This is a genomic window from Vibrio methylphosphonaticus (genome assembly GCF_023634655.1).
Lineage (GTDB): Bacteria > Pseudomonadota > Gammaproteobacteria > Enterobacterales > Vibrionaceae > Vibrio > Vibrio methylphosphonaticus.
In genome coordinates this window covers 115,343-173,013 of the sequence record NZ_JAMKMS010000008.1, presented here as the reverse complement: position 1 = coordinate 173,013, position 57,671 = coordinate 115,343, and the positions used below count along the sequence as shown (strand labels likewise).

Annotated in this window: 42 protein-coding genes (2 of these 42 running past the window's edge); 11 read left to right on the top strand and 31 right to left on the bottom strand. The window is 44.5% G+C overall.

Translation table 11 applies throughout. The annotated features are described in order from the left end of the window. The 21 genes from M9196_RS11610 to M9196_RS11510 all read right to left on the bottom strand — a co-directional run. Nucleotides 1-1,710: the beginning of a DEAD/DEAH box helicase family protein gene (locus M9196_RS11610; protein ID WP_250617711.1), read on the bottom strand. The gene continues 1,899 nt to the left of window position 1, outside the view; 1,710 of the gene's 3,609 nt are visible here — the first part of the coding sequence; its start codon is at nucleotides 1,708-1,710; its stop codon lies beyond the left edge, outside the window. A 39-nt stretch (nucleotides 1,711-1,749) separates the two neighbouring features. After that, nucleotides 1,750-2,922, bottom strand: a complete 1,173-nt coding sequence (locus M9196_RS23625; protein ID WP_250617710.1) for a restriction endonuclease subunit S — start codon at nucleotides 2,920-2,922, stop codon at nucleotides 1,750-1,752. Continuing rightward, nucleotides 2,919-4,694, bottom strand: a complete 1,776-nt coding sequence (locus tag M9196_RS11600) for a type I restriction-modification system subunit M (protein ID WP_250617709.1) — start codon at nucleotides 4,692-4,694, stop codon at nucleotides 2,919-2,921. The genes M9196_RS23625 and M9196_RS11600 overlap by 4 nt, the downstream gene beginning before the upstream one ends. A 96-nt stretch (nucleotides 4,695-4,790) precedes the next feature. Continuing rightward, complete coding sequence (locus M9196_RS11595; protein ID WP_250617708.1) at nucleotides 4,791-5,870, bottom strand: hypothetical protein; 1,080 nt, start codon at nucleotides 5,868-5,870, stop codon at nucleotides 4,791-4,793. A gap of 481 nt (nucleotides 5,871-6,351) precedes the next feature. Then, nucleotides 6,352-7,896, bottom strand: coding sequence for a TnsD family Tn7-like transposition protein (locus M9196_RS11590; protein ID WP_250617707.1), 1,545 nt, complete (start codon nucleotides 7,894-7,896; stop codon nucleotides 6,352-6,354). Nucleotides 7,897-7,952: 56 nt separating this feature from the next. Continuing rightward, complete coding sequence (locus M9196_RS11585) at nucleotides 7,953-9,536, bottom strand: ATP-binding protein (RefSeq protein WP_250617706.1); 1,584 nt, start codon at nucleotides 9,534-9,536, stop codon at nucleotides 7,953-7,955. After that, the gene (locus M9196_RS11580) at nucleotides 9,529-11,610 is read right to left on the bottom strand and encodes a Mu transposase C-terminal domain-containing protein (protein WP_250617705.1); all 2,082 of its coding nucleotides are present in this window, start codon (nucleotides 11,608-11,610) and stop codon (nucleotides 9,529-9,531) included. Before M9196_RS11580 ends, M9196_RS11585 begins: the two co-directional genes overlap by 8 nt. Continuing rightward, nucleotides 11,600-12,421 carry a TnsA endonuclease N-terminal domain-containing protein gene (locus tag M9196_RS11575; RefSeq protein WP_250617704.1) on the bottom strand — a complete coding sequence of 274 codons (822 nt, stop codon included), beginning with the start codon at nucleotides 12,419-12,421 and terminating at the stop codon, nucleotides 11,600-11,602. Before M9196_RS11575 ends, M9196_RS11580 begins: the two co-directional genes overlap by 11 nt. A 134-nt stretch (nucleotides 12,422-12,555) precedes the next feature. Then, a complete protein-coding gene (glmS, locus tag M9196_RS11570) occupies nucleotides 12,556-14,388 on the bottom strand; it encodes a glutamine--fructose-6-phosphate transaminase (isomerizing) (RefSeq protein WP_250617703.1) in 1,833 nt (610 codons plus the stop codon). Nucleotides 14,389-14,460: 72 nt separating this feature from the next. Beyond that, entirely contained in the window at nucleotides 14,461-15,228 is a 768-nt protein-coding gene (locus tag M9196_RS11565; protein WP_250617702.1) for a DeoR/GlpR family DNA-binding transcription regulator, read from the bottom strand. A gap of 478 nt (nucleotides 15,229-15,706) precedes the next feature. Then, entirely contained in the window at nucleotides 15,707-16,240 is a 534-nt protein-coding gene (locus M9196_RS11560; protein WP_250617701.1) for an MltR family transcriptional regulator, read from the bottom strand. Between the two features lie 50 nt (nucleotides 16,241-16,290). Continuing rightward, complete coding sequence (locus tag M9196_RS11555) at nucleotides 16,291-17,439, bottom strand: mannitol-1-phosphate 5-dehydrogenase (protein WP_250617700.1); 1,149 nt, start codon at nucleotides 17,437-17,439, stop codon at nucleotides 16,291-16,293. Nucleotides 17,440-17,541: 102 nt separating this feature from the next. Continuing rightward, entirely contained in the window at nucleotides 17,542-19,425 is a 1,884-nt protein-coding gene (locus M9196_RS11550; RefSeq protein ID WP_250617699.1) for a PTS mannitol transporter subunit IICBA, read from the bottom strand. 883 nt (nucleotides 19,426-20,308) lie between these two features. Continuing rightward, nucleotides 20,309-21,583, bottom strand: coding sequence for a 4-aminobutyrate--2-oxoglutarate transaminase (gene gabT, locus M9196_RS11545; RefSeq protein ID WP_250617698.1), 1,275 nt, complete (start codon nucleotides 21,581-21,583; stop codon nucleotides 20,309-20,311). Nucleotides 21,584-21,596: 13 nt separating this feature from the next. Then, complete coding sequence (locus M9196_RS11540) at nucleotides 21,597-23,024, bottom strand: NAD-dependent succinate-semialdehyde dehydrogenase (RefSeq protein ID WP_250617697.1); 1,428 nt, start codon at nucleotides 23,022-23,024, stop codon at nucleotides 21,597-21,599. A 63-nt stretch (nucleotides 23,025-23,087) separates the two neighbouring features. Beyond that, entirely contained in the window at nucleotides 23,088-24,170 is a 1,083-nt protein-coding gene (aguA, locus tag M9196_RS11535; protein WP_250617696.1) for an agmatine deiminase, read from the bottom strand. Between the two features lie 10 nt (nucleotides 24,171-24,180). Further along, on the bottom strand, nucleotides 24,181-25,047 hold the full coding sequence (gene aguB / locus M9196_RS11530; protein ID WP_250617695.1) for an N-carbamoylputrescine amidase: 867 nt from the start codon (nucleotides 25,045-25,047) through the stop codon (nucleotides 24,181-24,183). A 174-nt stretch (nucleotides 25,048-25,221) separates the two neighbouring features. After that, a complete protein-coding gene (locus M9196_RS11525; protein ID WP_250617694.1) occupies nucleotides 25,222-26,499 on the bottom strand; it encodes an NAD(P)/FAD-dependent oxidoreductase in 1,278 nt (425 codons plus the stop codon). 76 nt (nucleotides 26,500-26,575) lie between these two features. Further along, a complete protein-coding gene (locus M9196_RS11520; protein WP_250617693.1) occupies nucleotides 26,576-28,060 on the bottom strand; it encodes an aldehyde dehydrogenase in 1,485 nt (494 codons plus the stop codon). 26 nt (nucleotides 28,061-28,086) lie between these two features. After that, the gene (puuR, locus tag M9196_RS11515; protein ID WP_250617692.1) at nucleotides 28,087-28,644 is read right to left on the bottom strand and encodes an HTH-type transcriptional regulator PuuR; all 558 of its coding nucleotides are present in this window, start codon (nucleotides 28,642-28,644) and stop codon (nucleotides 28,087-28,089) included. Between the two features lie 15 nt (nucleotides 28,645-28,659). Beyond that, nucleotides 28,660-29,406, bottom strand: coding sequence for a gamma-glutamyl-gamma-aminobutyrate hydrolase family protein (locus tag M9196_RS11510; protein ID WP_250617691.1), 747 nt, complete (start codon nucleotides 29,404-29,406; stop codon nucleotides 28,660-28,662). 343 nt (nucleotides 29,407-29,749) lie between these two features. Here M9196_RS11510 and M9196_RS11505 point away from each other — a divergent pair, with 343 nt between their 5' ends. Then, nucleotides 29,750-31,093 (top strand): glutamine synthetase family protein, encoded by a 1,344-nt coding sequence (locus M9196_RS11505; protein ID WP_250617690.1) that lies wholly within the window; start codon nucleotides 29,750-29,752, stop codon nucleotides 31,091-31,093. Between the two features lie 18 nt (nucleotides 31,094-31,111). After that, nucleotides 31,112-32,587: a Na+/H+ antiporter NhaC family protein gene (locus M9196_RS11500; protein WP_250617689.1), complete on the top strand. Its 1,476-nt coding sequence runs from the start codon at nucleotides 31,112-31,114 to the stop codon at nucleotides 32,585-32,587. A 238-nt stretch (nucleotides 32,588-32,825) separates the two neighbouring features. Here M9196_RS11500 and M9196_RS11495 read toward each other — a convergent pair whose 3' ends face one another. Genes M9196_RS11495 through M9196_RS11485 form a run of 3 tightly spaced genes read right to left on the bottom strand, consistent with a single transcriptional unit; the run spans nucleotide 32,826 to nucleotide 34,481 of the window. Then, nucleotides 32,826-33,062 carry a GNAT family N-acetyltransferase gene (locus M9196_RS11495; RefSeq protein ID WP_250617688.1) on the bottom strand — a complete coding sequence of 79 codons (237 nt, stop codon included), beginning with the start codon at nucleotides 33,060-33,062 and terminating at the stop codon, nucleotides 32,826-32,828. Further along, on the bottom strand, nucleotides 33,059-33,640 hold the full coding sequence (locus M9196_RS11490) for an HD domain-containing protein (protein ID WP_250617758.1): 582 nt from the start codon (nucleotides 33,638-33,640) through the stop codon (nucleotides 33,059-33,061). The genes M9196_RS11495 and M9196_RS11490 overlap by 4 nt, the downstream gene beginning before the upstream one ends. 43 nt (nucleotides 33,641-33,683) lie before the next feature. Then, complete coding sequence (locus tag M9196_RS11485; protein ID WP_250617687.1) at nucleotides 33,684-34,481, bottom strand: PhzF family phenazine biosynthesis protein; 798 nt, start codon at nucleotides 34,479-34,481, stop codon at nucleotides 33,684-33,686. 148 nt (nucleotides 34,482-34,629) lie between these two features. Here M9196_RS11485 and M9196_RS11480 point away from each other — a divergent pair, with 148 nt between their 5' ends. After that, entirely contained in the window at nucleotides 34,630-34,791 is a 162-nt protein-coding gene (locus M9196_RS11480) for a DUF2256 domain-containing protein (RefSeq protein WP_250617686.1), read from the top strand. Between the two features lie 39 nt (nucleotides 34,792-34,830). Here M9196_RS11480 and M9196_RS11475 read toward each other — a convergent pair whose 3' ends face one another. Together M9196_RS11475 and M9196_RS11470 are read right to left on the bottom strand one after the other, a co-directional pair. Further along, nucleotides 34,831-36,384 (bottom strand): cryptochrome/photolyase family protein, encoded by a 1,554-nt coding sequence (locus tag M9196_RS11475; RefSeq protein WP_250617685.1) that lies wholly within the window; start codon nucleotides 36,382-36,384, stop codon nucleotides 34,831-34,833. Between the two features lie 8 nt (nucleotides 36,385-36,392). Further along, nucleotides 36,393-37,742 carry a DASH family cryptochrome gene (locus tag M9196_RS11470; RefSeq protein WP_284677162.1) on the bottom strand — a complete coding sequence of 450 codons (1,350 nt, stop codon included), beginning with the start codon at nucleotides 37,740-37,742 and terminating at the stop codon, nucleotides 36,393-36,395. Nucleotides 37,743-38,105: 363 nt separating this feature from the next. Here M9196_RS11470 and M9196_RS11465 point away from each other — a divergent pair, with 363 nt between their 5' ends. Next, nucleotides 38,106-39,128 carry a GGDEF domain-containing protein gene (locus M9196_RS11465; RefSeq protein WP_250617684.1) on the top strand — a complete coding sequence of 341 codons (1,023 nt, stop codon included), beginning with the start codon at nucleotides 38,106-38,108 and terminating at the stop codon, nucleotides 39,126-39,128. A gap of 193 nt (nucleotides 39,129-39,321) precedes the next feature. On the opposite strand, the gene M9196_RS11460 is transcribed toward M9196_RS11465, so the two are convergent. From M9196_RS11460 to M9196_RS11450, 3 genes are all read right to left on the bottom strand, one after another. Beyond that, nucleotides 39,322-42,207 carry an HD domain-containing phosphohydrolase gene (locus M9196_RS11460; RefSeq protein WP_250617683.1) on the bottom strand — a complete coding sequence of 962 codons (2,886 nt, stop codon included), beginning with the start codon at nucleotides 42,205-42,207 and terminating at the stop codon, nucleotides 39,322-39,324. Nucleotides 42,208-42,307: 100 nt separating this feature from the next. After that, nucleotides 42,308-45,214, bottom strand: a complete 2,907-nt coding sequence (locus tag M9196_RS11455; RefSeq protein WP_250617682.1) for an HD domain-containing phosphohydrolase — start codon at nucleotides 45,212-45,214, stop codon at nucleotides 42,308-42,310. Nucleotides 45,215-45,444: 230 nt separating this feature from the next. Beyond that, nucleotides 45,445-46,017, bottom strand: a complete 573-nt coding sequence (locus M9196_RS11450; protein WP_250617681.1) for an aldolase/citrate lyase/malate synthase family protein — start codon at nucleotides 46,015-46,017, stop codon at nucleotides 45,445-45,447. A gap of 156 nt (nucleotides 46,018-46,173) precedes the next feature. Here M9196_RS11450 and M9196_RS11445 point away from each other — a divergent pair, with 156 nt between their 5' ends. Continuing rightward, nucleotides 46,174-47,712, top strand: a complete 1,539-nt coding sequence (locus M9196_RS11445; RefSeq protein WP_250617680.1) for a DUF3612 domain-containing protein — start codon at nucleotides 46,174-46,176, stop codon at nucleotides 47,710-47,712. Nucleotides 47,713-48,146: 434 nt separating this feature from the next. On the opposite strand, the gene M9196_RS11440 is transcribed toward M9196_RS11445, so the two are convergent. Together M9196_RS11440 and M9196_RS11435 are read right to left on the bottom strand one after the other, a co-directional pair. Further along, on the bottom strand, nucleotides 48,147-48,626 hold the full coding sequence (locus tag M9196_RS11440; protein WP_250617679.1) for a methylated-DNA--[protein]-cysteine S-methyltransferase: 480 nt from the start codon (nucleotides 48,624-48,626) through the stop codon (nucleotides 48,147-48,149). Beyond that, nucleotides 48,623-50,080: a DNA-3-methyladenine glycosylase 2 family protein gene (locus tag M9196_RS11435; protein WP_250617678.1), complete on the bottom strand. Its 1,458-nt coding sequence runs from the start codon at nucleotides 50,078-50,080 to the stop codon at nucleotides 48,623-48,625. Before M9196_RS11435 ends, M9196_RS11440 begins: the two co-directional genes overlap by 4 nt. Before the next feature lie 310 nt (nucleotides 50,081-50,390). Between M9196_RS11435 and maoP the strand changes: the two genes are divergently transcribed. The 6 genes from maoP to guaD all read left to right on the top strand — a co-directional run. Beyond that, entirely contained in the window at nucleotides 50,391-50,795 is a 405-nt protein-coding gene (maoP, locus tag M9196_RS11430) for a DUF413 domain-containing protein (protein WP_250617677.1), read from the top strand. Nucleotides 50,796-50,993: 198 nt separating this feature from the next. Further along, a complete protein-coding gene (locus M9196_RS11425) occupies nucleotides 50,994-51,728 on the top strand; it encodes a GntR family transcriptional regulator (protein ID WP_250617676.1) in 735 nt (244 codons plus the stop codon). Nucleotides 51,729-52,028: 300 nt separating this feature from the next. Continuing rightward, nucleotides 52,029-53,474: a xanthine dehydrogenase small subunit gene (xdhA, locus tag M9196_RS11420; protein WP_284677161.1), complete on the top strand. Its 1,446-nt coding sequence runs from the start codon at nucleotides 52,029-52,031 to the stop codon at nucleotides 53,472-53,474. Next, nucleotides 53,467-55,866: a xanthine dehydrogenase molybdopterin binding subunit gene (gene xdhB, locus M9196_RS11415; RefSeq protein ID WP_250617675.1), complete on the top strand. Its 2,400-nt coding sequence runs from the start codon at nucleotides 53,467-53,469 to the stop codon at nucleotides 55,864-55,866. Before xdhA ends, xdhB begins: the two co-directional genes overlap by 8 nt. 73 nt (nucleotides 55,867-55,939) lie before the next feature. Next, nucleotides 55,940-56,851: a xanthine dehydrogenase accessory protein XdhC gene (xdhC, locus tag M9196_RS11410; RefSeq protein ID WP_250617674.1), complete on the top strand. Its 912-nt coding sequence runs from the start codon at nucleotides 55,940-55,942 to the stop codon at nucleotides 56,849-56,851. Nucleotides 56,852-57,038: 187 nt separating this feature from the next. Then, nucleotides 57,039-57,671, top strand: partial view of a guanine deaminase gene (guaD, locus tag M9196_RS11405; RefSeq protein WP_250617673.1) — the 5' portion only. It continues 720 nt past the right edge of the window; only the first 633 of its 1,353 coding nucleotides appear in the window; the start codon lies at nucleotides 57,039-57,041; the stop codon falls past the right edge of the window.

The window sequence follows — 57,671 nt, the reverse complement described above, 5'->3', positions numbered from 1 at the left end:
GGTTGGCATCCCTTTTTGCAGGTCAAAAATGCCATAAGTATCTTTTTCAACTTCATCCTTTGGTGTAGCTGTTAACCCCACCAAGAAGCCATCAAAATACTCGAAGATTTGACGGTATTTCGAGTAAACAGAACGGTGCGCCTCATCGACCACAATCAAATCGAAATGACCGACACCAAACGGGCGTTCATCCGCACCTCTGTCTAGTAAGTTCTTCATGGTTGGATACGTCGAGAAATACAAACGACTGTCGATGTTATTCTTACTCTGACCTGAATCCAAAATAGAGCAGCTTACACGAGGAAGTAGCTTGACGAAGTTCTTCTTGGCTTGCGTGAGCAGCGCATTACGGTCGGCAAGGAACAGGATGTTCTTAACCCAATCGTTTTTCACCAGCAGGTCGACAAGACTAATCACGGTACGAGTTTTCCCCGTACCTGTCGCCATAACGAATAGTCCTTTACGCTCATTTTCTAGCCCAAAGTCCTGCAATAGTTTGGTGATGGCTGACTTTTGATAGTGGCGGTTGGTGATCTCGTTGTTAATAACAAGATTGCTGTTAGGCATACCACTTTTTTCAAAGAAAGGTTTGCGGTCGTTACGACGTTTCACCATAAGCTCAAGCTCGGCTTTGGTATAAAAGCCTTGAACTTGGCGTGGCGGGTAAAAATAGTCATCCCACAGATGCGTCTCATAACCATTGGAGTAGAAAATAACGGGGCGCACACCACATTGTTTTTCTAAACAGTCAGCGTAAAGTTTCGCTTGTTGTTGTCCATCCTCCGCAGGTCGCCCAGGTTTTTTCGCTTCAACAACGGCAAGGGCAGTGCCGTCATCGCCCCACAGCACATAATCGACTTTTCCGCCTCCATTGGGTGCACTTTTTGAAATAGGCATGCCTGTTACCGGATACTCACGGTCTCGCTTATGCTCGAGTTTCCAACCTGCTTCGTGTAGAAGTACATCGATAAGATAAGTTCGAGTTTCTGCCTCATTATAGTTGTGCGTATCCGTAACTTTTTTCGCACTTTGCTTGGCTTGCTTAATCTGCTCAAGTAAGGCTTGATTGGCAGCTTTAAGCGCTTCGTTTTCTTTTAGCTGCTTGAGGTAAGCTTCACGCTCAACTTTGTCTTCTTGCTCTAGCTGCTTCTCTAGCTCTTGAACCCTTTTGATACTGCTTAGCGCTTTGGTCGCCACTGTTGCATCAATAACCACTTGCTGAGGGATTAAGGTTTCGTCAAATGGCTGAACTAGAAACTGACTACGATTCAAATCTGGTGTATAGGTACGAATAAACCAATAAAGCACATGGTGCAGCTCTTTCACGGCTTGCAAAGCATCACGCTGTGGCAGTGTGGTTTTACTGTGTACCGCCTCGTTGCCCACCTTGATCACCAGTTTTAGCTTAGGAAATAGATTGGTGGTGAGGTTTTGCTTAAAGCCCTTGTCATGAATGAGCGACATTAAAGTTGCATCGTGGCGAGGACGGGCTAGCCAGTTATCGATATCAAATACGGTTTCAACCATTAACTCCAATGCATTACGAGCATAGAAACCGGCAATACGCGGATCGGCTTTGATATTGCTTTCCGCATTTTTGGCACGAGTTTGAATCTCGGCGCAACGCGTGGTGTATACATCGCTACCACCGTTAAGGGCAACATCCATAAAGCCGAAGTTGCTCGTTGAACCGTTAACCGTATCTGACATTGAATTTCCTTTTTACATCATTGTTCTTTTTAATATTCGTTATAGGTTTAGCTCGCCTTTAAAGGCTTTTTGCATCAGAGCATCAAACATTAACTCAGTTTCAACCACTTGTTCGTTTTGCTTTTTGACCTCTTTTTGTAGCTTCTTGTAGATTGTCGAAAAGTCACATTGTTCTGCATAGCTAGGAAAAGGAAGTTGAATAGATTCAAGTTTACTTTTACTTATCATCCCTTTCATAGAATTAGTTGAGGCGGACTGAATAATCTTTTTGGCTACTTTTAAAAGGACGTATAAAAACTCTGTGTCCAGTTTTTTGTCCATCGGTACTAGCGCATTAATTTGTTGATTAAACGCTACCTCTCTATCAGCTATAGCGATGTTACCAATGCAATCAGGACTTCCTGCAATACATGTCATTAATACTGAACCGGATTGAACTACTCTTCCGGCTTTCTTTCCATCTTCTGATAAGTATTCTTCTGCGACAGTAAGGTAATCTAAAGGAGTATTAATATTGCCAGATTTAATCCACTCAATATCAGAACCGTAATATTCGGGCTTTGCTCTTGATGGTGTGTTTCCAGTAACGATGCTTGCTAGCTCTGAGAGTGCTTTCATCTCCCACCCCTTCGGGTTCGTCACCGGGTCACCAAACATATCAATAAACACCGACTGAGCGAGGTTGCTTAGCTCTTGCTCCATTTGCTGGCAGTCTTTACGCAGTTGGTCGGATTTTTCTAGCACCGTGGCGATTTGCTTTTGGGTTTCTAGTGGGGGAAGTGGGATTTGTAGATTCTTCAATACATCAACGGTTATTCCTTTAACAGTAGCACCTTTACCCTGACGAACAATCTCTTCTGATTTTGATTGAATACATCGGAACAAATACTCAGTATCAACTACAGATTCATCTTTAATTATAAGTGCTTTAAGATCTTGATTGATTGCAATATCAACACTATTTATGGCTACTTTACCCAGAGCCATTCGAGTGGGTACTATCAAGTTCCCACTAGGAATGAGAGATGTAGCTGAGTTATCAATACCTTCTTGAGTTATGTAATCACTAGCACTATTGAGATCCGAACTTTTAAAATCTTTTACCGAGGCCCAAGGAATAGAACCATTCCAGTACTCAGGATTGGCTTTGCTGGGAGTACCTCCCCCTTTTATATCAACAAGAGTTGATAATGCTACACTGGACCAACTCACAGCAATTTCTCCAACTCAGCTACACCTTTTGCCATCTTCTCTTGCAGGGTTTTAATTCGCCCTAATATCTCTTTTGGCGAGTCGTATTGCACTTCCTCGTAAACCACTTCTTTGTAGCGGTTGATGCTTAGATCGTAGGCACTCTCTTGAGTTAACACATACTCTTCACCATCTTCTCCAGTGAAGCTTGTGTAGGTTTTCTCTTTGTATTTCTTTGGCTTCTTGCCTTCGTCTATTGCTTTTTGCTCTGCTTCTTTCGCAGCTTGTTCATCACGGGCACGCAAATCAGACAATTTCTCGACTACCTGATCAGCCTTTAGATCGGCCAGTGACACCATAAAGCTCTGTTCACTTTTCTTACGCTTAAACTCTGGACTATCGGCGTTCACAATGCCTTTATCATCGGTAAGAGTCTGGAAGCGCTCGATGATATCGGCAATATTGCTCTGTTCGTGGGTTGGCTTTTCACCCTCTTTGAATAACCGACTGCGCTTATCATCTAATGAGTAACCGTCGGCCTGCATGTCGTAAAACCAAACGTTGTCTGTGCCGCCACTGTTGGTCTTGGTGAAAATAAGAATGGCAGTGCTCACCCCAGCGTAAGGTTTAAACACTCCTGAGGGTAGTGAAATCACTGCTTCTAACTTCTGTTCTTCAACAATCTTTTTACGGATGGTTTTATGCGCCTTGGTTGAACCAAATAGAACACCATCCGGAATAATCACCGCCGCGCGGCCACCTGCTTTGAGCATGCGAAGAATCAAGGCCAAAAACAGCAATTCGGACTTTTCGGTTGGGCCTTTCTTTTTTACTTCAACTTGAATTTCGTTGCCGTCTTTATCTGTCTCTGTTTTGTATTTAGGTGCTGCCGTCTTTTTGAGCGGCGTTTTGCCGAGCGCACGAAGTAGATCAGGGGCAATAATGTCGAAATCAACGGAGCCTTTGAACGGCGGGTTGGCCAATATCAGGCTAAAGGCTTCAGAGATGTTGTCATCACCCATGTCTCTTAGGCTGTCACGATAGTGGACACTTGGGTTTTCAATCCCGTGCAGCAGCATGTTCATCGCACCAATGCGTAACATGTGTTTATCGAAATCGTACCCAGTAAACATACTGGTGTTGAAGTGCCTACGGTTATCTGGCTTGATAATCTCTTTTACATGGTGCTTTTCAACATATTCCAATGCGCCCATTAAGAAACCACACGTGCCTGATGATGGATCACAAATGGTGTCACCCACTTTTGGCTGTATTAGCTCTACCATCATCTCAATGATATTACGCGGAGTTCGGAACTGACCATTTACGCCCGATTGTTGCAGCTTACTCAACAGGTACTCGTACAGATCGCCTTTGGTGTCTTTATCGTTCATGTCGATATCGCTTAGTAGCTGTACGACCTGATCTAATAGCTTGGCTGACGGGATCATGAAAATCGCATCTTTCATGTGTTCAGCAAAGCTACCTTCATTTTGCAGCGTTTTGATTTTAGGAAAGACGCGATCACGAACGATTTCCATCATCACATCTGGATCTTTGTCTTTGAAACTACTCCAACGAAGGGCTTGCTCTTCAGGCGAGAAGGTTGGGTTATTTAGCGGTTGACGTGTTGCTTGGCTGCGGCGCTCAGCGGTCTTTTGCAGTTCATCTAAACGACGGATAAATAGTAGGTAGGAGATCTGCTCGATCACAGAGATTGGGTTAGCGACACCGCCGGTCCAAAACATTTCCCAAACTTGGTCGATCTGATTACGAATTTTGCCTGTTAGCATGGTGGTTCTCTTTAAGTAAAACTGTAGCCAAATAGCTTGGCCTATATTGCTTTTATTTTACTGCATCACCTTTGCTTAAACACTTACTTTCCTTGGTTATTGTGTCAATGCTCTCTTAACAGCTCTATCAAGAGCTTCTATCCACGCGGTTTCATACTCACTTTCGGTTCTCAAAACCGTTTCACCATCGACTTTTTTAGTTCTAGAAGGGTGCTTAATTTCAACCACTACTGAACAATGCTCTTCGTTTGCTTTGGCATCCCATCGAACGCCTTTCTCGGAGCAGGCTTTCATTACGTGAGCCAGCCCATCTTTGCCACTTTCAGAAAACCCAAATAATCTAGAGCCCAGACTATGTTTGTCGTTAATATCGCTAATATCTACCTCAATGATCACAAGAGGGGTTTGCCGGTAATAGAAATAGGCACAGTGAAAGGTTCGAGCCTCCTGAGTGAGCTTGTTCTTGAATATCAGAGAGGCGTTGTCTGGCTTTGGCATCGCCAAGCACTGTGTACCTTTGTGTTCATAATCAGGAAGCTTCATGAGCTTCTTGATAACCTTTTCAAAAAGTTGAAAGTTACCTGTGGGAGCGACTTCCTTTGGTGCCTCGGGATTAGTTGGATCATCACAATCACTGCGATTGATCGCCCAGTCTAGCTCTTGCGCCGATCCGTTTGCTGTTCCATGACCAACTCCAGAGGTATCAGGTTTTGGTTCTTCTGTGGTGTTAAGGTTGGGCGCTACCCTCGATAGTGTTTTTCCTGGGAAAACTGTCACATCATCTTCAGAGTCACAGACAAATCGGAAGCCTTCTTCACTGAAAACATCCCTTTTTCTATGACTACCTGGCGTAGCTTCAAAGTCCAACTGCGAATTTGGGTCTGTCCGGTTAATTTCTGGGCGCTTGCCGTTACTTGGCTCAACAGGAATAACATCGACTTTTTTGGGATGGTATATCGAGACTTTTTTTCCATAGTTAAAACTCGACGAGTAAACTGTCTTGATTTCTTCGACATGGAACAACATTGGGTCACTTTCATCATACTCACCAGCAAGCTTAAATCGCCAATTTTTAAGTGGCGGTGGTTCAAAGTTAAAGTTCCACTCCGTGTTTTCATCTTGTTGTAACTTGTTATAAATACTGCTGAAACTTCTTGTTGCCTCAGGGTTAAGCAACAACCACCTCAAGTGTTTGCATGCATCCTTTGAGTTCAAATTCTTTAAGGGGTAATCCGATGACCTGTTGAAACGGATAAAACACTCTTTTCCAGTGTCATCCACAACCGCCATCCCTAGTAGCCCGTTTGGCCTTAGAGCTGTGCGTGTTAGATGTACATTGTGTAAAAAGAGTGCTCGAGCGAGCTCTATACAAGGGACAACAGCCTTTAAGTTCCCCTCCCTTAAAATGATTGAATGCGATTGGCTTGAAGAGGATCTTTGAAAATTATCTGATATTTTCATGTCGATGATTTCACGTTTATGCGGAACGGTACGCTCTTTGTTTGAGTAGTGAGAGTTCACAACCAACATTGGTATCAGTTCCGCCGGAATACGACTTTTTGGGAAGCCTGAAAACTGAACGTTTATATAAGGCCGGACTTTGTTATTGAGAACGCGCTTGGTATGGATACTTCCAATGTTTATTAACGGGACATTTTCAGGAAAGTACCTCAGCTCTCTGCCAGGCTGGGATGTCCAGTCGGAGAATTTCCCGTGCAGGTTTCCTGCTACGCGTACGGCTGAGTCCAGCAAGTCGTTCAATCTCACACACAGGCCTTAAAATATCTTTATCATCAATAAGTTGAACCATAACACGACTTAGCCTTCTTGTTTGATACTCTTCTACAGATTCGCTATATCGATCAAAAAACAAACGACATAGGGGTAAGTTATGTATTTTTTTCTCCAACAGACTCTTACACCCGATTCTCGTTGAAAACCATGATTTCGAGTGACGCACATCGTATAGGTTTTCTTCTGTTATATTCTTTATAGCGATGAGTTTCTTAACTAATTCAAGGTCTCGAACATGCCAGTCCACTCGTTTGTTTTTATAATTTTTGATTGGCGGAGGCTTATGAGAATTAAGCCAATCTCGGTCATAACGATACAACCAGGAGTATAGTCGTGCCCCAAGAACAGTATCTCGAAGCTGTTTGAGCGAATATGTTCTTGGATATTTTCGCAGCAACATCAGCCACTTTGATCTTCGCGCATCTCTATTTTTTTGATTGTTTATATTCATTATTAAAGGCCTAGGTGAGTCCACTGTAGAAAGCTTGCTCGCCCTGTAAACCTCTTCAGCCACACTAACCGATTCTCTACCTAAAGAAAGCCATACTACAAAATGCTGCAAATAACTGAACATTCGTCTGTGTTTTCTAAACATCGCCGTGAGCCACGTGTTTTCTTTATAAATCTGTATACCTTGTTGCTGCATCCATCTGTCAGACCAAACATTTCTCACCAAACTAGCAATACCTTTATGATCAATTCTCGCGCCCTTCATAAACCCTTGTTCTCTCGCAAGGTTCTGGTAATACTGAGTCCATTGTTCCGGTGACACATAGCTCTGTTCAGAATTAAATAGCCATTCAACCATTTCGGCTAATTTTAATTCATTTGTATTAGCACACTCAGTTAACTGTTGTGCATCTTGATAACTATGACTCCCGACTAAACGGTGACGATGAGGTGAACTAATAGGTAGATGTGTATCAATCAGAGCGCACCGATGTTTAGGACAAGCCATCACGCCCGGAGATTGAAACAATCTTTGCCAATATGTAAAACCAAGAGTAGTAAGCTGCGATTGCCTACATTGAGGACAAATCTTATAATTCAATGGCCATTGAACCAATGAAGCTGGAATGCCTGCTCTTGTTACACTTGAGTTTGCACTAGAGTGGAGTAAATCAGTTTCTAGTGTGCTATAGCGCTGATTTGAAAGAAAAAGCCTAAACAATGGAAGGTGGGTATGCTGCTCTATGATTTTACTGGGGGAATAACACCAGACGTTACCCACATGTTCAATCAGTTGACCTAGATGTCCTTGCAAAAAAGGGGAAGGTACAATCTTTCTATTACCAAACAAAATGTCTAGTGCGACCTTATCATCTTTGACGCCCATCTGCTGAATGAACCGAGCGAGGACGCTCGTCAGCATTTCATCTCGTTGCGCTATTGGAAAGTGAGTCAACATAATTAATCCTAACCTGTACAGTAATCGTAGTTAAATATGGTTGAGAGCACCCTAGATCATAAGTAAGGGGTAATATCTAAGATCAGCCCCTCATTTTTCAAGTGACGGTAAGTCGACATCGGTTCATCACTTCTAAGAAGACGAAGATCGTTATCAATATAATTGGGTTCTAATTTGGTGACCTTGGATTTTGTGGATTTATTTTTGGTCACTGGCTTATCTTCTAGTGATTTTATATGAGCAACCAACCCAAACAAATCTTCATGAGGTTTTTCATCGATAGCTTGCTGCGCAACTAACTTAGCGACATCATCACCTAATCCCATGCGAATTAGCATATCAGTTAACTCAACGAATTTATCAGTAGATATCTCCCCCACATCTTCCGCCTCACTTAACTGTTTGTCACCAATTTGCCCAATGATACGGATTGTATCGGCAGGTAGATCCAAGTCAGCATACTTGATGATTTCTTCTTTTCGGCCGCTTTGGAGCGCTCTTATCATCGGATGAATGATCGACAACTCTTCATTAAACACATCCTTAACTAACTTGAGTGTAATCGCTTCCTTTCCTGCAACTACCGCTCTTGCTTGGCAAAGATAGAACAATGAAACAACCACATGAGCAACACCTTGGGTGAGCTCCCAAAATAACTCTTTCATAGGTGTAGTCGCCGGGGTTGGTGATTGAAACCACTGCAATTTCCACATTCTATTGAAAAAGCGATCCCATTCACTTTCGTCAGTTGTATTTGATAGATGATCAAATCGATTCCAATTTAAACTACCAAACTGAGCAGCACGCCGAGCAGACCTTAGCGTAGGAGAAAAAAGTTCAAGAGCTTTTGGAGTACCGATAAACAACACTGGCACTTTGATTACGTTAGTGAGCGTAACGAAGAAATTAAGTAATTTGGCCGCACCACCGGAGCGCGCTGCATTGAGATGTTGGATTTCATCTATGACCAAGATACCAATAGAATGAAGGGCGCATACTCTGGCTATATCACCCAACATAGACTCTGCCGATGATCTCGACTTAACGTAGAGCATTTCGTAGTCGCTTCCAATCGCATCGTCTACCGCTCGAAAAAAGTGAATACATAGGCTCTTTGCCGAACCATCATGAGGGCAATCAATCTTTAGCCATACCAACTGTGTATGCTGATATTCTGGATGATAGATGGCCTGATGCTTATATGAATCTAAGATCGCTTGTACCGCGGTAGTTTTACCTGTTCCAGAGCAACCAATGACAGTCGTTGCCAACGCTGCGCTACCCGCATTTCTTGATGCCACAGAAAAGTCGACATTGTCGACATCTAAAAGGTTACGCTGATAGTCAGTTGATGCGATGTTTCGACCAAGATATCCTCGACGAATCATCCCAGAAATCATCTGTTCCAGTTGTAGGTGAGCTTTTGTCGGGTATAAAAAGCCATCAAGTATTCGCATCATCGCATGGCGACGGATATATCCAGGTAAGGTTTTTTCCGAATCTCGCACTTTAGGATAACGATTTAATTCTTTGGCCGTATTCTGAGGTGAGTTCAATAAAGGTAGCGCATTGATCAAAGGCTGATCTCGATAATCTTCAATTTCAGCTGCTACGTATTCCGCATGATGAATCTTAATCATCGGCATCTCCTAGAAAATCATCCAGTGACGGGTATTCAATGCTTTCTGAATTGTGCCCCGTTTGAATATCAATGACTTCAGCACTACTTTGCACCGACTCAGGCTTGAGATTAACTGAGGTATTGTCTCGCTCCAATTCCCTCTCTTCATCTCGATTACCCTTAATTCCGGCCAATCTTTGTGAGTCCGTCAATTTAGGCGTATTTGCCTTTTTGTCACGCTCTCGTTTAGCGATACTCTCCATCGTTTCCTGTAGGTCAGGAGCCTCAAAATCCTTATCTTGATTCGCTGAAGCCTCTGCAACTTTAGAAGACTTGAGAATACCCGCAGCATCCACGAAACTCATTCCTTTGTATCGACGGCTACGATCTGAAAGCTCACATATCCAATAGGATTGATAGCTGTTATCGGGCCTCAGATAAACAACATCGGTTCGACGCGGGTCAAAAGCCACTTCAACTTTCTTTGGCCTTGTATGCTTAAATCGGTCAAACCAACCTTCAGCCATCGCTTCACGGCAAGTGTATTTCAGCCCTTTGAAACCAATACCGACCTCCGATACTGTTCCTTTTTCAGTGGGTAACAAGTTCACCTCAACCATCTCTTTACTGCATGCTCTCAATTTACCGGTGCGATTTTTGATTCCCCAGTTCCAAAGCTGAATTGGGACTGCGGGTAAGTCATCAGGCATATCTTCGGCAAAATCATAATCTTTAACTACGTGCCTAGTGTTGTAGTTGATAATGATGTGAATCACTGTCTCAGTGAATGCAGGCAAGGTTAATTCTGCGTCTAGCTCATATCTGCGTCCCAAGCGTTTCTTACCGTTTACTGGCTCGACAATACCACCGACATAAGGTCTGAATTTTGTTTGAAGAGTATTGAAATAGCGCTCCACACCGCCTTTATCATCCCCTCTGTAGGAGCGCGAGTTACTCAATTGAATGTTAAATGCATTAACAAGGACGTCAGCTTGCCTATGCAAAAGCTCACCTTTATCCGCCATGATAGACGCAGGAATACCAATAGAGGGCCACATACTAGAATCGATTTCTATTCCATAGCTCCGGCAATACTCTGTTTTATCAAGAAAGGCGTTAGACATGGCCATCATCGCCGCAACCCATGATGGATTTTCCAAACCAACGTACAGCCCTGTAACCATACGACTAAATACATCTTTAACCACGTAAACCACTGGCCTGCCAATGATTTTATTCGGATCTTTCTCAGACACTAAATAGAGATCCGCAATCGTTGCATCAATCTCATATCGCCCCCCTGGTCCGATATTCATAAAGGCTGATGTGCTTGTTAGCGCTCGAATATCCTTGTCGTATGCTTTGGATGGTGTTCTTAGTCTTACTACATCATGCTTCTTGTAGTTAGATTCATAAAAATAGCGAAATTGGCGAAGAGTCGGAATGGAAGTCTTATCAGAGTCGGGATATCGAGATTTATACAAGCCAATTGCTTTATCTTTGGCGTCTTTGATAGAGAACTTATCGTTTTGAATAAAGAAGCCATCAATTGCTAGACTGAAAATTTCTGCGACATCATCGGTAATGATTGCACCTACTCCCCCAGCAGTTGTTCGCTTCCGCCCGAGCTTATTGCCCACGTCACGCCTAGATTTACCTTTCCCGCCAGACTTATGATAATCAGGCAGTAATGCATTTGGCGTCATCCCTCTTTGCCAATATCGACGAAGTTGACGAATCAAGTAAATCCGAGGTTTTCCTGTCACTTCAACTGCGTTTCTAATTAGACGGTTGCGCGACGACTTATCAAATAATTCACTGTGGTCTGTTAGTAGAATTTTAAGCAGCGTATAGGCTTCATCTCGCTTGAGAGCTTGTGCACCGTCGAGATCAACATGAGAGAAAGTAAAAGGTTCACTGATGCACTCTATCGTTTGTGCTGCGATCAGCTCATGCAACTCAGAGGTTGGCATAAGTATGGGCCAAGCCGATTCATCATCGATACTGATCAACCAGATGAACTCTAACGTTTCGTACACCACACGTATTCGCTCGGTTGAATCTGTGTATTGATAGACTTGATTAAGAAGCATTGCCGACCTCCAAATCTCTATTACCACTAATTAAGAATTCGACATCTTCGCACTTCCACTCAGTAAACGGAGCTTCAAGTGATGCTTTTAAATATTGATTGGCGATACCATAGCGAAATATTCCGATATGAGTGCCTTCCTCTAATTGATATTGATCATCCAATTTTGCACAATGTCGGGCTACATAAGCTTTGGGTTGCTTCGCGAGTCTAGCAGCAAGATCAATGACATCTTGCTTGGAGAATGGGTATTCGACTCCAGTATCTATATCGATAAGTGGTTTTATCCACTTCAGGTTCATTTTGAGTTCGTTGGAGACTTCTTGATCGGTAAAAATGGGACAGGGTACTTTTATTGCTTCCCAGTACGCTTTCTCTATTTGAAGCTTTTCGACAATGCGTTTGTCATCAAGCTTTACGGCGGGTTTCACGGGGATCGCTAACTGGGAACCATCGGAAAAATCGATGAGTAAGTCCGTTGTCACTATTTTAAGCACGCCCTTTTCTTGAGGGTGGCGAATACCTAGCTGGCGGCAAATAATCAAAGAGTCAGCAAGAGGAATAGGAAACTGCTCTCGAATGTCGATGACCTCTTCACACCAATCGAACACCAAAAATGCGGCAAGCTCATTTCCAGAGAAAAAGTGATGAACTCGGCCAACAGTGGCACTTTTAACACGAACGCTTTCGCCAGAGCTGCTGAACTCTCCGACTTTAATGAAAGGAACATAGTCCTTTCCCGTCCCTTCGCCTCGTTTTTCATCTAAACGCTTTTGGTCTTTCTTATTGAGTGGCTTATCTGCATCTGACATAAAAAAACCTCCGACTAAGCTAAACTTAGCAGGAGGTTAAAAAACAATCAATCTTTATTGTATATGATCAGTCTTTATTGTAACTGATCAAACTTTATTGTCTTCCGACACCCATGTGTCTAAAGACGACGTGCCTATTCCACCGTTACCGCTTTCGCAAGGTTACGAGGTTGGTCAACATCGGTGCCTTTAATTAGTGCTACATGGTAAGACAACAGCTGCATTGGTACGGTGTAATAGATAGGAGCGATGATGTCATCAACATGAGGCATCTTGATGATCTTCATATTTTCATCCCCTTCGAAGCCCGCTTTTTCATCGGCGAAGACATACAGTAAGCCGCCACGTGCTCGCACTTCTTCGATATTCGATTTTAGTTTCTCGAGAAGCTCATTCGTCGGAGCAACCACAACTACTGGCATATCAGCATCAATCAACGCTAACGGGCCATGTTTTAGTTCACCGGCTGCATAGGCTTCAGCGTGAATGTAGGAAATCTCTTTCAGTTTCAGAGACGCTTCCATTGCAATTGGGTAGAACTCACCGCGACCAAGGAATAAGGTGTGGTGCTTGTCTGCAAAATCAGGAGCCAGTGCTTCGATTTCTTTATCAAATGCGAGGGCTTTTTCGATATGAGCAGGAAGCGAATGCAGTGACTTCACAATTTCTTCTTCACGCTCTGCAGTCATGCGACCTTGCAAACGGCCAATAGACACAACCATCATAAGCATCGCTGCCAATTGGGTGGTAAATGCTTTTGTTGATGCGACGCCAATCTCTGTTCCTGCACGTGTCATGAAGGCAAAATCAGATTCACGAACTAGCGATGAGCCTGCGACGTTACAAATGGTCATAGCACCCATGTAACCTTTTTCCTTCGCAAGGCGAAGCGCAGCAAGTGTATCTGCGGTTTCGCCTGACTGAGATAACGTAACCAACAAGCTATTTGGACGAACCACAAAGTCACGGTAGCGGAATTCAGAAGCAATCTCTACGTCACAACTTACACCAGCAATAGACTCAAACCAATAACGAGCTGCCATGCCAGAGTTGTACGAAGTGCCACATGCGATGATTTGAACATGTTCAACTTTCTTCAGAATATCAACGGCATTGATACCAATGCTTTCCGTGACGACCGCTTTGTCAGTCAAACGACCTTCCATTGTGCTAATAAGAGCCGCTGGCTGTTCGAAGATCTCTTTTTGCATAAAGTGGCGATATTTACCTTTATCACCGGCGTCGTGTTCAGCGTTTGATTCTGTGATCTCACGCTCAACTGGCTGTCCGTCAACGTCCAGTACTTTTACCTCACGGCGAGTGATCTCAGCGACATCGCCTTCTTCAAGGTACATGAAACGACGAGTTACACTCAGTAGCGCCAGTTGGTCTGAAGCAAGGAAGTTTTCACCAACACCGAAACCAATAACAATTGGGCTACCTGAACGTGCAGCAACAATGCGGCTTGGGTCTTTACGATCAACAACAACAGTGCCGTATGCACCATCCAGTTGAGCAGCGGTTTTTTGCAAAGCTTCAACTAACGTATCAGACGTACGGCGCTCCCACTCAACAAGGTGAGCGATAACTTCAGTATCCGTTTGAGATTGAAACACATAGCCACGCTCTTGCAGCACACTACGTAGTTCTTCATGGTTTTCAATAATACCGTTGTGCACGACCGCAATATCACCTGATACGTGTGGATGCGCATTCGCTTCTGAAGGTTCACCATGTGTTGCCCAACGTGTATGAGCGATACCTGTACCACCAATCACATCTTGTGCACTTACAGCATCAGAAAGCTCCTGAACTTTACCTAAACGACGCACACGCGTCAGTTCTGAGCTTTCGTTGACTACAGCAACACCCGCTGAGTCATAGCCGCGATACTCAAGGCGACGAAGACCTTCAACCAAAATTTCAGCGACATCACGTTGCGCTACCGCACCTACGATTCCACACATAGTATTTCTCCATTTATTATCTTTTCCTCCTATGAATGCAAGCAAGTCATTAGCTAGGAGGGTAAATTTGATTTAGGCGCAGATTACCTTCACGCCATTAGATTCGATTTGTTGTTTTTGTTGAAGTGATAGGCCACTGTCTGTGACTAAGACATCAATGGCATCCCACGCAAGCTCTAAGTTAGGTATCTTTCGACCAATCTTTTCAGACTCAATCATGACAATGACTTCTCGCGCGACTTCCGCCATCACATTGCTCAATCCAGTCAACTCATTAAATGTGGTGGTTCCACGAGTCAGGTCCACGCCATCTGCACCAATGAACAATTGATCAAAGTCATACGATCGTAGTACCGACTCCGCCACTTTGCCTTGAAATGAATCTGAATGACTGTCCCAGGTTCCCCCGGTCATCAATAATGTTGATTCGTTTTCTAGTTCATTGACGGCATTGGCTAGCGCCAGTGAGTTCGTCATAATAACGAGCCCCTTCTTACTCCCTAAGCAAGACACCAATGCACCAGTGGTACTGCCGCAATCAATAACGATACGGTTGTGATCTCTAATCAAGTCAACGGCAGCTTTAGCAATGCCTTCTTTATCCGCAATATCTTCAAAAGAATGATTAAGCACTTCATCAACCGCTTCTTGTGGCAGCGCTACTGCTCCACCGTACCGTCTCAGGAGCTGACCATTATTCTCCAAAGAAGTGAGATCCTTTCGAATCGTAACTTCTGAGGTATCAAATAGCGCAGACAGCTCTTCTACACTGACCTGCCCTTTTTCTTTGACAAGCTGTGCGATTGAATGGCGCCTTACTTGCGTGTTTCGCTTTCGCATTAGTTTCACTTCAAAACTTATTAACTGAATTGATTATTTCACAACGGAAGATAATTGGCAAACTCGCATAGTAATAAACGGCTATTTATCTGATAAAGTCTCACTTTAATTACAAATAGTCGATTTAATCTCAATTACGAAACGAAACATGTGGCTTGTATTAGTTGTGATTAGGTTAGGTTTTCGGCGATCCAACCCCGCTGAAAGAAACACAGTCAAGAGACACGGCCAAGAGAAAAAAATGTTACTCATAATGATACGAATAGAAGGCACGAAAGCGTGACTTGAAAGTAGGCTTTAATTTTAGAGGCGATGATGAAGTTCACGAGATCAAGAAGAAATTAACGAGTTCAAGAAAGAAGGAAGCACGCCGTAACATGATAAAACGGTAGGTGGAACAAAGAATAGCGGTTGATATAAACCGCCATTCTTTGTATGCAAATAGATATGAGTAGACGCGTTGTTTAAAGAGCCAAGGCTATAATAGAGGATTATCCCGACACAGCGTACTTACCAGCTCGGTAATGGCAAGGATTAGCGTTGACTTGACCCGCTGATAGTGACGTTCAAGATACATTTTCAGCATCACGGGATCCATCCCTTCCGCCATCTTGGCGTCATATTCAATCGGCATCATTTTCTGAATGGCGGTGACTTTATTTAGCTCAAAGATAACATCAACTTCCGTGAAGTTAACGTTATTGTCCTGAATCTTAGTCCACTCTCGAAGCGTAACAAAGATATCGATATCATCGTACACTTCTTTTGAAATAACGCCCAATCCTAGCAACAGTTTAGCTCGAACTAGAATGTTACCTAACGGACCATCTCCGCTCAACAGTGGGTCAACCACATACTTCACAGCGTAATCATCTTTATGAAAAATACTGTTGATTAGCGCATCAAGGGTATCGTCTATGGCATCGTAAGCCGCCATCAGACACTCACTCGCATCTTTCGCTTCAGACAACGCTTCTAATAGTTCGGTTTCGTTAGGTGGATGTAACGGCATAAATTCTCTTAAAACGAACGGTGCCACAGAAGTGGCACTCGTTACTTGCATCATTTTAGCGCGAGATACGCTTGGTGGGCAAGTGTAACAACTTCGGCGTCAACATTCAGCTCTGAATAGTGGGCTAATGTCTTATCAAACCCTTGTTCTGCGAACATTGCTTGTAATTCCACCGCTTGAGGGTCATCAGCGTTCTGATAAAGAAACGCAGCGGCGATACCTTTTAGCAAGTGACTATTTGGCAAGTTGTACTCTAATGTTCCGTTCAGCGGCTTAATCAAACGATCTTGTGGGCTCAACTTACGGATAGGCTGACGTCCTACACGGTCAACTTCATCACGTAAATATGGATTAGCGAAACGACCAAGAATTTTTTGAATGTACGCCGCATGGGCTTCTTTATCAAATCCATATCGACGAATCAGCACTTCACCACTTTCTTGCATCGCTGCGGTTACGTCCGCAAGAATAGCAGCATCTTCAATCGATTCTTTAATCGTTTCATGGCCCGCAAGTACCCCAAGATACGCGGTTATTAGATGTCCGGTATTGAGGGTAAACAATTTACGCTCAACAAAGGCCATTAAATTATCCGTGCACTCCATCCCCTTAATGGATGGAATCTCACCAACAAACTGAGTTTGATCAACGATCCACTCACTAAACGTTTCCACTGTGACCGCAAGTGGGTCGGTTTCACCCGCTTCCGCTGGTGGGACAATACGATCGACAGCTGAGTCTACAAAACCTATATGCTGCGAAGCAAATTGCTGAGCTTCCGTCGAAAGGTGCTCAAATACCATTTCTTTCAGCTGACTAGTACCACGTACCATGTTCTCACAAGCAATAATATTTAGCGGCGAGGTGTTACCCACAGCAATTCGCTTTTCAATGCCCTGTGCTACCGACTTGGAAATAATCTTCAAGACTGTAGGACCAACCGCGGTCGTCACCATATCGACGTCCGCAATCAGATCAATCACATCACTGCTGGTTGAGTTAATCGCCGTGACATTTGTTACTGTCTCAACAACGCAGTCCTCGCCAACAATTTTTACCGGAAATGATTGACGCTCAATAAGCGCATTGACCACTGTTTCGTTCACGTCTGCAAACGTAACATGGATACCTGCGTCGGCTAGAAGTTTACCAATGAAACCACGACCGATATTACCTGCGCCAAAATGGAGAGCTTTCATAAGATGTTTCCTAAATAAATACGAATAAAAAGAAAAAGATAAAATCAAAATGAGACCAACACGGGGGTGTTGGCCTCTTTCACTTAGGAGCGATAAATAACCCTATTTACCGTTTAAAATACGAAGAACATCCGTGGCATCAGTGGTTGATTTCAATAGCTCTACCGCTTCTTCATCATCCAATGAGTTGGTGATTGCGGTAATCACTTGGATATGCTCGTCACCCTGAGCGGCAATACCAATCACCATCTTAGCAACGTCATCTTCGTCTTCACCCCATTGAACACCTTCTGGGAATTGACAGAACACAATACCCGTTTGTTTCACAAACTGTTTGGCTTCAATCGTTCCATGAGGTACGGCAATCGACTCGCCTAAGTACGTTGATACCAATTCTTCACGAGCTAGCATTCCAGCGACGTATTGTGGTTCAACATAACCAAGCTTAACGAGTTGCTCACCAGCAAACTTGATCACCTCTTCTTTGGACTTAGGTTCCATGCCTAGGAAGATATTTTCATCTGAAAGCTTTAGCGTTCCATCATTGCTAGAGCTTGTGTTTACTGGTGCTTCAGACTTTTTTGCTTGTTGCGCCTCACTAAGGTCACTCACTAGGCCATCGTACAATGCACTATCTAGGAAGTTGTTCAGCGAAATGTGATGAGCCGTTTCTGCATGTTTACGTGCACGGTCGGTTAGGTCTTTATGTGTAATGACAATATCTGCATCTTGAGGCAGGCTGTTGATTGCTAGATTCGTCACTGAAATGTCTAGGTTTGCTGCCTCCACTTTTTTACGCAACAAGCTCGCACCCATGGCACTTGAGCCCATACCTGCATCACACGCTACGATAATTTTTCGTACTTCGGCAAGATTGAGTTCACCACCAGCCTGACCTTTTGAAGCCGCTTTCATGCCTTTCATCTGGCTTGCCGCTTTCTCCAAAGAATCTTCTTCACTTTCATTGCTGCTTTGTGTCTTCATCAGAAGCGCAGCAACTAGGAAAGACACAACCGCTGAAGCGATAACAGACAAAATCACACCAATAAACGATGCCTTTGGTGTCATCAGTAGAACCGCAAAGATAGAACCAGGGGAAGCTGGAGAAACAAGACCTGCGTTGAACATTGTTAGAGTGAATACGCCCGTCATACCACCGGCGATAACAGCAAGAATAAGGCGAGGGTTCATTAACACGTACGGGAAGTAAATTTCGTGAATACCACCGAAGAAATGAATGATTGCCGCACCTGGTGCAGATTCTTTAGCGTTGCCTTTACCAAAGAACATATAAGCAAGTAGTAGACCTAGACCAGGACCTGGGTTTGCTTCAATAAGGAAGAAGATAGATTTACCCGTTTCTTCAGCCTGTTGAATGCCCAGTGGAGAGAATATGCCGTGGTTGATTGCATTATTTAGGAACAGAATTTTCGCAGGTTCTACAAAAATTGACGTCAGTGGCAACAGACCAGCGTTAACGAGGAAGTTTACGCCAGCAGCAAGACCCGTTGACAGCATTTTTACGGCTGGACCAACAACGATAAAGGCAAGAATGGCACAGATCATACCAATGATACCTGCCGAGAAGTTGTTCACCAACATCTCAAAACCGCTCTTAACTTTGCCGTCTACCGCTTCATCAAATTTCTTGATTGCGATACCGCCTAGAGGGCCGACGATCATCGCACCCATAAACATTGGGATGTCGGTACCAACGATAACACCCATTGTGGTAATCGCACCAACTACTGCACCGCGATCACCCGCCACCATTTTACCACCGGTATAACCGATCAGCAGCGGTAGCATGTAAGTAATCATCGGACCCACCATTGAGCTCAATGTCTCATTTGGGATCCAACCAGTTGGAATGAATAGTGCCGTAATCAATCCCCAAGCGATGAATGCGCCAATGTTTGGCATCACCATGTTGGAGAGGAAACGACCAAAGTTTTGCACTTTGATTTTCGCTTCAGGAGATAACATAAGGGTGTCCTCGTTATTGTAATATTCGCTGATATTGTGTCTTCATTGACAAAAAGTGTTTTTCAAAAGTCCATATAAAAGTAACACAAGATTGCTAAAAATCGACCAATTGGCAATTTATGTGATACAAGTCACCCTAAGAAAGCGGCGTAGATAAATAAAGAGTGATCAATGTCACAACAAATCATCGTCCATAAATTACAACTGCATTTTATTGATAATGATTATCAATAACCAGTGATAAGGATCACAGATTAGAGCAAGATTACTCATTTTTAGTTAGTGATATCCATCACATAATAAAAAAGACACACTAAAATAACCAATGGTAGGTTTCTATTTTCAACCTCAAACTGGTCACATAACCATCCATATCACCTCTTTATGTAATAAAATTACATAAATGAAATCTTACTTTCAATCTCAATCTCCGTGATGGCACCCTCTATTCGACGATAGGATTAGTACCCAATAGAGTGTTGCGGTTAACCATTAATGGCCTAATTTTTGAGGGGGCAGTATTTAGCAGCGTTGTTAGCGCCGTACAAGAATTAAGATGTGAATACATGCTGCGTTGCTATTTGGCATCGAGAGCGATATTGGTATGTTTATTAAAATAGGAAAGATGCGTCAGTCTAAAGGAAAGCCATAATTTCCAACTTCTAGCGACTTCAATGGTTTTATCTCAAGACCGAGGTAGAGGAAGTTGAAGGTGGTATGACTCAGCTAGCGACTGATGAATCATTTTCTCCAATATAAAAAGCCCCCTCGGGCTCGAATCGAGGGGGCTTTGCTTTATCGCAACATCATGGTTCTCATGCGATATACGTTGCTTTCGTGTTGCTCAAGATGGGTCCACCTTAATCTCGGGTTTGAATGCCCGCTATCTGGCAACTTCCAGAATAATGGCTTCCAGTTTATCTAAGCCTTCCGCTAGTACATCAGACTCAATCGTTAATGGTGGCAATAAACGAATCACATTCGCTTTTACTCCGCAAGACAACAGAATCAACCCATTCTCTTGCGCCTTGCTAATCACGGCCTTAGTAATATCTTGACCAGGAAGCCCAGTCGAAGGATCAGTAAACTCTATCGCCATCATCGCGCCAATAGTTCGGACTTCACCAATTGCAGGCACGGTTTCTTTTAGCTTGTTGATGCGCGCATTAACTACTTCACCAATGCCCTGAGCTTTCGCACAAAGCTGCTCTTCTTCAACAATCTTAAGTACTTCTAATCCCGCAACACAGCCAAGAGGAGAGCCCGCGTAGGTGCCACCAAGGCCGCCCGGTAAAGCTGAATCCATAATCTGCGCTTTACCCACTACGGCAGAAATTGGGAATCCACCAGCAATACCTTTCGCCATTGTCATCATGTCAGGTTCAATACCCAAGTATTCTGTAGCGAACATTTTACCAGTACGTGCAAAGCCGGTTTGAATTTCATCGGCAATCAACATAATACCGTGCTCATCACATAACTGGCGCAATGCCTGAGCAAACTCTGCCGGTGCTTGATAGAAGCCACCTTCGCCCTGTACTGGCTCAAAAATGATGGCTGCCACTCGGCTTGGTTCAATGTCGCAAGCAAAGAGATCGTGTATCGCCTGAATACTCTGCTCGGTTGAAATACCATGATAAGCATTCGGATATGGTGCATGGAAAATTTCGTTCGGGAATGGTCCAAAGCCCGCTTTATAAGGCGCCACTTTACCCGTGAGTCCCATCGTCATATTAGTACGGCCATGGAATCCGCCTTTAAAGGCAATAATACCACTACGCCCCGTATGCGCGCGCGCCACTTTTACGGCATTTTCTACCGCTTCAGCGCCCGTTGTTAGGAAAATAGCCTTCTTCGGTGTATCGCCTGGTGCGATGTCGGTCAGCTTTTCTGCTAACTCAACAAACGATTCGTAAGGCGTTACCATGGCACAAGTATGAGAAAAGTTATCAATCTGCGCTTTCACGGCTTCCGAAATACGTTTATTAGAATGCCCGGTGTTAGTCACGGCAATACCCGCCGCAAAATCGATGTACTTATTACCGTCAACATCCCATACAAAGGCATTATCGGCTTTCTCAACGTAAAGGGGATAGAGTGCGCCCATGCCCTGAGCGATCACTTGGCTTCTTCTTTGGTGTAGTTGTTGATTTTTCATTGTTTATTCCTTCTTAATTGCCACCAAAACATAGGTATTTGACGTCCATATATTCGTCTATCCCTTGTCTTGCGCCTTCACGTCCGATACCCGATTGTTTCACGCCACCAAATGGCGCAACTTCTGTTGATATAATGCCTTCGTTAATACCCACCATGCCGTACTCTAGCGCTTCGGCAACCTTCCAAACTCGATGAATATTCTGACTATAGAAATATGACGCTAACCCATAAATGGTGTCGTTTGCCATTTCAATCAGCTCTTCGTCTGTTTTAAAGCGAACCACAGGGGCTACAGGGCCAAAAATCTCTTCTTGGATGATGTCCATATTATGTGTGACATCTTTGAGCACGACCGGCTGCATAAAGAGCCCATCCAATGCCTTAATTTCTGTCGTCGGTTTTGCACCTTGCTCAATAGCACGGTCGATAAGCGCTTGAATCCCCTGTTTCGCCGACGCACTGATGACAGGACCAATGTTGACCCCTTCATCCAAACCGTTGCCGATTGTAAGCTGTTGAACAGCCGCATCAAACTTAGTGACAAATTCATCGTACACTGCGTCATGTACGTAAAAGCGGTTGGCACAAACACACGTCTGTCCTGCGTTTCTAAATTTCGATGCCATCGCTCCTTGCACCGCCGCATCAATATCCGCATCATCAAAAACAATAAACGGGGCGTTGCCACCGAGCTCCATTGAGGTACGTTTAATGTCTTTCGCGCTTTGCGCCATCAATACGCTGCCTACTTGCGTTGACCCCGTGAACGATAACTTACGAATGAGTGGATGAGAGGTAAAAATCGCGCCTATTTTTCGCGAGCTCTCACCCAACACGACTTGCAATGCATCACGGGGAATACCCGCTTGATACGCTAGCTCAACCGTGGCAAATGCCGATAGCGGCGTCGAATCTGATGGCTTAACGATAAAGCTGCAACCCGCCGCCAGAGCCGGACCTGCTTTACGAGTAATCATCGCAATAGGGAAATTCCAAGGTGTAATGGCACAAGCCACACCAATGGGTTGCTTAATCGTGACTAAGCGCTTATCTGCTGTTGGACCAGGGATCGATTCCCCGTATGTCCGCTTAGCTTCCTCTGCAAACCATTCAATAAAGCTTGCGCCGTATAACACTTCACCTGCCGCTTCCGCTAATGGCTTTCCCTGCTCTAGCGTCATAATACGCGCCAAATCATCTTTATTTTCAAGGATCAATTGATACCAGCGGTTAAGCATACCTGCACGGGTTTTAGCCGGCAGTTTCGCCCACTCTTTTTGAGCAACATGGGCACGTTCAATGCTGTCCATCAATGCCGCTTCATTCGATACTGGCGCTTGACCTACTTGCTCTCCCGTTGCTGGGTTTGTCACAGTAATCGTCTGCTCAGCTGCAGAAGCCATAAAAGAGAGCAAGCTTTTATTTTGTATTTGCTGCATGGTGATTTACCTTCTTCTCGTCTTCCTTAGGCCGTACGCTTTATTCGGAAAACACCTAAATTATTAAGCAGGGATCTGCTGTGTTATACAGTGGATATTACCGCCACCCAGTAATACTTCTCTGGTTGGAATACCCACAATGTCAAAACCGGGTAGTGCTTTTTCTAATATTTCTATTGCCACACGATCGAACTGTTCATCAAGCAGTGGAAGAAATACGTGTTCATTGACCATAAGAAAGTTCGCGTACGAGGCACTTAAACGTTCGCCCTCTTGACGTACCATACCGTCACTGGATTGAATCCCTTCGGCTTCTTCTTGTGTGTAATACAAGGGACCCGGAACCGGGATTTTGATGACCTCAATTTGTCTACCTTTCGCATCATGCTGGCTAGTGAGCGCGGCATAGGCTTCGCGAGACAGTTTAAACTGTGGGTCAAAGGGGTCATCAGTCCAACTCAGTACCACTTTTGCAGGTCCAATAACATGAATCAGATTATCAACATGACCATCAGTTTCATCGTTATAAAGACCTTTCGGTAGCCAAACAATTTTCTCTGCGCCTAAATATTCACACAAGTGATGCTCAATTTCTTCACGAGCGAGCTGTGGGTTACGACCAGGACTGAGCAAGCATTCTTCCGTAGTATAGAGTGTGCCTTCTCCATCAGTATGAATAGAGCCTCCCTCCAACACGATCGGCGCTCGATAATGATCCATTCCTGCAACGTCACATACTGACTCCGCCACTTCATCATCCGCACGCCAATCATCATAAAGGCCGTTAAACTCCCCACCCCACGCGTTGAATTTCCAACTCACGCCACGACGTTCACCCAAAGCATTCACAACAACCGTCGGTCCAATATCACGCATCCAAGAGTCGTTATAATCCATTTCCACCAGCTTGATTGAGCTATGCAGTAACGTGCGAGCGCGTTCAAAATGTCCAGATGCCACAGCCACGGTCACCTGCACCACATCGGCAATGGCGTTTGCGACGTTAGCAAATGTTTGTTGAGCAGGAATAGCGTCATTTCGCCAATTGTCTTTTCGCTCTGGCCACGCTAACCACACTTCTCTCACTGGCTCAAACTCTGCTGGAAAAGAAAACCCGTCTTGTTTTGGTGTTGTTGTGAGTCTCATTGTGACCTCGCTATATCGCCATGCTCATTACGTCTTGATATAAATCAGGACGACGATCGCGGAATAAGCCCCATGCATGGCGAGCTTTGGTGGTCGCTTGCAGATCGATTTCCGCATAAATAATAGCTTCGTCTTCACGTGGTGCTTCCGCCAGTTTGCCGCCGGTGTGATCGGTAATAAACGATGAGCCATAAAAGGTGGTTTCAATGCCATCGTCAACTTCAACGCCCACACGGTTTGCCGCTACGACAGGCACCAAGTTCGCTGCAGAATGACCTTGCATGGTACGTTGCCAGTGATCGCGAGAATCCAGAGATAGATCTTGTGGTTCAGAGCCAATCGCTGTTGGGTAGAAAATCGCTTCTGCACCATTTAGCGCTAGGCTGCGCGCCAATTCAGGGAACCATTGGTCCCAACAAATACCAGCACCAAATGTACCAAATTTTGTTTTCCAAACTTTAAAGCCAGTGTCGCCAGGGCTGAAGTAGTATTTTTCGCTATAACCTGGACCATCTGGGATATGGGATTTACGGTAGTTTTCCATGATCGTGCCATCAGCATCAATCATGACAAGCGAGTTGAAAAACGTATTACCCGCCTTCTCAAAATAGCTCACAGGAATCACGACGTTTAGCTCTTTTGCAAGCTCACTCATCGTTTTTATTAGAGGGCTAGTGTCAAACTCTTCCGCAAGTTCAAAGTATTTAGACTCTTGCTTCTTACAAAAGTATGGCGCAGCAAAAAGCTCTTGCGGTACAACGACATTCGCTTCGTTTGCTGCAGCTTCACGAATCGCTGCTTTGATCTTAGCCATGTTAGCGTCAAGGTCCCATGTTTTGGACAATTGAAGCGCGGCGAATTTAACTACTCTACTCATGGGGATCTTCCTTTATCTTTGTCGTTTATTTTGGCTGATGAACGCCCGTCGTAGCAGGCGCTTCTTTTTTGTTATTTCACGTTATTGGACGGTGATTATTTTTTGCCACGGACGCGTTAGTGATGCATGTTGTTGACCTAACGCCACTATTTTCTTAAATCGCTAACTACTCTCTTAAATCGCTAACTTATCTCGTAAGTTGTAATACGCCGCGCCCATTGCCGTCATTGGAATGGCAAAATGACGTCCTCCAGGGAAGGCAATATGAGTCAGCTGTGCAAACGCATCAAAGCGTTCAGCATGACCAGCCAGAGCTTCAGCCAGTAGCTTACCCGCAAGGTGCGTACACGTAACACCATGACCACTGTAGCCTTGCAAGTAATAGATATTGTCAGCGAAAGCGCCAAATTGAGGCATACGCGAATACGTCAGTAGGAAATTACCCGTCCACTTATAATCAATACCGATGCCTTTTAACTGTGGAAAAATCTTCTCCATTTTAGGGCGCAGTAGTGATTCAATGTTTTCCGGGTCACGAGCGCCATATACCACGCCACCACCAAACAGCAGACGTTTATCAGCACTTAAACGGAAGTAATCCAACAGATAGTTACAATCTTCCACGCAGTAATCAGATGGCAAGACCTGTTGCAACTGTGCTTCTGTCAGCGGCTCGGTTGCCACAACCTGTGTCCCACAAGGGATCGCTTTGTTACTGATATTTGGCGCCAAACCACCTAAGTAAGCATTACCTGCTAAGACCATGTACTTGGCTTTCACGCTACCGTGCTCAGTATGTGCCACTGGATTCGCGCCTTTTTCGATTCTTGTTACGCCTGACTGTTCGAAAATTCGACCACCCAGAGCGGTCACTGCCGCCGCTTCTCCTAAAGCCAGTTTAAGTGGGTGAATGTGACCACCGCTCATATCAAGTAATGCGCCTTTATACGCTTTCGTTCCAACCGCAGTCTCTACTTCACCCGCGTCTAACAAACTTAACTGGTCGTTGCCATAACGTTCCCAGTGCTTTTTATGCTCTTCCAAGCCTTTCATTTGTTTAGAGTTTAGAGCCGTAAACATACCGCCTTGTTTAAAATCACAGTCAATATTGTGCTTGTCAATTAAGCCACGGATAATGCTGCCGCCTTCAAAAATCATATCGCAAAGTGCTTTCGCTTGTTTTTCACCGTAACGACTTTCAATCACGTCAACGTCACGGCTGTAGCTATTCACAATTTGTCCACCGTTACGGCCCGATGCACCAAAACCTACTTTTGCGTTTTCTAGAATAACAACCTTAAAGCCTTTCTCTGCCAAATGTAGCGCCGACGACAAACCTGAAAATCCAGCACCAACGACACACACGTCGCACTCGATATTGTCACGAAGTTGTGGGTACTCACTTACATTTAAGATTGAGTCCGCGTAGTATGAATCTGTATGTTTATTCATTATTCAATTCCTTGTTGTTGCCACGGCTTGTTCTATCCCCATAGGGCTAAGCATGACGGTACTAAGCGCTACTGGCCTAAGGTTGGAGACGTATCCACGTCGTTTTGGTTTCAGTAAATTTCTCAATGGCGTGGATCGATTTATCTCGTCCGTTTCCGCTCATTTTAAATCCACCGAATGGGACGGTCATATCGCCCTCGTTGTAGTTGTTCACCCATACTGAGCCGGCGTCTAGCTGCTTAGCAACGCGGTGGACTCGATTCAGATTATCACTCCAAAGTGCGGCACCCAGTCCGTATTTAGAGTCATTAGCAATTTGAATGGCTTCTTGCTCGGTTTTGAATGAAATCACACACAGCACGGGACCAAATATCTCTTCTTGTGCCACGCGCATTTTGTTGTCCACTTGATCAATGATGATAGGCTCAACAAAAGCGCCGACACCTGCAACATCACCCCCACAGCGAACCACTGCCCCTTCGTCTTGAGCCAATTGCACATAACCCAGTACTTTTTCTTTGTGCTCACGGTCGATCAATGCCCCCATGGATGAGGTCGGATCCATAGGATCTTTTGGCATAAAGCGCTGCGCGGCCGACATCACTTTATCAATAAAGATATCTTTAATACTTTCATGAACTAACAAGCGAGTGGCAGCCACACACACTTCGCCTTGGTTATAGAAACACCCTGCCGCCGTTTCCGCTGCAGCTTTATCAAGATCTTGATAGTCTTCAAATACGATATTGGCGTTCTTGCCGCCCGCTTCTGCCCACACTCGTTTGAGGTTGGTTTCGCCAGAGCTGATCATCAAATGCCCAGCAACACGAGTTGAGCCAGTAAATGCAATACAGTCAACATCATCATGTCTGGCAAGCGCTTCTCCGGCTTCATGACCAAACCCTGTCACTACTTGGAATGCGCCACTTGGGATCCCTGCTTCATTGGCCAATTTCCCAAGGAAAATCGCACTCAGTGAAGACTTCTCGGAAGGTTTAAGAATAACACTGTTACCCGCCGCTAATGCCGGACCTAGTTTCCAGCTTCCCAGCCAAAGTGGGAAGTTCCACGGCACTACCGCCGCCACAACACCAATGGCTTGATGAGAAACAAACGCATGGACATTTTTTTCCGTCGGAGCGACCTCACCGTACACTTTATCAATCGCTTCTGCGTACCAGCGAATGGACTGGGCGGATCCTGGGATGTCAGTCGACACACTGTGCGATATAGGCTTGCCCGTATCCAGCGTCTCTAACATGGCTAATTCTTCTGTATTGGCATCAATGAGCGCGGCAAATTTCATCAATACCGCTTTTCGATGTGAAGGAGCACTCTGGCTCCACTCACCTTCGATAAACGCTTGCCTCGCGTACTTAACCGCAAGATCCACATCGTCAGATTGACAGCGAGGAATAGTCGCTATAATTTCATCTGTCGCTGGATTGACGACCTCTAGCGTTTCACCTTGTATTGCATCACGATACTCTCCATTTAAGAAAGCTCGCTGTTCTATCGCTAATGCGTCTTTGTACTCAATCCATTGCTCTTGCGTTTTCATACACGCTCCTTGCTTACCTCAAGGTGCTAGAATGCTTTAGGCGTGTGGGCACTAATCATTCTGCATGCCTTATCGGAGTGGTTAGTAAATTTGTGAGGAATTGTGGTATCGATAACGTAAGACTCACCTTCTGTAATGAGATAAATTTCGCCATCGTATTCCAATTCAATTTCACCGTCTAAGACGGTGCCGACTTCCTCACCTTCATGTTTAATATTGGCTGACCCTGTTGTGCTATGCGGTGCATACTCTTCAATCAGGAACCCAATTTCTTGTTTATTACTGCCGTTGCTGACTAGCTTCATTGACACTAGCTTGCTGCCAATTTCAATTAACTCATCAGTCTTCACTAGCACTTTTACTTTTTTGTCACTCTGTTGCTCTAATGTAAAAAACTCGGAGAGTGACAATGAAAATTCGTTCACTATTTTTTGCAACGAACTCACCGATGGACTGACCTTGCCGTTCTCGATAGAGGAAATTGCGCTGTGTGTAATGCCCGCCTTTTCCGCCAACTCTCGCTGTGACCATCCGCGCTCTTTTCTTAGTTGCGCAATATTTTTACCAATTTGCTGGTTGTCCATTATTCAGTCCTTAAATCAATCTGAAGCGGACATAATAAATTCTTTAAATAAAATTTGTGAGAAATGATTGGTTTTTGCTTGCCATTCTGGGTGCCACTGCACGCCAACAAAGTATTTTTGCCCAGGTAAACTAAATGCTTCTACTAGACCGTCTGGTGCTTTCGCTTCAACTTTTAGTGCACTTGCCAATGTTTTTACGCCTTGGTTATGCAGTGTATTTACCTCAAACGATGACGTGTCTTGCCATTGTTCTTTCTGTAGCCATTTCGAAATAACCCCACCAGCTTCAACCAAAACAGGATGAGCAGGCGCATATTTTTCTTCAAATGCTTCTACGGGGTTTTCACGATGATCATGATAACCAGACTCATGAACGGCGGGGTCAAGTGATCCTCCCAACGCGACGTTCATTTCCTGGAAGCCCCGACAAATTCCCAAACACGGTATATTTTTATCAATCGCGTGGCGGATCAACGTGATCGCTAGTTCATCTCGGTCTTCATCTTTTTTCGCTTCTTCATGTGTCCCGTTATAGCGGTGAGGCGCAACATTAGAGTGACTGCCAGGAAACACCAACCCATCGCAAATACTGAGTACTTGATCAAGTTCAGAAGCTTCAATAGAAGAAGGAAGAATAATCGGGGTCCCACCAAAGTCTTTGATTGCCTGAAGGTAGAACTCATTCAATGCTTGTATCTGGTAACCAGCAAGTGACTTCCTGCAACTTACGAGTCCTATCATTGGTTTTTTTATTTCAGACATCATCACATCCATGTTCGATTTATTTAACAAAAACACTACAAGCCATGTACGAAATTATCAACAAGCTTGTTAAAAATAGATGCCAAAATGTGACTCTCATCCCTATTCTGGTTAAAAAAAACACTAATTTCGTTCGAAATATTGAGCAAAAGCCGATCAACTGTTACAAATTAGTTAACAAAAAATGAACTAAAAACAAACCAAGTCCAAGTAATATCGTTAATATTCAATGGCTTATTTTCATACATCGCCTTAAGCCACAATTTTACAATGGTTTTGTGGTGAGTTTGTTAAATGAAGTCTCGGTATCACTTAATACATCGGGCTATCAGGAGTAGTAAAGATGGAAGCATATCTACAGGAAGTTAAAAATTTTCGCCAAAATTGGCCTGAAATTGAGTACGTTGACCTTATATTTACCGACTTAAACGGAACCCCAAGAGGCAAACGAATCCCAGTTAATGCGCTGGACAAACTTGCTAAAGGCGTCGCACTCCCTCTTTCCACTATCTCGTTGGATACAAAAGGTGCCGTAGTTGAATCTGCAGGGTTAGGCGAAGATCTTGGTGAACCCGACAACCTATGCTTTCCCGTTCTCGGTAGCCTACTACCGACGGCAAAAGAGCAAACCGGACAAATTTTACTCAGCATGATGGAAGATGACGGTAAAACACCGCACCACCTTTTCATTCGTAATATTATCGACCGCATGCTGAATCAGCTTCACAGCAACAACCAATTTCCGGTCGTAGCACTTGAACTTGAGTTTTACCTAATCGACAAAGTACGTGGGGAGAACGGCGAGTTGCAAACCGCTATTAACCCAACAAAAAATCGTCGCGAACGTGATACCGAAGTCTACGACGTTGATGGGCTTGATGATTATGCTGATTTCCTGGCGGATTTAAACAATGCAGCCGCACAACAAGGGTTGAACACCGCAGGCGCATTGTCTGAATCGGCGCCGGGTCAATTTGAAATTAACTTTAATCACTCTCAAGATGTACTACGTGTTTGTGATGAAATCATCTTTTCAAAACGCCTCATCAAACAAATTGCTCATAAACACGGCTTTGATGCGACATTCATGGCTAAACCATTCCTAGAAGAAGCGGGCAACGGTCAACACATGCACATCAGTCTGGTTGATGACCAAGGTAACAACCTGTTCTCTCAACCAGATGACTCTGCAAGTCCGCTTTTTTATCAAACCCTTACCGCTATGCTGTCTCATATTTCTGACTCAATGGCATTGCTGTGTCCTAACGTCAACTCATACCGTCGCTTTGTCCCAGGAGCTTATGTTCCGACCAAAGCCGATTGGGGAGAGAACCACCGAGGCGTTGCCTTACGTATTCCAATCAGTGACGGAAAAAACCGTCGCATAGAGCACCGCATTGCCGGCGCTGACGTAAACCCTTACATCCTCGCTGCCGTTGTGCTCTCTGCAGTACTAGCGAGTAATAATTATAATCAAGATCAATGTCCCCCTGCCCTGAGCGATACCGCTATCGACTTGCCTACACGCATGTCCGATGCCCTAACTCAACTCGAAAACAGTGAATTAGGTGAGTATTTCTCTAAGGACTTCATCGATCTCTATCTTGCTTGCAAACAGAGTGAACTCATCGAATTTGAGCGCATCATCACGCCGCTAGAAATCGACTGGATGTTACACTCGGCATAACAGAAGGAATTTGTTTCTATGACTACCCAAACCAAGGCGCTGGATGCGCCGTTTAAGCTCAGTAGTAAACACGTGGCAGTAAGTCTTAGCATCGTGTTTTTGTTCATCACTTTCACCACGATTGGATTGAATCACATTCCAGGTGAAAGTTATGGATGGATGAGTTTATTACCCACGAGTTTAGTTTTGGTCTTTGCCTTAACGACACACCGAACCGTCGAAGCACTCTTTAGCGGCACCATTGCAGGTGTTCTGCTGATTAACCCTACCGAAGCTGTTGAACAAATCGTTGGCATCTCTATGGATGTCATGATGAATGAGACCATTGCTTGGATCATTTTGGTCTGCGGCTTAATGGGCGGGCTAATTGCAGTGCTAGAAAAAGGCGGCAGTATCTTAAGCTTTAGTGACATGCTGGTTAATAAAGTTAAAAGCCGTAATCAATCACTTTTGATGACCTTTTTCCTCGGCATTTTGATTTTTATTGATGATTACCTTAATGCAATTGCTATCTCGTCATCGATGAAAAAAATCACCGATAGCTACCAAGTATCTCGTGAAAAACTGGCATATATGGTGGACTCTACCGCCGCCCCTATCTGTATTTTGGTGCCAATTTCCACCTGGGCTATTTTCTTTAGTTCCTTATTGGAAGCCAATGGCGTCGCCGAACCAGGTCAAGGTATTGCTGCTTATATTCAAGCCATTCCTTACATGGCGTACGGTTGGGTAACATTGATTATTGTATTCCTAGTCGCAATGGGCAAAATGCCAGATCTAGGCGCGATGAAAATTGCGGAAGCACGGGCGAAAAATGGCCAAGTAAAACCGGATGGTGCGACGGATATCGATTTTGGTGCGGACATAAAAGCGCATTCAAATCCAACGATGGGTTTGATTAACTTCATGCTACCAATGATTGTTCTTGTTGGGGCGAGTTGGTACTTTGGGATTGATCTACTGGCCGGCGTCTTTGTTGCCATTATTTTTACCATCTGTTTTTACGGCATCCAAAAGCTCGTCACGATGAATGAGTTATTTGATGCAGTTTACGATGGTATTAAGGTCATGCTACTGCCACTTGCGACCGTTATTGGTGGCTTCATGCTGAAAAGTGTCAATGATTCTCTTGGCCTCACTCAGTTTGTCATTGAAACCGCGAGCCCATACTTGTCGCCACAGTACTTTCCTGCACTTATCTTCTTGATTACTGGTGGACTTGTCTTTGCGTCAGCCTCGTCATGGGGAACCTTTGCAGTAGCAATGCCTATTATTTTGCCTCTAGCAAACCAAATTGGTGTTCCATTGCACCTGACCATTGCAGCGATGCTTTCGGCTTCTGCGGCGGGTAGTCACTCATGTTTCTTTAGTGACTCTACCGTCTTGTCAGCACAAGGCTCAGGGTGTACATCCATGCAGCATGCCACCACTCAGTTCCCATATGCTCTGATTGGTATTATTGCGACCACACTATTCTTTATCGTTGTTGCCTAAGTTAAGAGATAGCCAACAAGGATAGAACTCAAAAGGGATGCCACTCAGCCGGCATCCCTTTTCTTATTCTTACCTGTCACTTATTCTTACTAGTCAATTGTTCTTACTCATCAATTGTTCTTGCTGGACAATTATTCTTACTCATCAATTATCGTTACCCAACAACTATGACTATAACTACCAAACCACTATAATTACCAAACAACGATTTTGACCCATAAATAAATCAAGCTGACTCCTAAGACAGAGCTTTTGCCACGTACCAACAATCCGCTTCTATTTCATACCCTTGGGATTTTGCCCAACTTAGCCCTTCGGCAACCAATTGTTTCGCGACCCCTTGACCACGAAAAGCATCGGGAACAAAAGTATGAGTAAAATTAACTCGATTATCCGTCAATTTATAATCCAATACCCCCTCCTGGCCGTCTTTACTGTATACAAAGCGCTTTCTTTCGATTTGATGTTCTATCATGATATTTCTCGTGCTAATTGGGTTAAATAAGACTGCATAAATTCCACCCTTACCATTGCTTCATTTCGACCCGCTTCTGTTCTCATCGTTTTGGCGATCGAAAACAACTTGGTATAAAAGTGGTCGATTGTAAACTCGCTATCATCTGGCGATCTTTGCTCACAAAATGGATCGTTTAGTGAATATAGTGTTCGTCCTAAGCTTGCCGAGACCTGAATACAACGAGTCACACCTACGGCGCCCAGAGCATCGAGTCTATCTGCATCTTGGACCACTCGCGCTTCTATCGAGGTAGCTTCGATGTTAGCGGAATAACTATGAGCAACAATCGCATGATGGATGGCACTCACATGTGATTCTGGATAACCCATTGTCGAGAGAAAGTCGCAGGCCTTGTTGGCTGCAATGAATGAACTTTGCTTTCTCTCTGGATGGTCTTTGGGATAAGTAAAACAGTCATGTAAATAGGCGGCTGGCAGTACAATGTCCAAGTTAGCGCCTTCCGCCAACGCAAGTTGTGTCGCCGTTCTTACCACGCGCAATACATGGTTTAAATCATGTGCTGCGTCTGTTGTCATTTCTTGCTGTATAAAACGAACGAGCTTTGGTCGCCATATTTGGTCAAACACTAATGGTTCCTCTGATTAGCGTCACCGCTTGTCCCGTTAATTCTATGCGATCATCTTTCAACATCATGCCAACATAGCCACCGCGCTCTGACGCTTGATAGCCTATCAAAGAACACTTATTGAGTTGCTCTGCCCAATAAGGGGCGAGCGCACAATAAGCCGAGCCTGTGACAGGATCTTCATTCACACCTACCCACGGGGCAAAATAGCGTGCAATAAAGTCTATATCCGGACGATTTGACTGTGCGGTCACGGCCATCGCTCGTCCTTCACATAATAAGAGTTGATGAAAGTTCGGAGTCAGTTGTCGTAGGGTTTCTTCATGTTTCAATACAACAAAATCCTTACCTCCTTCAAACTCAGCCCAATACGCGATGTCGTCTTCTTTAAGGCCTAACGCTTCATATTTACTTGGGCTTGGTCGGTCGCATTTTTCTGCCCGGTATAAGGGAAAATCGAGCGAAATACGCTCGCCACTTTTTTGCGCATGGAGTTCCCCAGACAGTGTTTGAAAAGAGAATTGCCCGTCAGTCAGCAACCCTAACTCATCCATTACTTTGACCGTGGCCAATGTTCCATGTCCGCACAGTGCGACTTCAACCTTCGGAGTAAACCAACGCAAGCGTCTATCGGAGAGAGACAGAAAGGCGGTTTCCGATATTGCCATTTCTTTGGCAATCGACAGCATTAAAGAAGCAGGCAGCGGATCTTGAGTGATGCACACACCAGCAGGATTACCTTTAAAAGGCTCGCTGGTAAACGCATTAACTTGGTAAATATCTAGCTGCATAACGATTCCTTGGTGTCTGCTGTTAATTATAGGATAGATAATAATAGCGCTAGAAGGGAGAAATTATTCTGAATCATGATCTTACTTCATCTACTAGCGTATCAAATTCACAAAACCAACAACGAAGTAAATTTATAGGGAAACGTGCATGCACACGAAGCGTTACCTTCCGAGCAAAGTTTGTGCTTGTTGTCAGAAACCGTTTGTTTGGCGCAAGAAGTGGCAACGAAATTGGCCGTATGTTAAATATTGCTCGCGACGTTGCGCCTCAACGAAAGTTGCGCCCACTAATAAAAATAGCATCACCTAAGACGTTACAAACATAAGTCTTCTTCGCAAATGACAGGTGCTACAACTGCTCAATTCGGGAAAGGTTAAGCTCTGCCGTCAACAAATGCTCATCTTGGACCTCAGGCGCCATACGATCCCAAGTGCGATAAATCATTGCTGTACGTGGATTGGTCGCCAACGTATCGCGGTGTTTGTGCATAAAGCGCCAATAAAGTCCGTTAAACGGGCAGGCTTCCTCTCCGGAGCGAGCTTTAACGTTATAATGGCAACCCGCGCAATAGTCGCTCATTTTATTGATATAGTTGCCACTTGAACCATAAGGCTTAGTGGCGATTAATCCACCATCAGCGTAAAGGGCCATCCCCCTCGTATTTGGCATTTCAACCCATTCTATCGCGTCAATATATATTCCAAGATACCAGTTATCGACCTGACTAGGGTTCAACTCGGTCAACAACGCAAAGTTCCCTGTTACCATCAAACGTTGGATATGGTGTGCGTATGCCCATTCTAATGACTGAGAGATTGCGTGTTGCATGCAACGCATATTGGTCTTCCCTGTCCAATAAAAATCGGGCAATGGCCGAACCGCATTAAGCGCATTTTTCTCGCTATAATTTGGCATGTTCGCCCAGTACATACCACGAACGTACTCCCTCCAACCTAGTACTTGCCGAATAAACCCTTCAATTTGTGGAAGGGTTACCACACCTTGTGAGGTTTCGTAGGCTTCTAGAGCGCAGTTAATCACCTCATGCGGGCTCAGTAATTTACAATTAAGAGCAAACGAGAATCGGCTATGGTAAAGACTCCACATGCTCTCAGTATCAGCGGTCATTGCATCTTGGAAACGCCCAAACAAAGGCAAGCAAACCTGACAGAAATGGTTCAGCAATAAAATAGACTGCTGACGATCCACTGGCCAAATTAGGTGTTCTCCTATTTCACCAATGTGGTGTAAATGATGCCTGTCTATCCGGGCAACAATATTTCTCGTAGGGTTAGCAAACAGCAACGGAGCCGGTACTTTTTCTAGGTCTTGCTTTTTAAGTTTGCTTCGATTTTCTGAATCATAATTCCATTTTCCGCCCAATGGTGTCTCTTCGTCATCCATCAGCACCCTAAAGCGCTTTCGCATTTTCCGATAAAAATGCTCCATAACCACATGTTTTTCAGGACGAAAATATTGAGGGATTTCAGAAAATGGCAGTAAGAAATGCTCTGTACAGGCCTCTGTAATCGTGACACCCTCGACTTCATATTCCATTAACTGTTTTCGCAACCTAAATTCATCGGGACGTTGGTACTCAAATTTAGTTGCGCCATATTGGATGAGTAACGACGAGAGCATTTCCGTTAGGCTATCGAAGCATGCCGTCCTATCCAGATCTAGGTATTCGACATTATGCCCTTCAGAACGTAAGTGCGTGGCAAATGACGTCATCGCCAAAAAAAACGCCACTTGTTTCTGAATATGATGTGTCGTGTATTCTGATTCTTGCTTGAGCTCTGCCATCACATAGACCACATTGTCGTCACACTGTGCCAACCAAGAATGCTCATGGTTTAATTGGTCACCTAAAATAAGACGTAGCGTTGTATTGTTTTTCATACCTTTCCTTAGGCGTTTTCAATTGGCCAGTCACTGGCATCAACAACATCAGTCGCATTGATAGTACTACTGCCTTGCCACTTTGAAATAAATGCGCCTTTTGAATCATAAAGCTGTGTCTGTTTATGTAGGTCAAATCTACGGCCAGCTCTTGACGCTGGACCTACTCCTGCGATGTACTGCCAGTTTCCCCAATTTGAACCTACATCATAGTCAATCAGAGCATGTTGGAAGTAACTCGCACCAAAACGCCAATCCAAACGCAGTTCATGCACCAAACAACTGGCTACCAGCTGACGACCACGATTAGACATATAACCCGTTGTGTTAAGCTGCTTCATACATGCATTCACGATAGGGAACGCCGTTGCACCATGCACCCACTGTCGAAAGTGGTTAGCGTTATACGTGGTAAGCGGCTTTTTACCTTGAGTCCCTCCAAAGGCAAAAAGCTTGGTACCAAATGCATTGCTATACCAGTAGAAGTACTCCCTCCAAAGTAACTCGAAAAATATCCAGTAAGTAGAATCATTGGCCGTGTAATAGTCCTCGTAAGCTCGTAACTGTGCCAGAATTATCTTTGGTGACACATTGCCATTAGCTAACCATAACGAAAACTTCGTTGAGCTCGTCCAGTCATCAAGTTCGTTACGGGTTTGCTTATAAGATGAGGCCGCACGCGAGCCAAAGTACGCTTCAACATGCCGTAATCCACTCTCTTCGCCACCATAAACCATCTCTCCCAACGGGTTTCTGGAAGCCTCTGACCATTTTTCCGATGAAGATGAGATAGGCCGAGCCGTTTGTACTGGTGGAGGTAAAAAGGTCACCGTCGCACATGTAGGGCTCACTGCTAATGTTTCGACTTGCTCTCTAAAACGAGAAAAGCTTTTTGGAAAAGCATCAAGCGTAAAAGGCAGGGAAGCCTGATCAAATAAGGTCGCACTGTTCGCGCGCTTAATATGGATGTGAGCACAATGTCGCCGAATCTGAGAAACAATGAACTCTACATACCAACTCGAAGATAACGCGACGTAAAACGTGGTCACTCGGTGTTGAGAAAGCGTCAAGATGAACTCCTCAACAATTTTATTAAGCGCCACATTGTGTATTGAATGTAGCACTTGGCCAAGCTCCGCCAACGACACTGACAGCTGATTTCTCGATTGCCGACAAAACTGTGCTTTGGCCTCACCTGTACAAGTCACCGGGGAAAACCTAGCATCAAAGCTTGTCTGTATCGTGTCAATATGAACGCAGTGAAGCTGCTTCATTTCGATACTTGCTTGCAGGAGCAACCTGTTATCATGCAACCGCATATCATTGTGAAACCAGTAAAGTCCAATTTGCGCCGTCATGAGAACTCAGCTAACTTTTTATTAATGTCGCTTTTAATACGAGTAGTTGGGCGTAATCGTTTATTTCTTAGTAAGATTTATCTACCGAAGCGAATATAGACGTCGAACCCATCCAATCACCAATAATTAACACTCTATGATTAATGGCTGTTTTATCTAACGATTCATCAACCAGACTAAAACAGGGCAAAGTAAATGAGAGCACTATCACGTTAATCAATATCGATTGGGCCAAAATAAACATTTCAAAAGTGACAATGTGGGCAACTCATTAGATAATTAACCTAAAGAACACTAAATACATACTCTTAGATGGCAAAGCACACGCCATCAATCGATATAGAGTCAAGGGATGAAAAAACCATGAAAAAAAACAATTTCCAAATCTCTGCAGCTAATTTAAAAAAAGCTGTTCCTCTCATGGTTAAGCATCATGTTCCAGCCACACCTGCCAACTATGCGTTATGGTATACCTACGTTGATCAGACCATCCCGGAACTCAATGAACAAGTCGATGCACTACTTAAAGACTACGATGTACTCCCTCCAGTCAATGCGAATACGCTTTATCGAGAGCATATCGCGGGCAAATCTGAAGTCGACCTTGTCAATCTCAAAAAAAATATGGAAGCGCTGGTAACAGAGGTCTCCAGCACAATGACAGATGCCATCACCGACACGTCTGATTTTTCAAAGGTACTGACTAAGAATTTTGATGGACTAAGTTCAAGCATTGAGCCTGGAAGTAACCCAACGCTGGATGAAGTCATGCCGTTAATTCAAGAACTCGTAGACGAAGCCAATGACATTCGAAACTCCACCGACTTTATTCACAATCAATTAAAAAGTGCTAGCGACGAAATATCCCGCCTAAAAATTGAATTGGCGAAAGTCCAATGTAACGCAATGTTCGATAGCTTAACGTCGATTTACAACCGTGGTGCGTTTGACGCTGACTTAACCATGTTCTGCGACGCTAAACAGCCACTGAGCCTTATTTTCTTAGATATCGACCATTTCAAGAAGTTTAACGATGAATTAGGGCATCTGTTTGGTGACACTATACTAAAAGGCATCGCCCAACGCCTTAAACAAGCCTGCCGTGGCGGAATAAGCGCTTATCGATTCGGTGGTGAAGAATTTGCGCTGATTGTGCCGAATAAATCACTACGAGTTGCGCGACAGATTGCCGATTCTATCCGACTGTCCATTGAGAAAATGGCGATTACAGATCGTAAGAGTGGAAATAAAATGGGTAACGTGACCGCATCATTTGGCGTGGCTGAGTTCATCGCAGGAGACACTTACGATAGTTTAGTCGATAAGGCTGACAAACAACTTTATGATGCAAAGCGTTCAGGTCGCAACCGTGTCATGCCCTACTAACTATGCATCACTAACTATGCATCACTGACTATGCCGAACTAACTATACTGTACTAACTATGCCCCACACTAATTGTGCCCGACTAACTGTTGTGCCCGACTAACTAGAGCGAGCGTTCTCTATAATTCGTATCCACACTGTATCTCTTTTTTTGATATGTAAGTGCCCCTCATCGACCTAGAAGGGCACCGTTTTATAAATAATCTGCAATATTAACGTCATCAATTTGGCTTTCTTGTAAAAATTGTTGAGCAAACTTTTGATACACGCCAGACTCTAAGAACAAGCGAAATAATTCCCCATCCAAATGCTGATCTTTCACCATGAAAGACATGATACGTAACGATTCAGACAGCGTTTTAGGCGCTTTATATGGCCGATCCGCACTTGTTAATGCTTCAAATACATCGGCTAAGGCCATCGCCCGCGCCGTTAGTGGCATCTGCTCTCTAGTCAGACCGAGTGGATAACCGGTTCCATCCATTTTCTCATGGTGCCCACCAGCAATACTCGCAACATTACCCATACTTTTCGGAAACGGTAAGCTCTCCAACATTCGTATCGTTTCTACGATGTGGTTGTTTATAACAAAACGCTCCTCGTCATTTAGCGTTCCTTTTCTTATAGATAGATTATAAAGCTCGCCTAAGTTATTTTGATAAGTAGGTTTTTTCAAATTAAAGCGAGGATCAGCCGTTTCTTGGGCATTCCATTCCACACAGTGTTCTTTACCATCCACCAACACCGACACACTTTGGTCTGCATGAAAAGGCCTCTCACTGTATCGCCCTCTTTCTTCCCAAGATAAGCCCAACCGATCGTCTAATGTTTTGTTCCACGTTCGCTGCGCGATAGTTTGCAAACGTGACACGGCATCGTCACCCAAAAACTCGCCGCCAATATTCGTTTGCGCAATGAAGGAGAAATCTTCATCCAGTTGTTGCCATTCTTTATCTAATATTTCCTGATATTTTGCATTCAGTGAGTGCCCCAATGCTTGAGACAACACCGTGATATGCGCATCTCTTTTTAACACTTCAAAACGTGTTCTAATTTCATGAATTCGGTTGTAAATCGTTTCTAATTTCGTAGCTTTATCAACAACATGCTCCGGAGTTGTGACTTTACCACAGTCATGTAGCCATGCGGCTAAGTGAAGCTCCTGCCACTGTTCTTTGCTTAAGCTATAATTTACAAATGCGTCTGACTTGGAATCCACCGCCGCTTGCGTCAGCATTTCTGTCAACACCGGTACCCGTTGACAATGATTGCCTGTATACGGGGATTTTGTATCAATCGCCCCCGCCATCACTTTTATAAACGATTGCATCAGCGCTTTTTGATCAGACAATATTTGCTTTGTTTCGATCGCAACAGAGGCGTATTCCGCCAATGACTCGATGTAAGGTAACTTTCTGATCAGCAGATCATCTATTTCTTGGGAATGAATGGTCAGTCCAAATCCGCCCAATAACTGATCTCGCCTATCAAATAATGGAATAAATAAGAATGACTCATTTTTTGAGATGAGGTCAACCGACATATGGACTTGTTGGTATTCGACAACAATAGATTGTTTCTTCTCGATAGCGCGCCTAAATACATCCAACTCAGCGCTCTCTACGTTAAGTGCTTTCAATCCTTCGACCTCAAGCGAATTACCATCATTAGACAGCACATAATAGGGTTGCAGTCGCCCACTAGAGTCACACAGATAAAGATAGCTAACGCTTGCTCCGGTTGAGCGTAGTGCTTCTACATCAAGTAGCTCGAGTAATTTTTCGAGGTCTTCTTCTTTCGCGATATTTCTTGTTAATGTTAGAAAATTAGAAATGGTTTGCTGCATCGCATAAAGGGATTGCGAAAGATCATGGATTTCTTTGATATGAGACCGTTTTCCATCACCAATGTTAAAATCGAACTTTTCTATTCGTTGTGCTCGTTCTGTCGCCGTTTTAATTGGCTTTGAAATACGCTGAGCAATCAGATAAACAAATGGTAAGGAAACGAACAGGATAATGAGTGACGCATAAACCGACGTTTTTGCAATCGCTTGTGACTTATCAAGCAGTTCATCCGATTTCACCACCATGAGTAAATAAAGATCATGTCCTGCCCCTTGTTCTGATTGTTCGATTCGGCCAATCCAACGCTGGCCTTGGGCACTAAACTCTACCGAGCGGGCTAGCCCATGCCCAACCTTAGTAATGGCCTCTCTTACAATGGGATTCGCGATGTCATCGACATGTAGAGAAGCGCTCTTTCTCACCTCCTCTTGAACGGTTATTAGCGCGGGGTTGCTATAGGCAAAAAGTCGATCATTGCCATCAAATAACACTCTAAACGATGACTCTCTCGTCACCGATTCGGCCAGCACATTAGAGATCTGCTCTAACGTCAAATCCGCCGCAATCACCGCCCCATTGCTAGCTCGCTTAGATAACGTCGTTCCTATTTTATCTACCAAGTCAAAATAGTAGGGATCTGATAACGATATTTTGTTAAACAAAGCCTCTCGAAACCACGCTTGCTCTCGAGGATCTAAATGCAGTTCGGTCCTAGTTTCCGATAAAATCAAATGATGCGCGTGATTTAATTCATAGGTCACCAACCGATCTCTATCACTGGAATAATTAAACACAATATAGTCCGTATGAGGACGAACCTGCAGCGCTGTGCGCATAGTATTATCGTAGATCTGATAGGCTAAAAAGAAGTCGCCTTTAGGGAAAACAATAGAGTACGACATAACGTATGGGGTCGAAGACAGCATGCTGATGACTTCAGGAATGGCATTAATACGCTCTTCAGCGTTGACGTATCTGGATAGCTCCCCTCGAGACAAGGCTTCAACCATTGCAAAAGCCGGTTCATAGTGAATAGCGAGATTCGCTTGCGTTTCTTTCGCTATGCGATTAAACAAATGTTCATTCGCATCTAAAAGCACGTCTTTCAGGCTACTTTGTGTTAACCAAATTTGCACACCTGAAACGGTCAGAATAACCACTAAAAATAAACTAGAAATATGAATATGTAGTGGATATCGTAGCCAGTTCCAACCTTTGTATTTCCCTATCATCAAGCTTCCTTGCTTATTCAGTCACGCTTATTCACTCAACGCTTACTCATTCAACGCTTCTTCATTCAACAATAACAAGCATAGGCGAGCTTTATTCATTTCACCGATTCTTTGCTGGTAAATATGGAGTGATATCCGTGACATCAATCTGCTCCAATAATAAATGATGACGGGCATACTCTAAATAAACTTCTGACGTCAAAAATAACTCAAAGAGTTCAGCATCTAAATGATCATCTCGCACCATCAATTTCATTATGGCAAGGGTTTCTGACAGTTTCTTCGGTTGTTTATAAGGACGTTCTTGGCTAGTAAGTGCTTCAAAAACATCGGCAATAGCCATAGCTCTAGCCGGGAGAGGAAGATCACCGGCCATCAGCCCTAATGGATATCCTGACCCATCCATCTTTTCATGGTGACTGCCAGCAAGTAGAGGTACATTTTGCATGTGTTTGGGAAAAGGCAAACGTTCTAACATGGTTAAGGTCGCGGTCATATGGCTATTAATAATATAGCGTTCTTCTTTATTCAACGTCCCTTTACGTACCGACAAATTATACAACTCGCCTAAGTTGTTTTGGTGCGTGCCAGGCTTTAATACAAACCGAGACTCCCTGTCTGGCTCCCTCTCCCATTGGACAAGGTGATGCGCACCATCGCTTAATACCGACTGTTGTTCGTCAACCTGACATTCTAGTGCGTCATATCGCGACAGTTCTTCTTTCGAAAGCCCTAAACGCGCGTCAATGGTTGGTGTCCAAGAATAGCGCTTTGCTATGGTGGTAATATCCGCTAATGCGTCTGAACTCAAATACTCGTCGCCAATATTCACGTTGGCAATCGTTGCAAAATCTTGATCTATCTCTCGACATGTTTTTTCTAGCGCCAAACGTTCTTCAGCATTAGACATAAGATCTAGCTTCTTCCTATAGAACTCAAGTTCGGCATCACGCTTGACGACCTCAAAGCGCATTCTAATTTCATGTATTCGATTATAAATCGTTTCCAGTTTCGTGGATTTATCTATCACATGTTCCGGCGTGGTCACTTTACCGCAGTCATGTAACCACGCTGCAATATGTAATTCTTCCCACTGCGGCGTTGTCATTGAAAACGATTCAAAAGGCCCCACACTTTGCTCTTGTGCCGCAGCGGTTAACATTTCGGTCAATACAGGAACACGTTGACAGTGCGTTCCCGTGTAAGGAGACTTGGTATCAATGGCTTGTGCCATTACCTGAATAAACGACTCCAAAAGCGCCCGTTGGCTGTTGAGCATCGTTTGCGTCTCTATTGTCACCGAGGCATAGGCAGCCAGCGTTTCTATATACTGAATATTTTCCATTAAGACGATGTTTTCTTGCTTGCTGTCAAAACCAAGCCCTAATGCTCCAATCACCTTCTGTCGCCTATCAATCAAAGGAACAAAGAGCACACTATCAGTCGACTTTTCTCTAATAAGAAAAGGAAGAATCTCGTCATGGGGAATACAGACGGGTTGCTTCAATTGGAAAAACGCTTGCAAATCATGCTGGAGAGTCGGGTCATCTAATTGCAGCGACACCATTTCTTCGACATCAAGATCTCCTCGACTCTTCAAGCTAACAAAGCGCGGTTCAAGCCGTGTTTCCTCATCATTGAGTAGATAGATATAAGTACTATTGGCTTTCGTCGCCTGCCCAGTTTCTCGACAGACCAGTGCGAGTAATCTTTCTAGATCATCTTCTTTTGCCATGGAGTTAGTCAACGACAAAAAACGCTGAATTGTCGACTGAACTGAGCGCAACGCATCGGACATTTGTTTAATTTCAGTCACACGCGAATACTCTTGTGAACCGTCATTAAAATTAAAGTTCTGAATGGATTTCGCTTTGCGAGTGGCTTGTCGTATCGGCCTTGCTAACCACTGCGACATATAATAAATACAGGGTAACGCCAGCAATAATGCCGCAAAGGAGCCAAAGATAGAGCGCTGAGCGACCGCGTTTGCATCTTGCAACAGTTGCTCGGATTTCACCGCCATGGCCAAATTGAACATTTGATCTCGAGTCCCTTTCAGGCGGTCGATTTTGAGCACCCACTTCTCACCTCGGTAAGTGATCTCTTTTGCTTGCTGTCCAAACTCCACAAAATTGGCTGTCGTCGCAATGAGAGGGTGGTTAATGTCCATTAGTTTTAGCGGTGTGGATTGTCTCAATACATCCCTAATTTCAAAGACCGCTGGCTGACTGTTAGCATAAACATTGAAATCATCGTCATACATTACCCTTAATGCATCTCGACTCTCTCCATCGTCTTGTAATACCGAGGACACTTCATCGAGTAATATATCTGCCCCAAACACAGCGCCATTTGCTGCTTTTCTATGCAAGGTAATTCCAGTGCGTCCCAGCAGTGGCATATAATACGGCTTTGATACTTTAGCTTTCGTTAATATTGCGCTTCGAAACCAGTTAGCTTCTAGCAAGTCTACTGTGAGGTCCTTAATTATCTTAGTTTTAAGCAATACTAACTGTTGGTTATAAGTCTTCACAGTCAACTCATGGGATACCACGTTGTAACTAAAAGCCGCATATTCTGCACTTGGCTGTAAGCCTATCTTTTTTCTAATTCTCTGATCTTGCACCCTCGCAACTGCCAGCCATTCCCCGTCGGGAAACCCCGCTTTAAATGCAAATATATGACGGTGCGTTTGTAGCAAAGATACCAATTCAGGCACAAATGAAAACCGTTGTTTAGGATCAACCTCTCGTATTAACTCGCCAGAAGAATAAGCATCTACAATGCTAAAAGCGGGTCCAAAGTGAAACGACATATTACTTCGAGTTTCGCTGGCAATGCGATCAAAGAGGTTTTCATTGGCGGTAAGCAGAACTTTGTTCAAACTTGATTGTGTTATCCAAATTTGTACCCCACAAACTAAGACAACCAAAATAACAAACATCGCCGTCATATGGACATGAAGTGGTAGCGCGAATGTATTCTTTTTTTTAGTTACGTTGGGCATGATAGCTAACACATTGAATTAACACACTCTAAGACTAGTTGAGATATGACTAGACGAGAAGCAAATGATCCGTATTTTCTCATAAAAAAGCCCCCCTTACGTAGGGAGGCAAGTTAACGATTTATATCTACCATATCATCACAAATTACGAACTATCGACTTCTCATCATGTTTTATGTGTAGACCATCATTAGCATCGTTTCTGTTTTGCTTAATAATTTGATAAGCGCTTAACAAGTAAAACTAAACGACAGATCGTAATCGTCTCCATTTTTGGCCGTGTATTCTTTATCTTCACCGCTCGCCCTTGGACGACCTTCCTCGTCACCTTGAACCAGGCTAACCCAGTGCCTAATACCCGACGCGTGTTGCTGTTCACTATGCCCAAACGTCGTACATGTTTCTAGTTGAACATCATCAATCTCAACCAACTCCACACGGCCAGTCCCTTTTCGACAACCAATCATGACCTCAACATGAGTACCACTTTCATCTCGAAACAGAATCGAGGTAGGTGCGCATTTATCTCCGACATAAGCAACAAATTGCTTTGCTCGCTTAAGCCCACTATGTTGGCCGTTTTTAAAATAAGCTTGCACATGTCTGTAGTCGATTTCGTAACTAACGACATCCTCATGGGAGCCGCTGTCTAAAGGAAATAATGTATCCAGTAGCTGCTTCGCCATTTTTTGTTTTTCAATTTGCTCGTCGGCTTTGACCATTTCTACGGCGAACACAGCTTCTGCGATAAACGTTGAATGGTTCTTATGTAGTTCTGTCTTATCGAATGTCAGCATGTTCATAATTTCTTCCTTTTACCGTCGCTAGTCTCAAATGGAGCAAATGCACTAAACAAGCGTTTACATTAATATTCGTTTTGTGATCTTGCTTACTATGTAGACTAACGCTTTTTTGGCTACAATTTCACAACAAAAATTTTACAGTGTGAATTTTACAAAATGCCGTTGTCAAAAAGCTTAATTAGACAGTCCCACTTTCTGGGGACTAAAGTTCGAAACCTTAGAAAGCGTAACCATTTAACGATGGAAGACCTTTCTACTCGCTGTATTCGTGTGAACCCTGAGTGCGCGCCATCCGTTTCTTATCTTTCTATGATTGAACGGGGTAAGCGTGTACCTAGTATTGATATGCTAGAAGTCATCGCGGAAGTGTTTCAAAAAAATCCCGCTTGGTTTCTAGATAGTGAGCCAGAACAAGAAGAAATCACCCCTGTAAGAGGGAATCGTGGCGGTATTAGCGGCATGGCACTCGAACCCAGCTTTCTTTTTTCTAACGACATTTTACAAATTGCCATCCCCGAAATGCTGTCTCAAACTGGAATCACGGGACGCCAATTTGCTCATCTCCTTATTCGTGCACATCAAGAGAGTTTGCAAAATCATTTCCCCGACTTAGAACGGGCAGCAGAAGAAGTTGGCTTAAAACGCCTTAACCTTTCGGTTGAAGATCTTATCGATATTGCTAAAAATTTAGGGCTACGCGTACAGTGGGTTAAGCGTACACCTAAGGATGTCGTTGACGAACTTGGTATCAATGCCAAGCAATTAGTTACCTCATTTTTTGAACCTCCAGGCACTATCTATCTCAATGAAATCTTAAAAGCTTACCCTACTCGTCTTAAATATGACCTCGCGGTCTATATAGGGCATCGTGTGTTACATAGTGAAGAAGGCTTAAAGAGTGTTCTAAGCGTTGGGCATCATAACAGTTGGGAAGATTCAACCAGTTCACCATCAACATCGGCGCTGAATTCACAAGATATTCTTCAAGCATGGCGAGACTTTGAATCCAGCTTCTTTGCTGGTGCCTTACTCTGCCCTAAAGTCCCTTTTCGACAACTTTTGGATCGAAGCGGCTATGAGATTGAAGCGCATAAGCACGCGGGCGTTTCCCCTTCCGTTGCGATGCGTCGTATGACCGTTGTGTCGCCTTATCCGCATTGGCATTACTTCGATGCTTATGGCCCAGGAAAACTAAAAGCGGTGTATCGCGGAAACGGAATTCCGCTTCCGTGGGGAAATATGCGAATGGTAAACGACCCATGCCAGCATTGGGCAGTCTTTAGACGTCTCTCTGAACCTAGAAATGGTTCTTCTGCGCAACTTTCAATTCTTAACGTTGGAGGAGAACCTAGAATTTACTGTTGTGAGTCTGTCAATATGACCGACCCTGCGGGTAACAATCGAGTGCTTTGTGCTGGTATCGATCTCAATCCGGCCATCGATGCACAGGGTGGTAATGCATTAGATATTGCTAATGAGCTAAAGGGGCTGTGTGTCAGTAGTGGCGGGAGTGCAACAATACCTAGGAGCATCAAAAAAGATCTCACCACAATATCAAAAATACTCAACATAAACTGGATAGAGCGAGGAATAGATAACGAAGCTAGGCTGATCTGCTCACGAGGTGCAGGGTGCCCGCGAGAGCCAAGTTGCTATGACAAGTCAGATGACACACATGAGATAGCTTTAGAATAATATGACGCTAAGAAGAAAAAAAGCCAGCCACAAAATAAGGTGACTGGCTATATACATGTGTGAACAAGAGGTGTTCACTAACAACGTCAGTTGGCTAGGTGACCCTCGGCTTAATAAGGGTCACGTTTATACATGCAGTTACTGTGCCAACTTTTACAATGGCCATTTTTCGTTGAATTTCTCAATCACGTGCTCAATTTCCTAAGTTTTTATGTGCAACGCTATAAACGACACTCATATAGCATTTGCATATTGCAATCACATTAGCAATATGCAAAAACAACTGATTGCAAAGTGCTAAATTACGTCAGTTTAGACAATAATTATGAAACCTATCACTATCCGGCGTTCAGTTATTCCCTCGCTTTAACAAAAGTATTTATAAATTCACCTGAATCTGACAAATTTCCACCGTTAATGTAATCATTACATCCTTAGCTATCTGCTTGATCTTCCAGGTTCAATAACGCTTGTTTACGAGCAACACCACCTGCATAACCCGTCAACTTACCACTTTTCCCAATGACACGATGGCAAGGTACAATCACAGAAATCGGGTTTTTTCCGTTGGCAGAGCCCACGGCTCTCACCGCTTTAGGATTACCAATATAATCCGCCAACTCTTGGTAACTCATTAAGTGTCCATAAGGAATATCGCATAACGCTTGCCAAACCTGCATCTGGAAGGGCGTCCCTTTTGCCGCAAGCGGGATCTCAAAGCACGTTCGTTCACCAGAAAAGTACTCGCTAAGCTGTTGCTTTGTGAGCAATAGAACTGGATGATGCGCTTGCAACTCCCCTAGATGCTCAGGTTGCGTGGTGTGCTCCTCAAACCACAACCCGGTGAGTCCCTGATCCGTAGCTTGAATCGTCACTCGCCCCAATGGGCTGTCTACTAGCGCATAAAATGTCATGAATGTTGGCTCCAACAATGTAAAGTGGCATAACTTCCCCACGGCGAAACTCGGCTCGCGATACACGATGGGTGAAGGTTGGTATATTTTTTAACGATAAGATCCGTGGCTAATAACAAGTTAGGCTGAGACAAGCCACGTAACTTCGCATAGTTAATCGTCCACGGGCCAATGCCTTTTATTTCAGCCCACAAATCAGGGGCGAGATTTACATCGTCGTTAAGGGCATTAGCCAACCGCGATAGCGTCTCCTTTCGGCTCTGGGGCATGCGTAAAAAGCTTAATTCATGTTGACTAACTGAACGTGGGTCTGGAAACACTTTCTGCCCAGAGACAGTTCGGTTTACCGTATCAGTAAGCAAATTGACTTGCCCAATGGCCGCTTTCACTGAGACTTGCTGCCCCAACACCGCTCTAACCCCTGCCTCCCATGTTGACCATACCCCCGGAAGACGAATACCACTGTAGCGCACCAGATTGGGGTCGACGCTTAAAAGATGACTCTCAATCGAAGTAAGATCTGCATTTAAATCGAACATACGTTTAATGTTGCTGACCATAAAATACAGCTGCCTGGCATCTTCTACATCAAACTCGACACGAACGGTTTTCTTATCTTCGAAGTCCGCCCAAATTTTAAACCACCCTAACGTTCCATCCAGTTCGACATAACGCTCATAAGACCGCTCCGTCACTCGTTCTATGCCATCAATGGCTCTTAATTGATAAAATGCTAAAAGCCTTTGCCAGTCATAATCTCCGCGGTAAGCAAGCGTCAAAACGTTACTCATTCCATCCACATTCTGCTGACGTCGTACATTAGTCGGATTGAGTTTTAAACACTTTTGAAAAGCGTCGTTAAACCGGCGAGTGCTGTTGAAGCCACAAGCAAAGCCAATGTCGGTTATGCTCATAGAACTGCAGTGCAACAACTGCTTGGCAAACATAATCTGCTGAAATTGCGCATAACGTTTTGGCGACATGCCAAGATGCTTATCAAATACTTGCCTAAGATAACGGCTGCTAATGCCAAGTCTCGCGGCTAGCTGCTCAACACTGCTTTGCTGCAACGCGCCTTGTTCAATCAAATTAATCGCTCGCCGGAACGTCGTCTCAACACCTTGCCACGCCCAAGAACTGGGGGCGCTATCCGGGCGACAGCGCAGACAAGGGCGGTATCCCGCTTGCAATGCCATCGGGGCATTAACAAAATACTCGACATTTTTTTCTTTTGGCAGATTGGCGGGACAAATCGGGCGACAAAATATGCCCGTTGTCTTTACCGCAACGAAAAACTGGCCGTCAAATCGACTGTCTCGAGACAACCGTGCCGCTCGGAACTGTTCCAATTGTAATGGCCTATGATCAGCTTTCTCTCGTGCTTCTGTTTCACACGCTTTGCGATCACTGACCAATCCCTCTCCAGTCGACAAGTCACCTAATGATACCGCCATTTTTGTCAAACTCCTTTGTGCTGCACGACCATTCCAATAACCATCATCGTGATTCATAGAATAAGTGTAACGCACCTTCTCATCTAGACTCGCCATTTTCGGAAGTGAATATAGCAACGTGACAAACATAAAAATGTCATCACAGCATCATATTTTCTTAACGATAAAAATGAAAAGTAATGGTTCGCCAAGATGTTAGCAAATTGATGTTTCATCGGGGTGAAAATACTGGTTAAAAAACCTGCAATTTCGTCGACACTTTCTATACTGAGTCAGTGTCAAACAGTTAACATGATTGCATGAGGTTATTATGTCTGATGTAGATTTTCGTCTTGGCAATAAGCCATTTTATGACAACAACAAATTTCGCCGTGGCTTTGCAAAATCTGGCGACTTTACGTTAGCCGAAGAAGAGATTTTAATCCGCTATGGTGCGACTATGAATCAACTCGAACAAGGTGAAATAACACCTGAGAACATAGCCGAAGAGCACTTTTTGCTGGTCATTCAAGATGAAAAACAAGCTGACACTAAGCTTGAAAAAGCGTGGGTTAAGTATATTCATTTAGCTCGTGACCGACGAAGGTTTCACACCTTGAACGGCAAGAAGCCAGTTGAAGCCGAAGCAAGTCGCAACGAAGATGACAGCTACGAACAAGACGACGTATTGGATGACAGTTTAGTCACTGAGGATTCCGATATCGCCGATAGGTAAACTAAGATAATCTGCCGTCATCCATGGCGGCTAGGTTGCTTCACTCCATGCGCAGCTTCGTGACGCATTGCTAATATGATGTTCTTCATAAATTCTGCACGATTCATCACAGTTTTCATTTCAGATAGATACTTGTATACAAAGTGAAGTATTATTGTTTTATTAGTTCATTTTTTTGTAAACGAGTACCATTACCCGATGGCAAGCCTGAAAAACTCTGTAAACACAAACATTAAAACTAAGGTGGCGGGGCAAACCCAAGATGACGTCGTCTATTGTCATATCTTTGATGCCATCTTAGAGCAACGCTTACCACCAGCGACCAAGCTGAACGAAGAAGCGTTGGGCGAGATTTTTGGTGTTAGCCGCACGATTATTCGCCGGGCACTGCTCCGTTTGTCATTAGAAAAGGTCGTAGATATTCGCCCCAATCGAGGAGCGATCGTTTCAGCGCCAACCGTAGAAGAAGCGAAACAAATATTTAAGGCTCGAGAGGTAATGGAGTTTGCCATCACTGAGCTCGCGGTTAACAACGCGACTCCTGCTCAAATCGCCGAATGTCGAAAGCTCGTCGCTAAAGAGAACAAAGCCTTCGCAGTAAATGACTATGGTTCGGGTCTGCGTTTATCCGGTGAATTCCACATCAAATTAGCCGAAATGGCAGACAATGCCCCACTACTCACCTTCCAACGCAGTTTGGTCTCGCAAACTTCGCTGTTGATCGCTCAATATGAAACTGGCAGTCACGCTAACTGCTCTCTCGATGAACACACAAGACTTCTTGACGCAATTGAATCTGGTAATGAACAACAAGCACTAAGTTTAATGAAAGAGCATTTGGACCATATACGCTCGAAGCTAAACCTCGACAACACCACCACTTCAAATGATTTGCATGTCGTTTTCTCCAACCTCCTAAAAGCAAAATCTTAATGTGTGCCGTCCCTCTACCAAAAGAGGGACGGCACAACTCCGCTAAGCCATCTCCCTATTACACCCTTCTCACTCTTTATCACCTATCAACCCACAACAAACAATTAACATCACGATATAAAATCAACTGATTTTATATCAGACACTTACCTACCAACTATCACTATAAAGAACAATAATCTCCGGATTAATGTTGCCAACTTGTGAGAAAATAGTTGACCAAGAGGTCAGTTTGACTAATTATTGACCCAAAGGTCAGAAAAATAATTAGCATCTAAACGTCTTACACAAGGAGGTCTCTTGATTACTTTCCTACTCAATCAAGATATTAGACAAGAAGAAAACCTGTCTCCCAACATGACAGTACTGAATTATCTAAGAACACAGGTAAACAAAAATGGCACCAAGGAAGGGTGTGGTTCTGGTGATTGCGGAGCTTGTACTGTCGTCCTTGGCGAGCTTGTCGGTGGGGAGCTTCGTTACCGTTCGGTTAATTCCTGTCTGACCTTTATTTCCGCTTTGCACGGTAAACAGCTCATCACAGTTGAAGATTTACAAGCGAAAGATCGCTCGCTCCACCCTGTACAGCAAGCGATTGTCGATTTTCATGGTTCACAATGTGGCTACTGCACCCCTGGATTTATTATGTCGATGTTTGCGCTAGGGAAAAACAAACCCAACGCCAATAAACAAGATGTCATGGAGTCACTCGCCGGTAACCTGTGCCGATGTACAGGCTATCGCCCCATTGTGGATGCCGCCTTGTCTCTTTGTGATGACACCCCGCTCACTGACCAGTTTTCTGAGCTTTCTCGAATCACTATTCAAAAACTAGAAAAAATCCAATCCAATGACGCGAGCTTACGAGCGGGTCACCTTACCGCTTTCTCTCCGAAATCCACTGAAGAGCTGGCAAAACTGTATCAAGCGCACCCAACGGCTAAGCTCGTTGCCGGTGGAACGGATTTAGCGTTGGAAGTCACGCAGTTTCACCGAGAAATAGAGACGCTAATCAGCGTCAATTTGGTCGAGGACATGAAAGTGTGTGAAGACGCTGAAGACGAGTTAATCATCGGCGCCAACCTTCCTATCAGCGATGCTTACCAACTACTACACCGTTACTATCCAGATTTTGGTGAATTGCTGCATCGATTCGCCTCATTGCAAGTAAGAAATCAAGGCACAATTGGCGGCAACGTTGCCAACGCATCACCGATTGGCGATACACCACCGCTATTAATAGCATTAGACGCGAAAGTCCAGCTTCGCTGTGGTAGTGAGACCCGTACCTTACCCATCGAAGACTATTTCATTAGCTACAAAGTCACCGCTCAAAAACCGAGTGAATTTATCGAAAAAATCATCATACCCAAACCCACCCGATCGGGTTTCCGTGCCTACAAATTGTCTAAGCGATTGGATGACGATATCTCGGCGGTTTGTGGTGCTTTTGACCTACAAATTGACAACGATACCGTCACTCATGCGCGCGTAGCCTTTGGCGGCATGGCGGCAATACCCAAACGAGCAAGCCTATGTGAGCAACGTCTAATCGGCCAACCTTGGAACGAACGAACCATTGCTCACGCAATGGCGGCTATCGCGGATGAGTTTGAACCACTGTCTGACTTTAGAGCGAGCCAAGAATATCGCTCTATGACCGCGAGCAACATGCTAAAGCGCTACTACATAGAAGAATCGAACAAGAATAACCAGATTGAAACGAGGGTAACGTCTTATGTCTAATGTGAATCACAACCCATTGACTCACGATGAGATGGTGGCGCTAGTCAAACAAGATCTAAAAACGGGTGTGGGCAAAAGCGTCAAGCATGACAGTGCGCCTAAACAGGTCACTGGCGAAGCCGTCTACATTGATGACCGTTTAGAGTTTCCCAATCAGTTACACGTCTACGCGCTGTTAAGCACTCAGGCACATGCCACGATCACACGCATTGATGTCTCTCCATGCTATGACTTTGAGGGCGTTGCCATTGCCATCACCTCAAAAGACATCCCAGGACAACTCGATATCGGTGCCATTCTTCCCGGCGACCCATTATTAGCGGATGGTACGGTAGAATACTATGGGCAACCCGTTATTGCCGTGGCCGCCAGCAGCTTAGAAGTCGCACGAAAAGCCGCCCACGCCGCTATTGTTGAATACGACGCCCTACCTGCCATCCTAGACGTCAAAGAAGCGCTCGAGAAAGAACACTTTGTCACGGAAAGTCATCAGCAAAAACGGGGCGACTCTGCGACAGCTATCGCTGAGGCCACCCATATTATTGAAGGTGACATTGATATCGGTGGTCAAGAGCACTTCTATCTAGAGACTCAGGTCAGCAGCGTGATGCCCACTGAAGATGGTGGCATGATCGTCTACACCTCCACACAAAACCCTACAGAAGTACAAAAACTCGTTTCTGAAGTGCTTGGGATCGCCATGCACAAAGTGGTCATTGATATGCGCCGCATGGGTGGCGGATTTGGTGGTAAAGAAACCCAAGCTGCGGCACCAGCTTGTATGGCTGCTGTGATAGCACACTTAACTGGTCGTCCCACTAAAATGCGTTTACTGCGTAACGAAGACATGACGATGACAGGCAAGCGACATCCTTTTTATAATCAGTATAAGGTCGGGTTTGACGACAATGGCGTGATTCAAGGCAGTGAAATTATTGTCGCGGGTAACTGTGGTTACTCACCGGATCTTTCTAGCTCGATTGTCGATCGTGCTATGTTCCATTCCGATAATGCTTATTACCTCGGTGACACAACCATCATAGGGCATCGCTGTAAAACCAATACCGCGTCAAACACCGCCTATCGAGGCTTTGGTGGCCCACAAGGTATGATGACGATTGAACACATCATGGATGAAATAGCGAGGTACTTGAACAAAGACCCCTTGGAAGTTCGTAAAGCAAACTACTATGGCGACGAAGGACGTAATGTCACGCATTACTACCAAACCGTAGAAGATAACTTCATGCCAGAAATCACCGAACAGCTAGAACAGAGCAGTGATTATCATGCAAGACGTAAAGCGATTGCCAAATTCAATCAGCAAAGCCCTATTCTTAAGAAAGGGTTGTCTATCACTCCAGTTAAGTTCGGCATTTCCTTCACTGCGACCTTTCTAAACCAAGCTGGCGCCCTTATCCATATTTACACCGATGGCAGTATTCATTTGAATCACGGTGGTACTGAGATGGGACAGGGTTTGAATATCAAAGTGGCACAAATCGTTGCTCAGGAGTTTCAAGTTGATGTTGACCGTATCCAAATCACCGCAACCAATACCGACAAGGTACCGAACACCTCGCCGACCGCCGCCTCATCGGGCGCCGATCTCAACGGGAAGGCCGCACAAAACGCAGCCATGACCATCAAGCAACGGTTAATTGATTTTGCTTCTGCGCACTTTTCTGTCACGCCAGAGGAGGTCGTCTTTAAGAATGGTTTTGTACAAATTCGCGAAAAGATTATGACCTTTGCCAACTTCGCTGAACTGGCGTGGATGAACCAAATATCGCTGTCGAGCACTGGGTTTTATCGCACACCAAAAATTTACTATGATCATGAAAAAGCTCGCGGTCGCCCGTTTTATTACTTTGCCTACGGCGCATCTTGCTCAGAAGTTATTATCGATACATTGACAGGCGAGTACAAGATTCTCAGAGTGGATATTTTGCACGATGTAGGCGCATCACTAAACCCGGCTATCGACATTGGTCAAATCGAAGGCGGCTTCGTGCAAGGCGCTGGCTGGCTCACCACAGAAGAACTGGTGTGGAATGAGCAAGGTCGACTGATGACCAATGGTCCTGCGAGCTACAAAATCCCTGCGATTGCCGATATGCCCATCGACTTTAGAACCGAGCTGCTAGAAAACCGCAGCAATCCAGAAGACACGGTATTTAATTCCAAAGCAGTGGGCGAACCACCATTCATGCTTGGCATGTCCGTGTGGAGCGCATTAAAAGATGCCATTGCGTCTGTTGCCGTCGATGGTGCTATCCCTAAATTGGATACGCCAGCAACGCCAGAGCGGGTACTTATGGCGGTACAGGCCGTCACTCACCCACGCGCAAACCAGTCCACGTCAACCAAGGGCTATCAACGCAGCGCCTAGCACTTCCCACGCCTGGCTCTCTTTAGAAGGGAGCCGAGCGATGAGGGATAGTGGCATAATTAAGGAGAACAGTATGTTTAAGGACAATTGGATTCAAGCCTTGGCGCAACTGGAAAAAGACCATGAATCTTGCGTCATGGTGACCGTATTAGAAGATAAAGGCTCAGTACCACGCGATGCTGGCACCAAAATGCTGGTGACAAAAGATCGTATCATCGCCACCATTGGCGGTGGTCACCTTGAACACGTCGCCACTAAAATGGCCAGAGAGATGTTGGACTCTAGCGAGCAAGCGCTAAAAGTGGAGCGATTTAATCTTGGGGCACGACTAGGACAATGCTGTGGTGGAATGGCGACCCTCAGTTTTGAGCCGATAGGGACAGCGCAAAGACATCTTGTTGTCTTTGGGGCAGGCCATGTAGCAAAAGCCTTAATCCATATTGTGGCGACCCTACCCTTTCACATCACCTGGATTGATGAAAGAGATGGCGAGTTTCCAGACACTTTGCCTCATGGCGTGACTAAGGTGATTTCAGACGACCCCGTTGGAGAGGTGAGACACCTGCCAGCTAACAGCTATTTTCTAGTGATGACACACAATCATCAGCTTGATTTTGAGCTGGCAAAAGCCATCATTGATAAAAACGACAGCGTGTATTTTGGCTTAATAGGCTCGCTGACGAAACGCAAAAAATTCGATTTCAGATTATCGCAGCGTGGCTATAACCAAGATCAAATCGATAGCATGATTTGCCCGATTGGAATTGGGGCTGTGACCGGTAAACACCCAGCAGAAATCGCCGTTTCTGTAGCCGGTGAATTGATTGCCCATTATCAAGGACAGGGGCTTGAGCAAAAACGCCCAACTCACCGTGCTAGCAAAGTTGGTAATGCATCGGCTCATCAGCCAAAAGAACACAACATACTTGACCCAGACAACCGTATTGCGCCCAACGATGAAACGCCGCATCAACATATTGCGTAATGTAGGAGCATCGTCATCAGGGTGAACGAAAATGGTCAAACTCACGTGGTATGACTATGTGCAGAGCGTGCCCATCATCGTGTGATGGAGGCTCCCCGAGCAGCGCGAACGTTTAGCCTATAACGGATAGATTAAAACAGAATTCATAAACGAGTAAGCATGCTTGCTTGTAGAAAAGGACATCAAAATGACAACGCAACGCAGCGCTTATCGCGCTAGCATACTTCATAGTATCGCGGACCCGAAAGAGGTCGAACTAGAACAGTCTTATCATTATTTTGATGACGGCGTATTAGTGGTAGAGAATGGCTATGTTATTGATATTGGCCCCGCGACAGAGGTTCTGGCTCGCCACGACCGCGCCATGCCTGTCACCACCTATCAAGATAAACTGATCACCTCAGGTTTTATTGACACCCATATCCACTACCCACAAACTGGCATGATCGCTTCCTACGGCGAACAACTGCTCGATTGGCTTGAAAACTACACCTTTCCAGAAGAGCGCCGCTTTAAAAACCCTATCTATGCCCACAAGGTAGCAAAACTGTTTTTAGATGAGCTCGCCAGCAACGGCACCACGACAGCTCTCGTATTTGGTACGGTACACAAAGAATCAATCGACGTATTTTTCTCAGAGGCTGAAAAGCGAAATTTACGCATGATTGCCGGCAAAGTGTTAATGGATAGAAATGCACCTGACTACTTAACCGACACGCCAGAGTCTGGTTACCAAGCTTCAAAAGAGCTCATTGAGAAGTGGCATCATCGAGGGCGGCTCCTCTATGCTGTTACCCCACGGTTTGCCCCAACAAGCACC

Bases quoted from the DNA above. Each gene is read 5' to 3' on its own strand.
- M9196_RS11505 (WP_250617690.1), top strand. From the start codon at position 29,750: ATGGAAGCATATCTACAGGAAGTTAAAAATTTTCGCCAAAATTGGCCT.
- glmS (WP_250617703.1), bottom strand. From the start codon at position 14,388: ATGTGTGGAATCGTAGGTGCGGTAGCGCAACGTGATGTCGCTGAAATT.
- M9196_RS11490 (WP_250617758.1), bottom strand. From the start codon at position 33,640: ATGACAACAGACGCAGCACATGATTTAAACCATGTATTGCGCGTGGTA.
- M9196_RS11460 (WP_250617683.1), bottom strand. From the start codon at position 42,207: ATGATAGGGAAATACAAAGGTTGGAACTGGCTACGATATCCACTACAT.
- aguA (WP_250617696.1), bottom strand. From the start codon at position 24,170: ATGAGACTCACAACAACACCAAAACAAGACGGGTTTTCTTTTCCAGCA.
- M9196_RS11600 (WP_250617709.1), bottom strand. From the start codon at position 4,694: ATGCTAACAGGCAAAATTCGTAATCAGATCGACCAAGTTTGGGAAATG.
- aguB (WP_250617695.1), bottom strand. From the start codon at position 25,047: ATGAGTAGAGTAGTTAAATTCGCCGCGCTTCAATTGTCCAAAACATGG.
- M9196_RS11445 (WP_250617680.1), top strand. From the start codon at position 46,174: ATGCCGTTGTCAAAAAGCTTAATTAGACAGTCCCACTTTCTGGGGACT.
- xdhC (WP_250617674.1), top strand. From the start codon at position 55,940: ATGTTTAAGGACAATTGGATTCAAGCCTTGGCGCAACTGGAAAAAGAC.
- M9196_RS11470 (WP_284677162.1), bottom strand. From the start codon at position 37,742: ATGACGGCGCAAATTGGACTTTACTGGTTTCACAATGATATGCGGTTG.
- M9196_RS11510 (WP_250617691.1), bottom strand. From the start codon at position 29,406: ATGTCTGAAATAAAAAAACCAATGATAGGACTCGTAAGTTGCAGGAAG.
- M9196_RS11480 (WP_250617686.1), top strand. From the start codon at position 34,630: ATGCACACGAAGCGTTACCTTCCGAGCAAAGTTTGTGCTTGTTGTCAG.
- M9196_RS11550 (WP_250617699.1), bottom strand. From the start codon at position 19,425: ATGTTATCTCCTGAAGCGAAAATCAAAGTGCAAAACTTTGGTCGTTTC.
- M9196_RS11435 (WP_250617678.1), bottom strand. From the start codon at position 50,080: ATGGCGGTATCATTAGGTGACTTGTCGACTGGAGAGGGATTGGTCAGT.
- M9196_RS11465 (WP_250617684.1), top strand. From the start codon at position 38,106: ATGAAAAAAAACAATTTCCAAATCTCTGCAGCTAATTTAAAAAAAGCT.
- M9196_RS11540 (WP_250617697.1), bottom strand. From the start codon at position 23,024: ATGCAGCAAATACAAAATAAAAGCTTGCTCTCTTTTATGGCTTCTGCA.
- M9196_RS11585 (WP_250617706.1), bottom strand. From the start codon at position 9,536: ATGATTAAGATTCATCATGCGGAATACGTAGCAGCTGAAATTGAAGAT.
- M9196_RS11565 (WP_250617702.1), bottom strand. From the start codon at position 15,228: ATGCGAAAGCGAAACACGCAAGTAAGGCGCCATTCAATCGCACAGCTT.
- M9196_RS11485 (WP_250617687.1), bottom strand. From the start codon at position 34,481: ATGCAGCTAGATATTTACCAAGTTAATGCGTTTACCAGCGAGCCTTTT.
- maoP (WP_250617677.1), top strand. From the start codon at position 50,391: ATGTCTGATGTAGATTTTCGTCTTGGCAATAAGCCATTTTATGACAAC.
- M9196_RS11450 (WP_250617681.1), bottom strand. From the start codon at position 46,017: ATGAACATGCTGACATTCGATAAGACAGAACTACATAAGAACCATTCA.
- M9196_RS11455 (WP_250617682.1), bottom strand. From the start codon at position 45,214: ATGCCCAACGTAACTAAAAAAAAGAATACATTCGCGCTACCACTTCAT.
- M9196_RS11590 (WP_250617707.1), bottom strand. From the start codon at position 7,896: ATGTTGACTCACTTTCCAATAGCGCAACGAGATGAAATGCTGACGAGC.
- M9196_RS11520 (WP_250617693.1), bottom strand. From the start codon at position 28,060: ATGAAAACGCAAGAGCAATGGATTGAGTACAAAGACGCATTAGCGATA.
- M9196_RS11425 (WP_250617676.1), top strand. From the start codon at position 50,994: ATGGCAAGCCTGAAAAACTCTGTAAACACAAACATTAAAACTAAGGTG.
- M9196_RS11475 (WP_250617685.1), bottom strand. From the start codon at position 36,384: ATGAAAAACAATACAACGCTACGTCTTATTTTAGGTGACCAATTAAAC.
- M9196_RS11575 (WP_250617704.1), bottom strand. From the start codon at position 12,421: ATGTCAGATGCAGATAAGCCACTCAATAAGAAAGACCAAAAGCGTTTA.
- M9196_RS11580 (WP_250617705.1), bottom strand. From the start codon at position 11,610: ATGCTTCTTAATCAAGTCTATCAATACACAGATTCAACCGAGCGAATA.
- M9196_RS11555 (WP_250617700.1), bottom strand. From the start codon at position 17,439: ATGAAAGCTCTCCATTTTGGCGCAGGTAATATCGGTCGTGGTTTCATT.
- M9196_RS11440 (WP_250617679.1), bottom strand. From the start codon at position 48,626: ATGACATTTTATGCGCTAGTAGACAGCCCATTGGGGCGAGTGACGATT.
- M9196_RS11500 (WP_250617689.1), top strand. From the start codon at position 31,112: ATGACTACCCAAACCAAGGCGCTGGATGCGCCGTTTAAGCTCAGTAGT.
- M9196_RS11560 (WP_250617701.1), bottom strand. From the start codon at position 16,240: ATGCCGTTACATCCACCTAACGAAACCGAACTATTAGAAGCGTTGTCT.
- M9196_RS11495 (WP_250617688.1), bottom strand. From the start codon at position 33,062: ATGATAGAACATCAAATCGAAAGAAAGCGCTTTGTATACAGTAAAGAC.
- M9196_RS11525 (WP_250617694.1), bottom strand. From the start codon at position 26,499: ATGAATAAACATACAGATTCATACTACGCGGACTCAATCTTAAATGTA.
- gabT (WP_250617698.1), bottom strand. From the start codon at position 21,583: ATGAAAAATCAACAACTACACCAAAGAAGAAGCCAAGTGATCGCTCAG.
- xdhB (WP_250617675.1), top strand. From the start codon at position 53,467: ATGTCTAATGTGAATCACAACCCATTGACTCACGATGAGATGGTGGCG.
- puuR (WP_250617692.1), bottom strand. From the start codon at position 28,644: ATGGACAACCAGCAAATTGGTAAAAATATTGCGCAACTAAGAAAAGAG.